General features: G+C 47.4%; 56 protein-coding genes and 2 pseudogenes (2 of these 58 cut by a window edge). 18 read left to right on the forward strand and 40 right to left on the reverse strand.

Annotation, left to right across the window (positions count from 1 at the left end; all coding sequences use genetic code 11):
* The 5 genes and pseudogenes from ACUN27_RS29035 to citZ form a co-directional block, all read right to left on the reverse strand.
* Positions 1-374 carry the 5' portion of a hypothetical protein gene (locus tag ACUN27_RS29035; RefSeq protein WP_445560022.1) on the reverse strand. 55 nt of this gene lie to the left of the window's left edge, so 374 of the gene's 429 nt are visible here — the first part of the coding sequence; it begins with the start codon at positions 372-374; its stop codon lies beyond the left edge, outside the window.
* A gap of 184 nt (positions 375-558) precedes the next feature.
* Positions 559-836: pseudogene (locus ACUN27_RS29040) on the reverse strand (hypothetical protein).
* An 88-nt stretch (positions 837-924) separates the two neighbouring features.
* Complete coding sequence (mdh, locus tag ACUN27_RS29045; RefSeq protein ID WP_445560023.1) at positions 925-1,866, reverse strand: malate dehydrogenase; 942 nt, start codon at positions 1,864-1,866, stop codon at positions 925-927.
* A gap of 57 nt (positions 1,867-1,923) precedes the next feature.
* Complete coding sequence (gene icd, locus ACUN27_RS29050; RefSeq protein ID WP_315955148.1) at positions 1,924-3,222, reverse strand: NADP-dependent isocitrate dehydrogenase; 1,299 nt, start codon at positions 3,220-3,222, stop codon at positions 1,924-1,926.
* A gap of 366 nt (positions 3,223-3,588) precedes the next feature.
* Entirely contained in the window at positions 3,589-4,701 is a 1,113-nt protein-coding gene (gene citZ, locus ACUN27_RS29055) for a citrate synthase (RefSeq protein WP_127457423.1), read from the reverse strand.
* Positions 4,702-5,002: 301 nt separating this feature from the next.
* Between citZ and ACUN27_RS29060 the strand changes: the two genes are divergently transcribed.
* Positions 5,003-6,538, forward strand: coding sequence for a Ppx/GppA phosphatase family protein (locus ACUN27_RS29060; RefSeq protein ID WP_315955149.1), 1,536 nt, complete (start codon positions 5,003-5,005; stop codon positions 6,536-6,538).
* Here the strand turns inward: ACUN27_RS29060 and ppk1 are convergent.
* Positions 6,504-8,636, reverse strand: coding sequence for a polyphosphate kinase 1 (gene ppk1, locus ACUN27_RS29065; RefSeq protein ID WP_315955150.1), 2,133 nt, complete (start codon positions 8,634-8,636; stop codon positions 6,504-6,506). The two genes, ACUN27_RS29060 and ppk1, sit on opposite strands and share 35 nt — an antisense overlap.
* Before the next feature lie 174 nt (positions 8,637-8,810).
* Here ppk1 and ytvI (ACUN27_RS29070) point away from each other — a divergent pair, with 174 nt between their 5' ends.
* Complete coding sequence (gene ytvI / locus ACUN27_RS29070; RefSeq protein ID WP_127457420.1) at positions 8,811-9,947, forward strand: sporulation integral membrane protein YtvI; 1,137 nt, start codon at positions 8,811-8,813, stop codon at positions 9,945-9,947.
* A 43-nt stretch (positions 9,948-9,990) separates the two neighbouring features.
* On the opposite strand, the gene ACUN27_RS29075 is transcribed toward ytvI (ACUN27_RS29070), so the two are convergent.
* The 8 genes from ACUN27_RS29075 to ACUN27_RS29110 form a co-directional block, all read right to left on the reverse strand.
* Positions 9,991-10,386 carry an FxsA family protein gene (locus ACUN27_RS29075; RefSeq protein ID WP_315955151.1) on the reverse strand — a complete coding sequence of 132 codons (396 nt, stop codon included), beginning with the start codon at positions 10,384-10,386 and terminating at the stop codon, positions 9,991-9,993.
* 13 nt (positions 10,387-10,399) lie between these two features.
* Entirely contained in the window at positions 10,400-10,852 is a 453-nt protein-coding gene (locus ACUN27_RS29080) for an acyl-CoA thioesterase (protein ID WP_445560024.1), read from the reverse strand.
* A gap of 157 nt (positions 10,853-11,009) precedes the next feature.
* A complete protein-coding gene (pyk, locus tag ACUN27_RS29085; RefSeq protein ID WP_315955153.1) occupies positions 11,010-12,764 on the reverse strand; it encodes a pyruvate kinase in 1,755 nt (584 codons plus the stop codon).
* Complete coding sequence (gene accA / locus ACUN27_RS29090) at positions 12,757-13,731, reverse strand: acetyl-CoA carboxylase carboxyl transferase subunit alpha (RefSeq protein WP_315955154.1); 975 nt, start codon at positions 13,729-13,731, stop codon at positions 12,757-12,759. The genes pyk and accA overlap by 8 nt, the downstream gene beginning before the upstream one ends.
* On the reverse strand, positions 13,721-14,587 hold the full coding sequence (gene accD, locus ACUN27_RS29095; protein WP_315955155.1) for an acetyl-CoA carboxylase, carboxyltransferase subunit beta: 867 nt from the start codon (positions 14,585-14,587) through the stop codon (positions 13,721-13,723). Before accD ends, accA begins: the two co-directional genes overlap by 11 nt.
* A 67-nt stretch (positions 14,588-14,654) precedes the next feature.
* On the reverse strand, positions 14,655-14,843 hold the full coding sequence (locus ACUN27_RS29100) for a hypothetical protein (RefSeq protein ID WP_057307280.1): 189 nt from the start codon (positions 14,841-14,843) through the stop codon (positions 14,655-14,657).
* Positions 14,844-15,015: 172 nt separating this feature from the next.
* Positions 15,016-15,516, reverse strand: a complete 501-nt coding sequence (locus ACUN27_RS29105; protein ID WP_315955156.1) for a phosphatidylglycerophosphatase A family protein — start codon at positions 15,514-15,516, stop codon at positions 15,016-15,018.
* A 70-nt stretch (positions 15,517-15,586) separates the two neighbouring features.
* Positions 15,587-19,186, reverse strand: coding sequence for a DNA polymerase III subunit alpha (locus tag ACUN27_RS29110; RefSeq protein WP_445560025.1), 3,600 nt, complete (start codon positions 19,184-19,186; stop codon positions 15,587-15,589).
* A 123-nt stretch (positions 19,187-19,309) separates the two neighbouring features.
* On the opposite strand from ACUN27_RS29110, the gene ACUN27_RS29115 reads away from it, so the two are divergent.
* The 3 genes from ACUN27_RS29115 to ACUN27_RS29125 all read left to right on the forward strand — a co-directional run bounded on the left by ACUN27_RS29115 (position 19,310) and on the right by ACUN27_RS29125 (position 20,518).
* Positions 19,310-19,642, forward strand: a complete 333-nt coding sequence (locus ACUN27_RS29115; RefSeq protein ID WP_315955158.1) for a YtrH family sporulation protein — start codon at positions 19,310-19,312, stop codon at positions 19,640-19,642.
* Positions 19,639-20,130: a hypothetical protein gene (locus ACUN27_RS29120; protein WP_157322955.1), complete on the forward strand. Its 492-nt coding sequence runs from the start codon at positions 19,639-19,641 to the stop codon at positions 20,128-20,130. Before ACUN27_RS29115 ends, ACUN27_RS29120 begins: the two co-directional genes overlap by 4 nt.
* 94 nt (positions 20,131-20,224) lie before the next feature.
* Complete coding sequence (locus ACUN27_RS29125; RefSeq protein WP_127458088.1) at positions 20,225-20,518, forward strand: YtpI family protein; 294 nt, start codon at positions 20,225-20,227, stop codon at positions 20,516-20,518.
* Here the strand turns inward: ACUN27_RS29125 and ACUN27_RS29130 are convergent.
* The 3 genes from ACUN27_RS29130 to nfsA all read right to left on the reverse strand — a co-directional run bounded on the left by ACUN27_RS29130 (position 20,515) and on the right by nfsA (position 23,152).
* Positions 20,515-21,843 carry a DRTGG domain-containing protein gene (locus ACUN27_RS29130; protein ID WP_445560026.1) on the reverse strand — a complete coding sequence of 443 codons (1,329 nt, stop codon included), beginning with the start codon at positions 21,841-21,843 and terminating at the stop codon, positions 20,515-20,517. The genes ACUN27_RS29125 and ACUN27_RS29130 overlap by 4 nt on opposite strands.
* Positions 21,844-22,033: 190 nt before the next feature.
* Entirely contained in the window at positions 22,034-22,321 is a 288-nt protein-coding gene (locus ACUN27_RS29135; protein ID WP_307719955.1) for a hypothetical protein, read from the reverse strand.
* Positions 22,322-22,423: 102 nt separating this feature from the next.
* Positions 22,424-23,152, reverse strand: coding sequence for an oxygen-insensitive NADPH nitroreductase (gene nfsA / locus ACUN27_RS29140; RefSeq protein ID WP_315955160.1), 729 nt, complete (start codon positions 23,150-23,152; stop codon positions 22,424-22,426).
* A 180-nt stretch (positions 23,153-23,332) separates the two neighbouring features.
* Here nfsA and ACUN27_RS29145 point away from each other — a divergent pair, with 180 nt between their 5' ends.
* Complete coding sequence (locus tag ACUN27_RS29145) at positions 23,333-24,361, forward strand: NADH:flavin oxidoreductase/NADH oxidase (RefSeq protein WP_445560027.1); 1,029 nt, start codon at positions 23,333-23,335, stop codon at positions 24,359-24,361.
* Between the two features lie 519 nt (positions 24,362-24,880).
* Here ACUN27_RS29145 and ACUN27_RS29150 read toward each other — a convergent pair.
* The 5 genes from ACUN27_RS29150 to ACUN27_RS29170 form a co-directional block, all read right to left on the reverse strand.
* Positions 24,881-25,936, reverse strand: coding sequence for an acyltransferase (locus tag ACUN27_RS29150; protein WP_326063765.1), 1,056 nt, complete (start codon positions 25,934-25,936; stop codon positions 24,881-24,883).
* Positions 25,937-26,060: 124 nt separating this feature from the next.
* Positions 26,061-26,633: a ferric reductase-like transmembrane domain-containing protein gene (locus ACUN27_RS29155; protein WP_315955163.1), complete on the reverse strand. Its 573-nt coding sequence runs from the start codon at positions 26,631-26,633 to the stop codon at positions 26,061-26,063.
* Positions 26,634-26,654: 21 nt separating this feature from the next.
* The gene (locus ACUN27_RS29160; protein ID WP_445560028.1) at positions 26,655-27,650 is read right to left on the reverse strand and encodes an FAD:protein FMN transferase; all 996 of its coding nucleotides are present in this window, start codon (positions 27,648-27,650) and stop codon (positions 26,655-26,657) included.
* A 10-nt stretch (positions 27,651-27,660) separates the two neighbouring features.
* Entirely contained in the window at positions 27,661-27,981 is a 321-nt protein-coding gene (locus ACUN27_RS29165) for a hypothetical protein (protein ID WP_315955165.1), read from the reverse strand.
* Between the two features lie 231 nt (positions 27,982-28,212).
* Entirely contained in the window at positions 28,213-28,548 is a 336-nt protein-coding gene (locus ACUN27_RS29170; RefSeq protein WP_315955166.1) for a YlbF family regulator, read from the reverse strand.
* A 160-nt stretch (positions 28,549-28,708) separates the two neighbouring features.
* On the opposite strand from ACUN27_RS29170, the gene ACUN27_RS29175 reads away from it, so the two are divergent.
* From ACUN27_RS29175 to ACUN27_RS29195, 5 genes are all read left to right on the forward strand, one after another.
* The gene (locus tag ACUN27_RS29175) at positions 28,709-30,085 is read left to right on the forward strand and encodes a YheC/YheD family endospore coat-associated protein (protein ID WP_326063767.1); all 1,377 of its coding nucleotides are present in this window, start codon (positions 28,709-28,711) and stop codon (positions 30,083-30,085) included.
* 9 nt (positions 30,086-30,094) lie between these two features.
* The gene (locus tag ACUN27_RS29180) at positions 30,095-31,222 is read left to right on the forward strand and encodes a YheC/YheD family endospore coat-associated protein (protein WP_315955168.1); all 1,128 of its coding nucleotides are present in this window, start codon (positions 30,095-30,097) and stop codon (positions 31,220-31,222) included.
* A 96-nt stretch (positions 31,223-31,318) separates the two neighbouring features.
* Positions 31,319-32,683 carry a YheC/YheD family endospore coat-associated protein gene (locus ACUN27_RS29185; RefSeq protein WP_315955169.1) on the forward strand — a complete coding sequence of 455 codons (1,365 nt, stop codon included), beginning with the start codon at positions 31,319-31,321 and terminating at the stop codon, positions 32,681-32,683.
* Complete coding sequence (locus ACUN27_RS29190; RefSeq protein ID WP_315955170.1) at positions 32,683-33,807, forward strand: YheC/YheD family endospore coat-associated protein; 1,125 nt, start codon at positions 32,683-32,685, stop codon at positions 33,805-33,807. Before ACUN27_RS29185 ends, ACUN27_RS29190 begins: the two co-directional genes overlap by 1 nt.
* A 6-nt stretch (positions 33,808-33,813) precedes the next feature.
* Positions 33,814-34,947 (forward strand): YheC/YheD family endospore coat-associated protein, encoded by a 1,134-nt coding sequence (locus tag ACUN27_RS29195; protein WP_315955171.1) that lies wholly within the window; start codon positions 33,814-33,816, stop codon positions 34,945-34,947.
* 46 nt (positions 34,948-34,993) lie between these two features.
* On the opposite strand, the pseudogene ACUN27_RS29200 reads toward ACUN27_RS29195, so the two are convergent.
* The 4 genes and pseudogenes from ACUN27_RS29200 to ACUN27_RS29215 all read right to left on the reverse strand — a co-directional run.
* Positions 34,994-35,131 (reverse strand): annotated as a pseudogene (locus tag ACUN27_RS29200) (transcriptional regulator); the annotation flags it as partial.
* Positions 35,132-35,150: 19 nt separating this feature from the next.
* Positions 35,151-36,206 (reverse strand): cation diffusion facilitator family transporter, encoded by a 1,056-nt coding sequence (locus ACUN27_RS29205; protein ID WP_326063770.1) that lies wholly within the window; start codon positions 36,204-36,206, stop codon positions 35,151-35,153.
* A gap of 226 nt (positions 36,207-36,432) precedes the next feature.
* Positions 36,433-36,657: a spore germination protein gene (locus ACUN27_RS29210; RefSeq protein ID WP_127458104.1), complete on the reverse strand. Its 225-nt coding sequence runs from the start codon at positions 36,655-36,657 to the stop codon at positions 36,433-36,435.
* Positions 36,658-36,729: 72 nt separating this feature from the next.
* The gene (locus ACUN27_RS29215; protein ID WP_326063771.1) at positions 36,730-37,398 is read right to left on the reverse strand and encodes an HAD family hydrolase; all 669 of its coding nucleotides are present in this window, start codon (positions 37,396-37,398) and stop codon (positions 36,730-36,732) included.
* Between the two features lie 241 nt (positions 37,399-37,639).
* Between ACUN27_RS29215 and nagB the strand changes: the two genes are divergently transcribed.
* From nagB to ACUN27_RS29230, 3 genes are all read left to right on the forward strand, one after another.
* Positions 37,640-38,368 (forward strand): glucosamine-6-phosphate deaminase, encoded by a 729-nt coding sequence (gene nagB / locus ACUN27_RS29220; protein ID WP_315955174.1) that lies wholly within the window; start codon positions 37,640-37,642, stop codon positions 38,366-38,368.
* Positions 38,365-39,537: an N-acetylglucosamine-6-phosphate deacetylase gene (gene nagA / locus ACUN27_RS29225; RefSeq protein WP_315955175.1), complete on the forward strand. Its 1,173-nt coding sequence runs from the start codon at positions 38,365-38,367 to the stop codon at positions 39,535-39,537. Before nagB ends, nagA begins: the two co-directional genes overlap by 4 nt.
* A gap of 178 nt (positions 39,538-39,715) precedes the next feature.
* A complete protein-coding gene (locus ACUN27_RS29230) occupies positions 39,716-40,471 on the forward strand; it encodes a YdcF family protein (RefSeq protein ID WP_326063772.1) in 756 nt (251 codons plus the stop codon).
* Between the two features lie 91 nt (positions 40,472-40,562).
* Here the strand turns inward: ACUN27_RS29230 and ACUN27_RS29235 are convergent, their stop codons facing one another.
* From ACUN27_RS29235 to ACUN27_RS29245, 3 genes are read right to left on the reverse strand one after another with little or no spacing between them, the layout of a single operon-like run.
* On the reverse strand, positions 40,563-41,132 hold the full coding sequence (locus ACUN27_RS29235) for a manganese catalase family protein (RefSeq protein ID WP_315955177.1): 570 nt from the start codon (positions 41,130-41,132) through the stop codon (positions 40,563-40,565).
* Positions 41,133-41,148: 16 nt separating this feature from the next.
* On the reverse strand, positions 41,149-41,415 hold the full coding sequence (locus ACUN27_RS29240; protein WP_315955178.1) for a spore coat protein CotJB: 267 nt from the start codon (positions 41,413-41,415) through the stop codon (positions 41,149-41,151).
* Positions 41,412-41,636, reverse strand: coding sequence for a spore coat associated protein CotJA (locus ACUN27_RS29245; RefSeq protein WP_127458118.1), 225 nt, complete (start codon positions 41,634-41,636; stop codon positions 41,412-41,414). Before ACUN27_RS29245 ends, ACUN27_RS29240 begins: the two co-directional genes overlap by 4 nt.
* A 206-nt stretch (positions 41,637-41,842) precedes the next feature.
* Here ACUN27_RS29245 and ACUN27_RS29250 point away from each other — a divergent pair, with 206 nt between their 5' ends.
* Complete coding sequence (locus tag ACUN27_RS29250; protein WP_326063773.1) at positions 41,843-42,529, forward strand: C40 family peptidase; 687 nt, start codon at positions 41,843-41,845, stop codon at positions 42,527-42,529.
* An 87-nt stretch (positions 42,530-42,616) separates the two neighbouring features.
* Here ACUN27_RS29250 and ytvI (ACUN27_RS29255) read toward each other — a convergent pair whose 3' ends face one another.
* From ytvI (ACUN27_RS29255) to ACUN27_RS29290, 8 genes are all read right to left on the reverse strand, one after another.
* Positions 42,617-43,663: a sporulation integral membrane protein YtvI gene (ytvI, locus tag ACUN27_RS29255; protein ID WP_326063774.1), complete on the reverse strand. Its 1,047-nt coding sequence runs from the start codon at positions 43,661-43,663 to the stop codon at positions 42,617-42,619.
* 14 nt (positions 43,664-43,677) lie between these two features.
* Positions 43,678-45,015, reverse strand: coding sequence for a hemolysin family protein (locus ACUN27_RS29260; RefSeq protein WP_127458409.1), 1,338 nt, complete (start codon positions 45,013-45,015; stop codon positions 43,678-43,680).
* A 29-nt stretch (positions 45,016-45,044) separates the two neighbouring features.
* Positions 45,045-46,172 carry a radical SAM/CxCxxxxC motif protein YfkAB gene (gene yfkAB / locus ACUN27_RS29265; RefSeq protein WP_326063777.1) on the reverse strand — a complete coding sequence of 376 codons (1,128 nt, stop codon included), beginning with the start codon at positions 46,170-46,172 and terminating at the stop codon, positions 45,045-45,047.
* Between the two features lie 118 nt (positions 46,173-46,290).
* Complete coding sequence (locus ACUN27_RS29270; protein ID WP_445560029.1) at positions 46,291-48,519, reverse strand: MMPL family transporter; 2,229 nt, start codon at positions 48,517-48,519, stop codon at positions 46,291-46,293.
* A gap of 65 nt (positions 48,520-48,584) precedes the next feature.
* Positions 48,585-49,718 carry an HD-GYP domain-containing protein gene (locus ACUN27_RS29275; protein ID WP_315955183.1) on the reverse strand — a complete coding sequence of 378 codons (1,134 nt, stop codon included), beginning with the start codon at positions 49,716-49,718 and terminating at the stop codon, positions 48,585-48,587.
* 116 nt (positions 49,719-49,834) lie between these two features.
* Positions 49,835-50,650 carry an undecaprenyl-diphosphate phosphatase gene (locus tag ACUN27_RS29280; protein WP_315955184.1) on the reverse strand — a complete coding sequence of 272 codons (816 nt, stop codon included), beginning with the start codon at positions 50,648-50,650 and terminating at the stop codon, positions 49,835-49,837.
* Positions 50,651-50,753: 103 nt separating this feature from the next.
* Entirely contained in the window at positions 50,754-52,202 is a 1,449-nt protein-coding gene (locus ACUN27_RS29285) for a bifunctional metallophosphatase/5'-nucleotidase (protein ID WP_445560030.1), read from the reverse strand.
* Positions 52,199-52,669: a hypothetical protein gene (locus ACUN27_RS29290; protein WP_326061164.1), complete on the reverse strand. Its 471-nt coding sequence runs from the start codon at positions 52,667-52,669 to the stop codon at positions 52,199-52,201. The genes ACUN27_RS29285 and ACUN27_RS29290 overlap by 4 nt, the downstream gene beginning before the upstream one ends.
* A 130-nt stretch (positions 52,670-52,799) precedes the next feature.
* Between ACUN27_RS29290 and ACUN27_RS29295 the strand changes: the two genes are divergently transcribed.
* Genes ACUN27_RS29295 through ACUN27_RS29305 form a run of 3 tightly spaced genes read left to right on the forward strand, consistent with a single transcriptional unit; the run spans position 52,800 to position 55,677 of the window.
* Positions 52,800-53,501: a molybdenum cofactor biosynthesis protein gene (locus ACUN27_RS29295; RefSeq protein WP_326061163.1), complete on the forward strand. Its 702-nt coding sequence runs from the start codon at positions 52,800-52,802 to the stop codon at positions 53,499-53,501.
* Positions 53,502-53,513: 12 nt separating this feature from the next.
* The gene (locus ACUN27_RS29300) at positions 53,514-54,587 is read left to right on the forward strand and encodes a ThiF family adenylyltransferase (protein ID WP_379173825.1); all 1,074 of its coding nucleotides are present in this window, start codon (positions 53,514-53,516) and stop codon (positions 54,585-54,587) included.
* Positions 54,588-54,633: 46 nt separating this feature from the next.
* Positions 54,634-55,677: an HD-GYP domain-containing protein gene (locus ACUN27_RS29305; RefSeq protein WP_326061162.1), complete on the forward strand. Its 1,044-nt coding sequence runs from the start codon at positions 54,634-54,636 to the stop codon at positions 55,675-55,677.
* A gap of 8 nt (positions 55,678-55,685) precedes the next feature.
* Here the strand turns inward: ACUN27_RS29305 and ACUN27_RS29310 are convergent, their stop codons facing one another.
* The 3 genes in view from ACUN27_RS29310 to ACUN27_RS29320 are tightly spaced (each overlapping or abutting the next) and all read right to left on the reverse strand, a layout consistent with a single transcriptional unit that may run on beyond the window.
* Positions 55,686-56,075, reverse strand: coding sequence for a DUF350 domain-containing protein (locus ACUN27_RS29310; RefSeq protein ID WP_127458400.1), 390 nt, complete (start codon positions 56,073-56,075; stop codon positions 55,686-55,688).
* The gene (locus tag ACUN27_RS29315) at positions 56,072-56,725 is read right to left on the reverse strand and encodes a signal peptide protein (RefSeq protein WP_315955190.1); all 654 of its coding nucleotides are present in this window, start codon (positions 56,723-56,725) and stop codon (positions 56,072-56,074) included. The genes ACUN27_RS29310 and ACUN27_RS29315 overlap by 4 nt, the downstream gene beginning before the upstream one ends.
* Positions 56,722-57,671, reverse strand: the 3' portion of a protein-coding gene (locus ACUN27_RS29320) for a glutathionylspermidine synthase family protein (protein WP_326061161.1). The gene runs 247 nt beyond the window's last position; only the last 950 of its 1,197 coding nucleotides appear in the window; the start codon falls outside the window, past its right edge — the gene reads right to left on this strand; its stop codon occupies positions 56,722-56,724. The genes ACUN27_RS29315 and ACUN27_RS29320 overlap by 4 nt, the downstream gene beginning before the upstream one ends.

Genomic DNA, 57,671 nt, shown 5'->3' on the forward strand with positions numbered 1-57,671 from the left:
GCAGCAATCCAGCTGAATGTTTTGATTTTCGCAGCATCGGTTGCCGTGCTGTTTCCTGCTTTGGCGTTAGCTACCAACTTTTTCATTCTTCCGCCGATCATGCCAGTCACCGCTCCTACGATAAGCAGTAAAACAACAGCCAGCACCATCCACAACACAGATGCATTAACTTTGGAAACCATAGCTCCGCCTGTGATGAAGGTGACAATTAATGAAAATTGTCCAATGCGATTTAGCGTAGACAGCAGCCCCATAAAGCCCTCTAATGCAGCGCCGGTTAACGATGCGGCACGTCCCACAATGAACGGGAACACGACGTATACGCCAAGCAGCAAGGCACTAAGTACATGTAAAAAAATCATGACTTGATACATTCTAATAACCTCCGCAATTTTGAATTAGAATCGTTCTTATGTAAGTATACCGAATACCTTTCTTGGGGACAAGAAAGCGATGCCAACAATTGTTCTTTTTCACTATATCTCCATATAAATGTGACTAACTCTGTCATAACTCGCGTGATGATCCGGTACTGCTACGAAGGATATAAATATCTTATTACACTGAATATCCATCCAACCAAAGAAATGCCTGTTCATAATTATCAAAAAATTTCACAGATTCTTTTGTATTCGTTTGTTGTAAATAATTCATGATCTCTTCTTCTTCAAGGAGAAACGCAATTGCCTTACTATGATTCAAAATGGTTTCACTGAAAAACTTATCTTGCCGATGAGATGGGTAACAATTAAATCTCCTGAAACTGTTGTGCTGATATTCTGTTTACTCAATTTGGAATCATCTCCCTTAGTTACAATTATGCGTAAAAACCACATAAAAACAAGAAAGAAAAAACTCGCATTCAAACAAAAAAAGAGCCAATCCCCTTGTAGGAGACCGACTCTTTTTTTGCTTGCTATCTAATTAGCCTGTTACAACTTTAATTACGCTGCGAACAGAGGTAGCTGTTTTGTCCAAAGCTGCTTTTTCTGCCTCAGTCAATTCGATATCCATAATTTTCTCGATACCATTCGCACCAAGGACAGTCAGAACGCCCATGAACAAGTTATCATAGCCATACTCGCCTTCAAGAAGAGCGATTGTAGGAATGATACGTTTTTTATCTTTCAGAATAGCCTCAGTCATTTGCACAAGGGACGCTGCTGGCGCGTAGTATGCACTACCGTTACCTAGCAGGTTCACGATCTCCCCGCCGCCCGTACGTGTCCGTTGTACGATGGCTTCAATACGGTCAGCTGGAATCAGCTTCTCAATTGGCACTCCGCCTGCGTAGGTGTAACGAACAAGTGGAACCATGTCATCGCCGTGTCCGCCGATCACAACTCCCTTAACATCTTCAACCGATACATTCAACTCTTGCGAGATGAACGTCAAGTAACGAGCTGTATCCAGTACACCCGATTGGCCGATTACACGGTTTTTCGGGAAGCCCAGAGCTTGATACGCAACATAAGTCATTGCATCAACTGGATTACTCAAGATGATAACGATGGAGTTCGGAGCCACTTCTTTTACGTTTTCACAAACGGATTTCACGATACCCGCATTCGTGTTTACCAAATCATCGCGGCTCATTCCAGGTTTACGGGCGATACCAGCGGTGATGATAACGATATCGGAATCAGCTGCATCTGCATAACTGGAAGTACCGGTGATTTGAGCGTCGTAACCTTGAACCGGGCCAGCTTCGAGCATGTCGAGCGCTTTCCCTTTTGTAGGGTTTTCCAATTGCGGGATATCTAGAAGAACAATATTACCAAGTTCTTTTTGAGCTAGCATAAGAGCAGTTGTTGCTCCTGTGAAGCCTGCACCGACAACAGTAATTTTATTACGACGGATTGCCATTTGAGATGTGCCTCCTAATAATGATTAGTTATCGTACCCTTGGAGCGTTAGAAATGATTAAGCCATGTTTTTGATGATTTCATTCGCGAATTCGGAGCATTTAATTTCAGTTGCGCCTTCCATCAAGCGAGCAAAGTCATAAGTAACGGTTTTGTTGTTGATCGAAGTTTCCAAACCTTTGTAGATCAGTTGAGCTGCTTCCAACCAGCCAAGGTGCTCAAGAAGCATTACGCCGGAAAGGATAACGGAACCTGGGTTAACAACGTCAAGACCTGCGTATTTAGGAGCTGTACCATGTGTAGCTTCGAAGATCGCGTGACCCGTCAGGTAGTTGATGTTTGCTCCTGGAGCGATACCGATACCGCCTACTTGTGCAGCAAGTGCATCAGACAGGTAGTCACCGTTCAAGTTCAATGTTGCGATAACATCAAAATCAGTTGGACGTGTCAATACTTGTTGCAACGCGATGTCAGCAATCGCATCTTTTACGATGATTTTGCCAGCAGCTTCTGCATCTTTTTGAGCTTTGTTAGCTGCTTCTGCGCCTTGCTCTTCTTTGATGCGGTCGTATTGAGCCCATGTGAATGTTTTGTCACCGAACTCACGCTCAGCCAACTCGTAACCCCAGTTTTTGAACGCGCCTTCTGTGAACTTCATGATGTTGCCTTTGTGTACCAATGTAACTGTTTTACGGCCATGTTTGATAGCATACTCAATAGCCGCGCGAACTAGGCGCTCAGAACCTTCGGAAGATACTGGTTTTACACCGATACCGGAAGTTTCTGGGAAACGGATTTTCTTAACGCCCATTTCGTTTTGCAAGAAGGAAATAACTTTCTTAACTGCATCGGAACCAGCTTCCCACTCGATGCCTGCATAGATATCTTCTGTGTTTTCACGGAAAATAACCATGTCAACCAACTCAGGACGTTTAACCGGTGAAGGAACGCCGTTGAAGTAGCGAACTGGACGGGAACATACGTATAGATCAAGCTCTTGACGAAGCGCAACGTTCAGGGAACGAATACCGCCACCGATTGGTGTAGTCAGAGGTCCTTTGATGGACACGATGTATTCGCGCATAGCTGTTAGTGTATCGTTAGGCAACCAGTTGTTGAATTTGTTAAAAGCTTTCTCGCCTGCGAAAACTTCGTACCAAGCAATTTTTTTCTCGCCTTTGTAAGCTTTCTCTACTGCAGCATCAAGAACGCGTACGGAAGCCGCCCAGATGTCAGGACCTGTGCCGTCACCTTCAATGTAAGGAATGATTGGGTTGTTAGGTACTTGCAGAACGCCATTCTCGATGGTGATTTTTTGACCTTCTGTTGGCAGTTCGTAAGTTTCGAATTGTGGCATGATAGTTCCTCCTAAGATTTGTTTAAAATAGCATTAATGAGTTAACTATGGTGCAATACGCTGCATGCTTATGGCAGTCCCTTCCGACCGCTTGTTATAATCCATTTTCTTTGAAAAATTTTCATATGTAAATAAATCGATTATAAAGGCGGGCACTACGTTTCCACAGGCACTGCCAAGCACTCCACTAGTTACGTTACTACAAAGAGTACCCTTTACACAAATGCAACTCGTCACCGTAGCTAGGTAAAAGCATTTACACACACAAAAAGCGACGGGAGTTGCAGTACCCCCCAGGGAACATGAGTCCCTGAAGATTTGGTACCGAACTGCCCGCACCTTGAGTTTACATCTAATTCAAACGAATTAGCGAGCGCTAATCGGAATGTATTTTTGGTTAACCGGACCTGTGTACTCAGCGCGAGGACGGATCAAACGGTTGTTTTCGTACTGCTCAAGAATGTGTGCAGTCCAACCGGATGTACGGCTGATCGCGAAGATTGGTGTGAACAGGTCGCGCGGGATTTCAAGTGTTGTGTAGACGGAAGCCGAGTAGAAGTCTACATTCGGTTTCAAGCCTTTCAGTCCTGTCACCAGTTCATCCGCTTTGACGGACATTTCGTACCATTTCAGGTTGCCAGTCAATTTGCCAAGCTCGTAAGACATTTTTTGCAAGTGCTTCGCACGCGGATCTCCGTTTTTGTAAACACGGTGGCCAAAGCCCATGATTTTGTCTTTACGCTCTAATTTGCCGTTAATGTAAGGAACTACGTTCTCTACAGTACCGATCTCTTCCAGCATAGCCATAACAGCTTCGTTCGCACCACCGTGAAGAGGTCCTTTGAGCGTGCCGATAGCTGAAGTAATACCGGAGTAAATGTCAGTAAGTGTTGCAACTGTTACGCGCGCCGCGAATGTCGATGCATTCAATTCGTGGTCAGCGTGAAGCACTAACGCTTTGTCCAAAGCTTCAATCGCAACTTTGTCCGGCTCTTTGCCCGTCAATTGGTACAAGAAGTTAGCTGCTACGGAAGAATATCCTGGGGAAGCCAACGGTTCTTTACCTTCACGGATACGAGCGAATGCTGCAATGATGCCAGGGATTTGCGCTTGCAATTTGATCGCTTTACGAACGTTAGACTCTTGGCTCAAGTCGTTCGCTTCTTCATCGTACAGAGCAAGAGCGGAAACAGCCGTGCGAAGCGCAGCCATAGAATTAACATCTTTCGGGAATGTTTTCAACTGGTTGATCACCGCATCAGGCACCTTGCTATAAGCGTTCAGGTCGCTTTGCAGTTTCTCAAGCTCAGCTTGGTTAGGGAGTTTGCCGAACCAAAGCAAATAAATTACTTCTTCAAATGTCGCATTTTCTGCGAGGTCATCAATATCAATCCCGCGATATGTTAACACTCCATCTACAATGGAGCTAATCGACGAGGTCGTGGCTACAATTCCTTCTAAACCTTTGGTTGCAGTCATTGGAATCTCTCCTTAGCTACTCTATTAGCAAAAAATTGCTTTTTTCCTAACTTTAATAATAAAGTATTTTACTCGGTAAGTGAACAAAAGAGGACATAAAACTTCATTATCACTACCATAAAGAATCTTTTTGACACAAAAAAGCCATTTTATTTTGCTTCACAACTAAAAACACACGCTACAAGTTTTTGTTTATTTCCCCGAATTATACAAGAAATTTGCAAAAGTTTGTCGAGTCGCCCTTCCCTTGATACAATGAAAGGCAAAGCATCAGTGATTTCTCGGATAAAGGAGCAAATACATGAGCAGCGGCACAAAAATCGGCATCATCGATATCGGGTCCAACTCGATACGACTCGTGATCTATGAAATCAATGAGCTGGGAGCCTACCGTGTAGTAAGCGAGCACAAGGACTCCGCAAGGCTCAGCGAGCGCATCGGTTATGATGGCATTTTACATAGCAAAGATATTATTTCTATTGTCCCCATTCTTTCGCATTATGCGCTTCTATGCCGGGTACATGAAGTTCAAACGGTTAGAGCCGTTGCAACAGCAGCCATTCGCAATGCGGTCAATTCCGAAGAGATCGTTCGTGTCCTTGAGGAACAGACCAGCCTGCAAATCGAAGTGCTCAGCGGATCGGAAGAAGCGCGTTACGGCTATTTGGGGGTCATCAATACCATCGATATTCGGGATGCACTCGTCATCGACATCGGCGGCGGTAGCACGGAGGTAACGTTACTGCGCGATCGGAAGCTGATGAACAGTGTGTCCTTCCCATTCGGAGCCGTGAACACAACTCACCAATTTATGAAAAACGCGAATCTCACGGAACAAGGGGCAGCTGATATTCGTCGCATGGTTGAAGAGGCGATCGCCGATCACCCCTGGATTACACAGTCTCCGAATCTGCCGATGATCGGACTCGGTGGTACGATTCGAACACTCGGCAAAATGAGCCAGAAACGATCGAAGTACTCCTTGCAGCTTGCGCATAACTACGAACTGCAGCCCGGAGAGCTTCGTTCCTTCGTCACCCTGCTGTCTTCCCTTCCCATCGAAAAGAGAAAGAAAGTCGACGGCCTATCCAAAGAACGCTCCGATATTATCGTGCCGGGACTTCTTATTCTAGATACCTTGTTCCAAGCTGCAAATGCCTCCCGGTGCATCGTCAGCGGATCGGGACTTCGAGACGGTATATTCTTCGAGATGTACGACCCCAAGCAGCCAATTAGGCAGGATGTCCTGGAAGCAAGCATCCAAAACTTGCTGTGCCTTCATCCCAATGGAGCTGAGAAGCATGTTCGACGCGTCGATCAGCTTGCCATGCTGCTCTATGACAAGCTTGAGGTGCACTCGAACCTTGAAGAAGGCAGTTCGCGTTATTTGCACACAACCGCGCTCCTGCATCGCATTGGTGTCAGCGTTCACTATTATCAATATCTGAAGCATACGCAGTATATGCTAGCGAATGCCCGCATCGATGGACTCACGCATCGTGAGATCGTGATCTGCTCGCTCATCGCGACGTACAAAACAAAAAGCCGGACCCATCAGCAATCCCTTGCTTACAAGGATTTGTTGAAAGAATCCGACGAGATGTTGATTGTAAAGTTAGGCACCCTCTTAAAGCTAGCTACAGCGTTGGATCACAGTGAAACTCAACCTGTTCAAAAGCTGGTCGTTACACGATCCGATACGTCCTTGACGCTTAAACTGCTCTGTGTTCACAACCCGATCTTAGAGTTAAAAGAGCTCGCAGCCATAACCAAAGATTTCGAAAAAGCATGGGGCCTCAAACTTAAGATTCAAGCTGGAGTTTTTTCCAAGACGTAATTTTCATGGCCTCGAACTGGCTCCGATAAGGGGTCAGTTCATTTTTTATTCTGGTATACATGCCGTTTGACATTAACTCTCTGGCTTTCACATTATCATTCAGACTGACGTTCAGAATCGAAATCATCATCTTCTTCATCTGCGGGTCAATAACTGGACACATCAATTCAATTCGACGCGTCAAATTTCGTGTCATCCAATCCGCGGAAGATAAATAAACATCAACGAGACCGCCATTTTGGAAATAATAAATCCGTGAATGCTCCAAGAATCTGTCTACGATACTCCGCACCGTAATATTCTCACTAAGTCCAGGAACTCCCGGACGCAAGCAGCAGACGCCACGAATAATTAATTCAATCTTCACGCCTGCCTGCGACGCCGCATACAGCGCATCCACGACTTCCTGATTCGACAATGAATTCATTTTGGCTATGATTTTCGCCGGTTTGCCTTCTCTTGCATGGGCCGCTTCCCTTTCAATCAGCTCGAACAGCTTATCTTTAAGATCTGTAGGAGCTACGGCAAACGACTGCCAGTCATGCGGAGCTGAGTAGCCGGTAATTTCATTGAACAACGCCGAAGCATCCTCGCCAATGATACTATTGGAGGTGAAAAGCCCTACATCTGTATAGAGACGGGCTGTATTATCATTATAGTTCCCTGTCCCCACATGCACATATCGGCGAAGGGTATTTTCTTCTTGGCGTACGACCAAGGTAATTTTGGCGTGTGTCTTAAGCCCGACAAGTCCGTAAACGACATGACAGCCTGACTTTTCCAGCATTCTCGCCCAAGCGATATTCCGTTCTTCATCAAAACGCGCCTTCAGCTCCACAACCACCGTAACCTGCTTGCCGGATTCCGCGGCTCGTGCCAAGGATTGAATAATCAGCGAGTTCCCGCTTGCCCGGTACAAGGTCATTTTAATCGCAAGCACTTTAGGATCATAAGCCGCATGGACAATGAAATCCGTCACGGCATCAAAAGTTTCATAAGGGTGATGAACGAGGACATCCTTTTGCTTCAGCACTTCGAAGAAATCCACCTCATCCTCAAATTCCACCGGATATTTGGGGTTTACCCGCGGGTATCGAAGATTTTCAAAACCATTCAGCGTATTCGCCAATTTCATAAAATAAGTGATGTCGAGCGGCCCATCAATTTCAAAGGTCTGTTCTTCGATTTCGAACTCTTCCTGCAATTGGGCAAGCGCATAAGGGTGAATGCCTTCTTGAACCTCAAGCCGTACAGGAGAGCCCCAGCGTCTACGTCTTAGCTCTTTTTCGATCTCCTCAAGCAGATCTTCCGCCCCTTCTTCATTGAGCGTTAGATCGGCATTACGCGTCACTCTGAAGCCATGAACCGATATTGGGATGTAGCCGCTGAACAACGATTGTATATGATGCTCCATTAATTCTTCAAGTAGAATAAATTCCTGCTTCTTGCTATTAGGCCGTGAAGGTACGGAGATGTAACGGGATAAATTACTAGGAACTTGAACAATGGCAAAATACGGTTCATCATCCGGATCATCACCTTCTCGGATGAGCAGGACAGCCAAATAAACAGAATGATTATGTACGAGTGGAAACGGTCGGCTCTGGTCAACAGCCATCGGCGTTAATACCGGAAAAATAATATCGTGGTAATAAGCATCCATGGCTTTCTTCTGGCTCGTATTCAAATCCTCGTATTCGGTGAACACGATGCCTTCTTTCATCAACAACCTCGTGACTTCACGATACGTTTTGTACTGTTCGGTCACCATTTTGTTCGTACGCTTCATAATTCGCTTGATTAGCCCCGCAGGCGTGTAGCCGGTAAAATCTTTTTTGGTATATCCAGCTTTAATTTGATCCTTAAGACCTGCGACACGAACACTCATGAACTCGTCGAGATTGCTAGATACGATAGCCAGAAATTTCACACGCTCAAGCAGTGGAGTGCTTGGATCTTGAGCTTCCTCCAAAACTCGCCAGTTGAATTCGATCCAGCTTAAATCGCGATTTAAGTATTTGGTCGAAATCTCTTTGAGTTCCTTTTGTTCCTTGAGCTCTTTAACTTCTTTCAGATCGGGTTCTCGCGCAATACTCATAAAGCCTCCAATTAATTTAACTAGTTTATTGATTCATTGTACTATGTGTCTGGAATGCCGACAATGCAGACCCCCCTTCACTATTATATTAAGATTTTGTAAAGGGATGTTCGTTTCCGTATTTATCCATGTTCATGTTACAATACAAAGAACTGAACCAAGGAGAGAAGTACGATGGGTATCCTCAATCCGCGCTTAGTTCACCAGATTTTCAGAGGTATTTGGGTGGCTTTAATCATAGCTGGAATCGCCTACGCTTTCTACTACGTTATTCCACTGATTTATCCTTTTATTTTTGGCTGGATTTTGGCGCTTATGCTCAATCCAATTGTGAATTTTTTTCAATTCAAGCTCAAATTTCCGCGTTGGCTTGCCGTCAGCTTTTCGATGCTTCTCTTTTTAGCGGCCATGGTTACGGCCATCACCCTGCTAGTTGCCAATATTGTTGTGGAATTAGGATCTCTTGCGGATACCCTGCAGCTTCAAATTAACCGTTGGGTGGAGCAATTCAATGTGTTTATCAATTCAACAGCTTTCCAAGATTGGATCGAGAAAATCAATGAGTTTTTTGAAAATAACCCCAAATATCAGGAAACCGTTAATAACAACCTCTCGTCCACAGCAGGTTCAATTGCTGATGTGAGTAAATTTATTATTAATTATGTCTTTAACACGCTCAAAAGTTTGCTTACCTCGCTACCGAATATTGCAACAATTACCATTATCATCATGTTAGCTACCTTCTTTATAAGTAAAGACTGGTATCAACTCATTCAAAGATACAAAGGCATTTTCTCCGATCTCATTGTGAAAACCACGCAGTTGATTCGTAACGATTTGCAAAAAGCACTGTTCGGGTACATACGCGCACAGCTTATCCTGGTATCACTGACAGCATTGGTTGTCATTATCGGATTGTTAGTCCTACGTGTCGACTACGCGATCACCATCGGCTTACTGACAGGTTTGGCAGACTTGATGCCTTACTTGGGAACTGGCGCGGTCATGGTGCCGTGGATCCTATACGTGTTTTTTGCACAAGGCAATCTGGTTCTGGGGATCGGACTTAGTGTCCTGTACGGCGTCATCGTGATAGCCAGACAAATTATGGAGCCTAAAGTACTCGCCTCCTCCGTCGGTCTTGATCCTTTGGCAACGTTAATTGCGATGTTCGTGGGGCTGAAGCTGTTCGGGCTCCTAGGGCTCATTATCGGCCCTGTTTCCCTAATTCTCATCTCCGCTTTTTATCGAGCACGAATCTTTCATGATATCGCTACTTACATAAAAAAAGGCTCGGCACCTTCTGAATAAGAGGGTCCGAGCTTTTGTTTGTGATAATTTACTTGCGTGCGGCTTATCTACGGTTAATCCAGTGAATATTGCCTTTGCTAATTTGTCTTTGGATCAATGCAAGCAGCATGACTTTGAATATCGGTCTCGTATATGGAAAAACAAGCAGAAAACCGAAGATGTCCGTTATGAAACCTGGAGTAATCAACAAAATACCGCCTAGGAAAATACAAATCCCGTCCAGCAGATGCTGTGCCGGCAATTGCCCTTGCGACCATTCAAATCGAGCGTACTCCAATACTTTGCGCCCCTCACGCTTAGCGAAATAAATGCCCAGGAAACCACTTAACAAGATAAGCCCGAATGTCGTCCAACCGCCGATAAAATGACCAAGCGCAATCAGCACAGAAATTTCAATGGCAGGCACTATGATGAAAATAGCAAGAATGATACGAAGCATAAGCCCATCCCCTTTAAGAGTACTTAGATAACAGCTGCCACAATTCCGGCGCTTCCTTCTCTATACGTACTGGCCTCCAAGAAGGATTCACCCAAACATGCCGCGTTGTTCCTGTTACAAGTAATTCCCCCGAATTCTCTTCTACGCCTTTCGCCGTATCCTCGTTCACTTTACGAATCTCATAGGCAAAATGGAGCCGCACCGAGGTCATCTCCAGCACGCGAGTGTTAACACTTACCAAATCGTCGTAACGAGCCGGCTTCTTAAACTTCAGATCCGCTTCTACGACGGGTAGCAGCAAACCTTGCTCCTCAATTCTGCGGTAAGGATAGCCAAGCTCCCTGATCAGCTCTGTTCGTCCGATTTCGAACCAGTTCAAATAATTGGCATGGTACACAACGCCCATCTGATCCGTTTCCGCATATCGCACGCGCAGCTGGTGCTGATACCAGTGTTCCTCGTTCATGATTATGCATTCCTCCTGAGATATCGTTATATGCTAAGTATAACATAGTGGATGGAGGAACTCTCTTTTGGGCGAATTATAGTTCCCTTGGCAACAAAAAAGAGGCCATCCAGATGGGTCTTATCAGCCCTTTCTAGATAGCCTCTTCGTTTATATTCTACAGAACGCTCGCTTGTCCAGAGTAGATAATGCCTACTTCTGGATAGATCGAAACTTCTGTACCGTCTTTAATGAGTTCAACCGCGTTCTCAACGCCTACGATAACCGGGATGCCCAGGCTTAGCGCAACAACGGCCGCATGAGAGGTGATCCCGCCAACTTCCGTAATCAACGCGGAAGCTCTTTGTACAGCCGGCATGTATTCTTTGTCTGTAGTTACAGTAACTAGCACGGCTCCATCAACCATTTTGGAATTTGCTTCTTCAGGTGTGCGAGCTGTGACAACGATACCCGTAGCCGTTTGCATACCGATACCTGTACCTTTGGCAAGCATCTCGCCAACATGGTGAACTTTGATCAAGTTCGTTGTTCCAGAGCGTCCAACTGGGACACCTGCCGTGATAACAACGATATCACCCAAGGACACGAGACCTGTTTTGATGCTGCTATCCACTGCAAGGTTGAACAACTCGTCTGTCGTTTTGGCTTGTTCGCTCATTACAGGGATAACACCCCAAACTAGAGATAAACGACGGATCACTTGCTCGCTTGGTGTAATCGCGATAATCGGTGATTTTGGACGGTATTTGGATACCATTCTTGCTGTATATCCACTTTCCGTAGCTGTCAAAATCGCTTTCGCTCCAAGCTCCAGTGCCGAGTTAGCTACGGCTTGAGAGATAGCTTCCGTAACTGTAACTTGTTGTGCTTGTGCTTGACGAAGGAAGATTTCTTTGTATTCCAAAGCTTCTTCTGCACGCTCAGCAATACGAGCCATCGTTTGTACGGACTCAACCGGGTATTTCCCAGCAGCTGTTTCTCCGGACAACATCACCGCATCGGTTCCGTCGAACACGGCGTTTGCCACGTCACTTGCTTCTGCGCGAGTTGGACGCGGGTTGCGCTGCATGGAATCAAGCATCATCGTTGCCGTGATAACCGGTTTACCAACGATGTTACATTTTTTGATCATTTGTTTTTGAACAACCGGCACATCTTCAGCTGGAATCTCAACACCAAGATCTCCACGAGCAACCATCAAACCATCGGAAACTTCGAGGATTTCATCCAGATTGTCTACGCCTTCTTGGTTTTCAATTTTACTGATGATTTGGATGTGCGTTGCATTATGTCTTTCCAGCAATTCACGAATTTCCATAACGTCGCTAGCTTTACGAACGAATGAAGCTGCGATGAAATCAACACCTTGCTCGATACCGAAAATAATATCGTTGGCATCTTTTTCCGTGATACCTGGAAGGGAGATTTTCACGCCTGGCACGTTAACGCCTTTTTTACTTTTGATTGTTCCACCGTTGACGATACGGCACTCGATTTCAGTTCCGCGAATGTCAACGACAGTAAGACCAATCAAACCGTCATCGATCAGAATCGTGGATCCTACTTCAACGTCCCGCGGTAGATCCGAGTAAGTAACGGAGATACGGTCTGCATCTCCCAGAATTTCTTCTGTTGTTAAAATGATGTGCTTGTCCTGTACAAGCTCAATCGGTTCTTCTTTCAATTTACCGGTACGGATTTCCGGTCCTTTCGTATCAAGCAAGATAGCTGCTACTTTGCCAGTCTCAGCGGATGCAGCGCGAAGGTTGCGGATACGTGCGCCATGCTCTTCAAAATCTCCGTGGGAGAAGTTGAGACGGGCAACATTCATTCCCGCTAACAAGAGTTTTTTCAAATTTTCTTGTGATTCGCTTGCTGGTCCAATGGTACAGACAATTTTCGTTTTACGCATGGTTTCCCTCCTGAGTGAATGTGAACCGACCAATGTCTCTAAATTTACGGTAACGGTCCTCTAACAGCTCCTGTTCGGTCAAGCTTAGCAAAGGCTGAAGCTGTTCCCAGATCGCTGTTTTAATAAATTCTGCTTGTGCAGCCAGATCACGGTGTGCGCCGCCTTTTGGCTCTGGGATGATGCCGTCAATAACGTTCAGATCCTTAATGTGATCCGCCGTAATTTTCATTGCTTCTGCCGCATGTAAAGCTTTGGAAGCATCTTTATATAAGATGGAAGCCGCGCCTTCCGGACTGATAACCGAATAAATCGCATTTTCCAACATCAACACCTTGTTGCCGACTCCTAATGCCAACGCGCCGCCGCTGCCGCCTTCACCAATAACAATACAGATGATCGGCACGCGAAAAGAGGCCATTTCCAGCAAATTTCTGGCAATCGCTTCTCCTTGACCACGCTCTTCAGCAGCATTCCCAGGGAATGCGCCCTTCGTATCAATAAACGTAATAATTGGACGGTTAAACTTGTTCGCTTGACGCATCATGCGCAGCGCTTTACGGAAACCTTCCGGGTGCGGACAACCGAAGTTGCGAGCAATATTATCCTTCGTATCTTTCCCTTTTTGGTGCCCTACAACCGTAACGGGAATGCCGTTAAATTTGGCTAGTCCACCTACAATCGCAAGGTCGTCTCCATACAAGCGATCTCCATGAAACTCTATGAAATCAGTAAAAATAGATAAAATATAATCAATCGTCGTCGGTCTTTGCGGATGACGAGCCAATTGCATTTTTTCCGCAGAAGACATACTTGCATAAAGTTCATCCTCAAGCTCTACGTATCTTTCTTCCAAACGGCGAATTTCTTCTGAAAAGTCAATTTGCTTCTCTGCTCCAAATTTACGCAGCTCAGCAATTTTGCTCTTTAGTTCCGCCAGCGGCTGTTCAAACGGCATTTCACCCGCCATAAGTCGCCTCCCCCTTCACTCCGTGCATGTCCAACAGCTTGATTAACGTAGGTCGCAGATCCTTACGGGGTACGACCTTATCGAGCTGACCATGCTCGAGATTGAATTCTGATGTCTGGAAATTGTCCGGCAGCTTTTGTTTAATGGTTTGTTCAATAACACGGCGGCCTGTGAATCCAAACGGTGCTGCTGGTTCAGCGATAATAATGTCGCCCAGCATCGCAAAGCTTGCGGATACACCGCCGAAAGTCGGATCCGTGATGACGGAAATAAAGAGCCCGCCTTCGTTGCTCAGCTTGGATAAGGCTGCGCTTGTCTTGGCCATTTGCATCAAACTAAGAATGCTTTCTTGCATACGAGCGCCACCTGAAGTGGAATAAATAATAATAGGAATTTTCTTCTCGATGGCAGCCTCAACAGCTCTCGTAATTCGCTCTCCTACAACGGACCCAAGTGATCCGCCCATGAAATCAAAGCTCATCGCCGCAATCACAACCGGATAGCCGCCAATGGTGCCTTCACCGGTAATAATCGCATCTTGTAATTTCGTCGTGCTCTTCGCTTTATCTAATTTCTCAACATAATCTGGAAACTGTAAAGGGTCCTCAGAAATCATATCCGCATCGTATTCCAGAATCTGGCCTTCATCGAGCGTTAATTGAATACGTTCCAATGCGCTTAAACGATAATGGTAGCCGCAAGCTGTACATACTTTTAGGTTTTTCTCTAGCTCTTTACTCGTTTGAATGGTACCGCATTTCGGGCATTTATTCATTAACCCTTCGGGAATTTCCCTTTTTGTTTTCTCGGAAGGAATCGTTGCGTATTTACGCTTTTGAAATAAATCCTTTAGCACATTTCCACCTCTAATTGGCTGTTATCGTGAATCTCTGACAAGCCAGGTTACTTGCTTCTACTTTTCATTATCTATGTAAAATAGAATTGAGTACTTCTTGTACTTCTTCAACTTCCCCTGCGGGAACGACAATTTCGAACTGATTTTTGGATAAGGAAATACCCCTTACTTGTACGAGAAATCCTTCTTCGGTCAGCCTCTGTTTAATCCGCTCTGCAATTTTCGCGGTAGGAGCTATGTATATCACCGTCCACATGAAAAAAAACCTCCTATGAAGTACTGCTACATGGATTAGGGCATTTAGTACGATGATAATATACATCCTGTAATAAGCATAGGCACACACAATGGAATAATGATATCATAATTTCTCTTTTTCCCGCAACAGAGCACGTTCATGAAAAAAAAGTGAAGTCTGAACTAACAAGTTAGTCCAGACGTAATTTACTGCTATAATCAGGCGCATGCTCATTCTGATGAGCGATTCTGGCAGACGCTGCAGCCGCTAATCCGCAAATTAAATCATCCAGAAAAACATGCACAGCGCTTTTATCATCGTTGAGACTTCGAATAATTCCCATTTTTTCTTTGTCCAGGTAGCCAAAGCTGGTTAATCCAATCATTCCGTATACATGTACTATGCCTAGAGCCAATGTTTCATCGACACCAAACAAGGGTTCATCTGCCTCAAGGATGGATTGCAAAGGTTCAGGCAGCAGTTTCTTCTCTGCCAGCTCATCCAATGCAATGCCCGTGTACAGCGTGTACTGCACTTCCCGTTTGGCAAGTACAGCCATTACACTGTCGGTGCACTCTTGTTCCGTCAGATGATCATTATAGGGCTTCTGCAGCTTGAACACAATTTCGGAAATTTGTTCCACTGTCACACCGCGTTTTTGCAGCAATTGGATCATATGTTGTTCGGTCATAAGTCCCCCTCCTACACATGGAATGCCCCTGAAATGCCGGGTTCCTATTCATATGCGGAGGAAGCATGCTTTATTTCACCCTCACGGAATCTTTACCCATGATCGTTTCAATCATCCGGATCAGATCCTTGGAGGGATCGATTAAATATTGGTCGCTCAGGGCCAAAAGCTTGTTGCTGCTTTCGTAGAAAAGCGCAACGGCGAGCGGCCCTTTGTGCAGCTTGAGCAGCGCCTTCAGCTGCAAGAGCTTATCCGGCTGCTCGCAGTCAGCCGAGATCTTGACGAACACCCGCTGCGGCTTCGCCTCAGCAGCGGCTGGCTGGCGGCCCGCTGACGGGGCCGCTTGCTTGAACGCGGCACCGCTGCGCGCAGCCCCGGAAACGGCAGCCGCGCGAGCAGGCTGTTCGCCGGCTGCGCCAACCGCGCGCCTAGGCGCCCCAGGCTGCCGGCGAAGGCGCTGAAGGGCCACCGGGTCGTCCAGCGCGGCCACCTGATCGGCGAGCAGCTTGGGCGGGTCCTCGTCCTGAAGCTGCAGCTTCGCCTTAACGAGGACGAGTCTGCCCTTCTGCACGAGCGGAGCTGCGTGCTTCCAGGTCTCTGGGAAGAGTACCACCTCGACCTTGTCGATGCGATCCTCCAGCTCCATGAACGCCATGGGCTGCCCCTTCTTGGTAATGATCGTCTTGTGCGAAAGGATCATCCCGGCTACAAGAACTTCGCTGTTATCCGGCAGCTCAGCGAGCTGGTAGACCATGGCCGCGTCCATCTCCTCAAGAGACTGTGTGTAGGCATCCAGCGGATGCCCCGAGATGTACATGCCCAAAAGCTCCTTCTCCAGTTCCAGCTGCTTGCTTTGCGGCATAACCGGAATGTTCGGAAACTCGACTTCCCAATTCGGCTCTTCGACGAAGCCGAACAAGTGAAGCTGCAAGTCATCTCGCTCCTTGCGCCATTTTGTAGCGGAAGCGATCGTTTCGTCCAGAATGGCCATAAGCTGAGCACGGTGACCTCCCAAGGAGTCGAACGCTCCGCCTTGAATCAATGATTCGATGACCCGCTTGTTGCAGACCCGGAGATCAACACGTCTACAGAAATCAAGCAAACTCTCGAAGGAAGACTTCTTACGTTCAAATAAAATGGCATCGATCGCTTGCGTGCCTACATTTTTGATGGCCGCAAGCCCAAACCGGATCGCTCCTGTTTGAGGATCCGGTGTAAATACCGTTCCGCTCTTATTCACATCCGGCGGAAGAACAGCGATTTTCGTCCGCCTGCACTCATCGACATATTCAGCCACCTTCCTGTGATTACCCATCACAGCAGTTAACATGGAAGCCATGAAATAAATCGGGTAATGCGCTTTGAGATAGGCGGTCTGAAAGGCCAATACCCCATAGGCCGTAGCATGCGCTCTAGGAAAGCCATAGTCGGCGAAACGAACGATCATATCGTAGACATGATTCGCTTCTTCCGCACTAAACCCTTGCTGCAAGCTGCCTTTCACGAAATGGGCACGTTCTTCGTCGAGTACTTCCCGCTTCTTTTTGGAAACCGCACGCCGTAACAAATCCGCTTCACCTAAGGAGAAACCGGCCATCGAAGAGGCAATTTGCATAATTTGCTCCTGATACACGATAATGCCGTACGTATCCCGAAGAATCGGTTCTAACGTCGGGTGCGGATAAACCACTTCCACTTGACCGTGTTTACCGTAAATATACTTGGGAATGAACTCCATCGGGCCCGGGCGGTACAACGCAAGAACGGAGATGATATCTTCAAAAACAGAAGGCTTCAAGTCCTTCAGCACCTTGCGGACACCCGCAGACTCCAATTGGAAAACACCGGTCGTTTCCCCTTTGCACAGCATGCCGTAAGTGACCGCGTCCGCGTCCATATCCAGCCCATCAAAATCCAGGTGCAAACCTTCCATTTGGGCAATCCAATCCACGGTTCGTTCAATAATCGACAATGTTCGTAGACCTAGAAAATCCATTTTCAAAAGTCCAATGGCTTCCAAATGCTCCATCGTATATTGCGTTAGCGCCGTCTGAGTCGTCCCTTCTTGCAGGGGGACATACTGCGTGAGCGGCTCTCTGGAAATGACAACCCCTGCCGCATGCGTTGATGCATGGCGCGGCATGCCTTCTACACGCATGGCCATTTCAAGCAGTTCAGCAGTCTTGGGCTGTCTGGCGACTAGCGACTTGAGATCCGAACTTACCTGCAGCGCCTCCGTCAACGTCATGCCGAGCTGATTCGGAATGGCTTTCGCCGCGCGATCTACGTCTCCGTAAGGAACGTTCAACACACGTCCGACGTCTCTGACCGCCGCTTTGGCCGCCATCGTTCCGAAGGTAATAATTTGGGCTACATGCTCATGCCCGTATTTGGCAACGACGTAATCAATGACTTCATCCCGCCGTTCATCGCTAAAATCGATATCGATATCGGGCATTGTAATCCGCTCCGGATTCAAAAAGCGCTCAAATAGCAGCTTATATTGAAGCGGATCGACATTGGTGATGCGCAGCACATAAGCGACAAGGCTTCCAGCCGAGGAACCCCGCCCTGGACCCGTCATGATATTTTTCTCATGGGCAAAACGAATGAAATCCCATACGATCAAGAAATAATCGGAGAATCCCATCTTCTCAATGACGCCTAATTCATAAGACAAGCGTTCTTCCGCTTGTTTCCTCAGCGGCGAGTCCAGCTGCTCCCATTCCGGCTTTGCCCCATACCGCTGATTCAAGCCCTTCTCGCACAGCTCTCGCAAATATTCGACTGAGGTAAGCTGCTCAGGGATAGGACGGAAACTTGGCAGAATCGACTTGCCAAACTCAAGCTCGAGCTCGCAGCGCGAAGCCACAACAGCCGTATTGGTCAGCGCTTCGGGCACATGGACGAATAAACGCCGCATTTCCTCTTCGCTTTTCAAATACATTTGGCTTGTTCCCATTTTGAGCCGATCCGTATCATCCACGGTTTTGCCAGTACCAATACAGATCAGAATATCCTGCATAACATGATCCGGCTCTGTCACATAGTGCACATCGTTCGTCGCAATCAGCGGAATGCCCGTTTGCTTGCTCAGCTCGATCATGGAAACCATGACTTTTTTCTGCTCAATCATGCCGTGATCTTGAATTTCCAGAAAGAAGTCATCCCCGAAAATACGTTGATATCGCTCCGCTGCCTCTCTAGCTTCATCGTGCCGGTTATGCAGCAAATGCTGCGAGATCTCGCTGCCTAAACAGGAACTCAGACAGATAAGTCCTTCGGAATGCTTGGATAGATGTTCCAAATCAATGCGCGGTTTATAATGAAAGCCTTCTAAATGCCCAATCGAGCAAAGCTTCATCAGATTCTGATAACCTCGGTAGTTCTTGGCAAGCAGAATGAGGTGATAGATCGGCTGTTCTTGTCTTGTCCCTTTGTCGCGAATGGAGCCCGCTGTAAAATAAACTTCACACCCAATAATGGGCTTAATGCCACGCTGCTTGCACGCTTTGTAGAAGGCAATAGCTCCGTACATCACACCGTGATCCGTCAAAGCCAGAGAGGTCATGCCCAGATTAGCTGCTTGTGTAACAAGCTCCTCCATGCGTGCGGCACCATCCAATAAACTGTATTCACTATGCACGTGCAAGTGTACAAACGAACTCATCAGCATTTCCTCCCTGCTCTCATTTTATTCCTTACATAGTATCATATTGTAGACGTGCATTCCCATACATTAAGTATAGAGAGTCTGTCCTCCATAACGGATGGGAAAGGAAGCGGTAAAGTCATGGGAATCTTTTGGGCAAATATTATTTTGTACTTCTGCATTGCTTTCGGGGTCGTCTTCGGAGGCAGCATGTTAAGCGGCATTGCAGCTGTGCTGACCCTTCAATCACCGACGGAGAAAATGATGACTGTGGCTGAAAATATTAAAATCTGGGCCATGGTGGCTGCAGTAGGCGGCACAATTGATCCGATACGCTATATAGAAAGTCATGTAGCCATTGGACATTTGAATCCTGCGATCAAACAAATCATTCTCATTGTCGTCGCCTTCGTGGGAGCGCAGATCGGCACCTCGCTCATCCAAATGATATGCAAGGGAGGCCACCAGCCTTGAGGGTTCCTCCTTTTGCCCGCTATCAGCGCTTGCTTGCGAACTTCGCACTGATGGTTTCGGGAGCCATCATTGGGAGCGCGGTCTATATGAGCATTCATCAGCATACCTACACGCAGTTATATGTGGAAATGCATAAATATCTGCAAGAAAATCGTGATTTGCGAGCAGATATCGACAGTTTGAACAAAACAAAAAATAAACAATCCTTAATTAATGTCGTCAATGTGCATCTAGTTCCCAAAAATCAGGACGAGCTTATTAGCGAAGATATTCAGAAGGAAATTGAGAGTGATATCAAAAGCGAGCTCAAGCTCGTCATCGGCCAGAAAGCCACTTATGTCAAAGACGCTCAACCGCTCTATGAGAAGTTGATTACTCAAAAAACCTACGTTTTGCATGATAAAAAATATATTGTTGAAGTAAAATCGATTGTGTTAATTCAAACGGAATTGACGGTTTGGATCACCGCCCAAGAGAAGCGAACTTAAGCATTCGGCATGATCAATGCGGGATGTGATTGCATTCTCCGCCCAAAATCGCTAAAGTTAACAGTAAACTCGCTTAAAAGGACGGATGAACCACATGTTCGCGATTCAAGTTTCTTTATTTTCTCTCATTTGCCTGCTTCTTGCCCTATCGGTCTTTTTCAGCTTTCGGGCGCGCCGTGAAAAGGAACCCGCCAAACGCGGTCTTTACTCCGCTCGCATGAATATTTGCATGGGCTTGATGCTGGTAATGATTGCCATCACGCAGCTCTTCTTCTTCAGTGAATCCAGCTTCCGCCGGATCTTCGGCACTGTACTGGTCCTGCTCGGATTGTTTAACTTATTCGCAGGCATTCGCAATCACGGGCACTTCGATCGCCTGCTGCGCTAGATGACTTGGGCGGTCAGCATCGCTTTGGAAACCAAAGACCCGGCATGATAAATTTCCACATCAATTTTGCCAAATTTACGGCTCACCTCAATGATGGTGGGTCGTATTTCTATTTTAGAATCAATCTGCAGCGGTTTGAGGAAATAGGTGGACATGTTGTCCATGACAAGGTCGCCTTTTTTAAATTCCTGTACAATGCGATAGGCCGCTTGGGTCATTAACGTTGTAAGAACTCCCTCTGACACGGTACCCAGATGATTGGTCATCTGAGGGGTAATAACACCATGGAACTGCAGTGTTCCCTTCTCATCTCTGACCTCTTCCAATCCGGACCAAATCAAATCCTCGAACGTTTCCCCGTTCTGCGGCTGCTTCTGAATATACTGCATCGCTTTGAGCACATCGCTACGGTTCAGCACGCCCACCATTTTGCGGTTCAGATCCACAACAGGCAGCAGTTCGATGCCCTCCCACACCATCATGTGGGCAGCAGAAGCTACCGAAGTCTGCGGTGTGACCGTGAGCGGGCTGCGCGTCATGAGTTTATCTACCGTCTGCAAAGCGTTCGCCCCAACCATATCCTTGGACGTCACAACGCCGATAATGCGGTTCCACTCATCGACGACCGGAAAACGGCTGTAGCCTGTATCCTCCGACAGTCGCTGCCAATCTCTCAGCGTGCTGTTCGCCTTGAGCGCATAGAGCGAGGCGCCCGATGCCAAGATATCCTCGACGAGCATAATCTTCTTCTTAATCAAACGGTCGTAAATCGCTCTATTAATCATAGAGGCGACTGTAAATGTATCGTAACTGCTTGAAATGATCGGCAGCTCCAGCTTGTCGGCCAGCAGCTTCACTTCTGCGCTGGTATCGAATCCACCTGTGATCAGCACTCCTGCGCCATATTCGAGTGCACAACGATGTGCTTCGTTCCGGTTTCCGACGATAAGCAGGCTGCCCGCTTCGATATATCGCATCATGGCGTCCTGCTCCATCGCGCCAATGACGAATTTATTCAGCGTTTTGTGCAGTCCTCGCGAGCCGCCAAGCACCTGTCCGTCCACCATGTTCACGACTTCTGCAAAAGTAAGCTTATCGATGTTTTGCCGCAGCTTTTTCTCCACTCGCACGGTTCCGATTCGTTCCTTGGTTGAGACGAGACCTTGATTCTCCGCCTCTTTGATCGCCCGGTAAGCCGTGCCTTCACTTACTTCCATGTTCTTGGCAATTTTGCGAACGGAGATTCGACTGCCGAGCTTCAAGCTTTCTATATGACGTAAAATTTGTTCATGCTTCGTTAACGCATCCACGGATTGAGTATCCAACTGTTACACCCCATTCGCCTGTTCCTGTACTACTCTGTACTACTAGTATAAACGTTCGAAAGAGCAAGAACAATCCGAACTGCATCTATAATAAGAAAAATCCAACCCTATTGGATTGGATGCTTCATTTGTATTATACCAAACATATGTTCGTTGTCAAAAGGTAAAGCATAACATCGTCCGTGCCTGGCTATTTACGAAATTGCAGCATTTTTCTGCGGCCTTGAACGAGCTGCTCCAGCTGCCATTTTTTCATCCGATTAATGCGCTTAAGCTCTCTGCGCTTCTCTTCATCCACACCCAGAATCTGATGCAAATGAGACGCAATTACGAGCAGCGCCATAGCGATCCAAATGCTGCTAAAAATCATCGGCAGGGAGCCAACTTCCCGCAGCTGCAATTGGGGCAGCGAATAAATCAGCATGCCTAGCGCTACGCTCATGTACACGACATTCTTAAAGCCTTTCAACCTGATCACACTCCTTTCGCCTGATGAACTCTCAAGCCTGTCTTCATGGTCCTCATTCATATGTATGAGACAAGTTCTTGCAATATGAGTTCATCTGCGAAAAGAATCTGTTTAGACCTCTCCGAAGCCCTGCGAGTTAAGGAAAGCTTTCATGTGCTCGCGCGGACGCTGCGCCTTGCCCGCCATCTCCTTCGACCACGTCGTATCGACTTTGCCTCCCGTACGAACGTGCATGTAGTCGCGGATCGTTTCGTCATACTGACGAACCGCTTCTTCGTTATCCGTATACCGATTCTCGTGGTATACGGCTTCCAGAGGGAGCCGCGGACGCTGCAGCGGCTCTTGATCCGGCGTGCCGATGCACATGCCGAAGATGGGATACACCAGCTGCGGCAGGCCCAGCAGCTGGGCGACCTCCGCGGGCTTGTTGCGCAGCCCGCCGATGTAGACAACGCCGAGCCCGAGCGACTCGGCTGCTATGGCTGCATTTTGCGCAGCGAGCGCAGCATCGACAGTGGCAATGATGAAATTCTCCGCATTGCCGGTTATCGGCGTATCCACATGCCGGTGTGACGCCTGTGAATAACGCTGCAAGTCCGCGCACCATACGAGAAACACCGGACATTCGCTGACATAATTCTGATTGCCGGCGAACGCGGCAAGTTGGCCTTTTAGCTCGCTATCCGTTACGTGAATGACGCTATATGCCTGCATGTTACTGGAGGTTGAAGCCGCTTGAGCGGAAACCAGGATGTTTTTTAGCTGCTCGTCGGTGACAGGTTGATCCGTAAACTTGCGAATCGAGCGATGATTTTGCAATAATTGAATGATTTCGTTCATATCGATGCAACCTTTCTTCCATTAGTATACTTTTAGTTACTATGGCACTAAAAAGTGGGTACTTGAAATTAATTATAATACAACCGATACTAAGGTACATAGTTTTGCCAAACAATGCAACCTAACTTGGCAGCAAATATCTAGATATCTAGATATTTATATTATTGGAGGTGCATCATCATGAAAACAGATTTATTTTCTCCCTATGAGCTGAAAGGCTTGCAAATTAGAAACCGCATCGTGATGGCGCCGATGTGTCAATATTCCGTTACAGCTAAAGATGGAAAACCTAATGAATGGCACTACGTCCATTATCTCACACGGGCAATCGGAGGCACGGGTCTGCTTATTATGGAAATGACGGATGTACATCCGGACGGCCGCATCACAGATCATGATTTGGGTATTTGGTCGGACGATCATATCCCTGCATTTTCCAGAATCATTGACGGCGTTCATGCGCATGGTGCAAAAATCGGCATTCAGATTGCCCACGCAGGCCGCAAAGCAGAGGACGCGGAAGTTCCTGTCGCACCGTCGGCTATCCCTTTCCCGGGTGATGCCTACAAAATGCCACGGGCATTAACAACGGATGAGGTCCGGGACATCGTGAAGCTGTTCGGCGACGCGGCCCGTCGCGCGGTGCAAGCAGGCGTTGATACCATCGAGCTGCACGGTGCTCACGGTTATTTGATCCATCAATTCCAGTCGCCGCTTACGAATAAAAGAGACGATGTCTATGGGCAAAATCTGGCCCAATTCGGCGTGGAAGTCATTCAAGCGGTGAAAAAAGAAATGCCTGCTGATATGCCGCTTATTTTCCGTATTTCTGCCGTTGAATACGCAGACGGCGGTTACGATATTGACCACGCCATCGAGCTTGCCAAAGCGTATCAAGCCGCAGGCGTCGATGCGTTTCATGTGAGCTCAGGCGGGGAAGGCCTTGCAGGGCAGCGCAAACCGGGTAACTCCTCCGGTTATCAAGTGCCTTTCGCGCGGCAAATTCGCGAAGCGCTGCAAGTGCCGGTCATCGCCGTCGGCCTGCTGGCGGATGCGGAAATGGCGCAGTCCGTCATCGTTAACGAGGACGCGGATCTTGTCGCCATCGCACGCGGCTTGCTGCGCGATCCTTATTGGGCGACGCATGCTGCCGTTCAGCTAGGGCATGCGCATCCCTATATCCCGCGGCAGTATCAGCGCGGGTATTGATTACTTGCCTGGCGTTGTACTTTTTGGCCTCTTCGCTCCCCTACGTTGTACTTTGTACAGCTTAGGGATCGTGAAGTAGCTGATTGGGGCCGGTTTAGCTGAAATGGTTGTATTTTATACAACATAATGCCTGGATTTTTCCTCTTTCACTCCCCTTTGTTGTACTTTGTACAGTGTAGGGAGCGTGAAGGAGCTGATTGGGGCTGTTTTAGCTGAAATGGTTGTATTTTATACAACATAATGCTTGGATTTTTCCTCTTTCACTCCCCTTTGTTGTACTATGTACAGCGTAGGGAGCGTGAAGTAGCTGATTGGGGCCGGTTTAGCTGAAATTAGCAAACTATCGAACTGTAGTTCCCATCACGAATGGAAAATGTGCCTTTTCAGGCAAATAACGGACTATCGTTCCCCGAAACATAATGAAATAGCGCCCTGGAGCTCCCTTCGCTGAAGGGCGCCCTATTGGCAGATTCCTCAAAAAAAAGACAGTGCAGGAACACACCTGCACTGTCTTTTTCATCAAATCCCCATCAATTTTCTTGCCTTTCGATACAGCAGCGTTAATAACCAAGGAATCGCTACAATAAGTACCAGCACGATAGCGTTGTACAAATGGAAGAGCACAATAGAGCCCGGCGTATGCACTTTATATTTCCACAGAGAAAGCAGCGCTGGATGCATCAGGTACACTCCGAACGACACGGAGCCGAGTGAGACAAAGAAGCGGCCGACTGGCGCTGCTTTTTGCAAAAGCCATTTGCCTACCCAGATGAAGCTGATGCCGATTCCGATGCTATACAGGAGCCAAAGCACCTCGAACCAAGTATTCTCAAACGTATATCCTTTTAGGCCTAGCAGATAAAGTGCCGTATAGACAAGGCCACTGAGGATCGAAGCCGGAATGACCCAGCCTTTGTTTCGTTCCAGCCACGCGCGAAATGCTCCATAGTTCATGCCGATCGCACCTCCGATAAGGAAGTACGCAAAATAGGTGATGCACAGCTCCGGTTTGTGGTCGATAGTCCCGAACCAATGGCTGTATATGTACACGCCGGCTTGAATCGCCAGCCCCCAAAGCGCCAGCGTTTTGCGGAACCAGGCCGCATTCCTCACAGCCCAAACCAACAATGGAAACAACAAATAAAACTGCACAATAATGATCATGAAATACAAATGATAGCCGGAATCCGCCCATTTTAACTGCTCCAGGAACACACGTGGTTCCAGCTTGAATGGATGCCCTGGTGTCCATAGCCACGGATTATAAATATAGTAGAAAAACGACCATACAATATAAGGAACAAGGACCTGCCTGACCCGCTTCCAGTAAAAGACACCGGCCTGCTTGGCGCTCCAATTATCCGTATAAATGTAGAAAAGCACAATTCCGCTTAAAAAGATAAACACGGGAACTGCAAAGTAACTCATTTTGTTCAAAAATAAGACGAGCAACTGCGAACTGCTGCCCTTCAAAGTCGGATCTACCGTCCAGTCTGCCGTGACGTGGATCGTGACGACAGCCAGGATAGCTATCGCTCTGACGATATCCAGCTCCGTGATTTTTTGTTTGGCCATATCGGTTTCAGGTCCTCTTTTCGTATTCAACAATCCCCTTTTACTATAGACAGTTTCGACACATTTCGCAACTTTTTACATGGCAAAAAGCCCCTATTTCATTGAAATAGGAGCCTTCTAGGCGCTAGACGGAATACGTCTCCTTTGTTCTGGCCACTTGTTTGCGAGGACGTACAACAGCACGTAAAACAGTTAAACCAATCAAGAGGAGCGCTGTAATCACATACATCGTTTTGATCAGGATGCTCGAACTATCCGTCCCTATAAATAATCCATGAATCAGGGATAACACAAAAATAGGATACGATAGCAAATGGAAAGCGAACCAAAGCTTCTTCTTCAGCTTCTGACGGATATCGGTTGTGAAGATTAACAAGAGCAATCCATACATTGCTATCGAGCCGGTACCACTCAATACCGCAGAATGCTTGGCCGCGAATGGAACAAGGATCTCCTTCCAATCATACGGCATGAAAGTATCGATGACCAAAAGCACGGTATGCAGTAAAGCTAAACAAGTGCCCAAATGATTCGCATATGTATGCGATCGAAGAAGCCGCGCCTTCGTTTGACCCTTCCACTGAGGAAAGCTATACGCAATGCCTAGCGCCATCCCCATGAATAGACTGAGATAAGACAAGATGCCAAATACGCGAATTAACATCCAAATGGGTAAATCTAGCAGGATTTGAATCACTTTTACTCCCTCCTAACCTTTTCAAACATGCACAAAATCTGCTTCAAGCCCTAACCATTGACCCGTGGATTTATTCGCACACGGATTCACATGATGGAGCGTTCCATCCTCTGTATAAATGAGAGCTTCCAACCGCTGCGCATGGCGTCTAAAAAAGGGTAGGCCTTCTTCCAGCCCACGAATGCACATGACCTTAGCCCATATTTCGCAATCAACCAAATGCTCCCCCACGACAGAGCACTGAATCACAGATGAGCGGCTAGGCTTCATCGTACTGGGATCAATGAGATGATGCATACTACCTCCGCTGTTCCGCCAACTTCTCTTTTGCGTGCTCGAGGTAGCAACTGCCCCATCTACTAGCAAGAGCAAAAGATCATCCGCCCGATGTATACGACTGTTATTAGGTCTATCAATAGCAATCACCCACGGATCCGTATCTGTTGCGCCTCCCCATACTTCAACATCACCACCGGCATTCACGAGGCCTCTTTGCATTTGCCGCTCGACGCGAAGTAATTCCGATAACCCCTGAACGGTCCAACTTTTTACAATGCCCCCTAAATCCATTTGCTGATTACCAGGAAATCGTACGGATGACATGGCCGTGTCCAAATCTATCTGTAACCGATCCTCTGATAAAGGTAGCAGCGAATGGTTGCAGGCTTCTGCGCATTCATCATCATTTGATATCGTTTCGAAACTACGTTGGTAACCAGCTTGCTCAAGTGCAGGAAGAATGAAAATATTAAACGCTCCCTCCGTCACTTCAAAATAATGCTGGCACAGCTCAAGTACATTCGCCATTTCATCTGATATCATGCAACGGCTTCCTGAGTTCCTATTAAGCCGGGAACATTCGCTTGATGGCAAAAACCTGCTAAACCGCCGTTCTGCCTTGGCAAAATAAGATTGGATAAGCGGCTCAAATTCAGACATCTCATGGCGTGCAGCCAATATCACTTGAATTTGCGTGTTCATGGAACGAAAGCTTGACTCCTGGAGCATAAAGACCATCTCCTTGTTTTTATGAAGCTTGACTTCTAGTATGTGCTTTCAACTGTGGCTGTGAAGATTCGGCACCTCCTGTGGAGCCTGTTGATCCGGCGGACCCTGCCCCCGCTGCCATCCGGTCATGGTTTCTTCCCCGACGGACTGTATTCTCTGCTCCCCGATTGTTAGGAGCATCCTTCTGAGCCGTTACCGTAGCCGAATTATCTTTGGATAGAGCAGCTGCGGAGACAGCCGCTAGAAATTGCGGGCTATCTTTCACTTCTTGAAATAAATAGAAGAGGAGAACCCCAATGACGATCCCCATTTGCCATTTTGTCCACTTGGACTTTTTCATTCCTATCGCCCCTCCTAACTAATGGCCTAATCTTAACTTCATTATATTTGTTAGTTGTTTCACTTACCTGAGAAAATCCTTAACAACAACTGAAACTTAACTGAATGGATAACGCATTCGACTTTGATATACACAAAGAAAGGCTACCCAGGTAAGTAGATCAACTACTTCTTCCTGAATAGCCTTACATTTATCTTCTATTTGAGGATCTTCTATTCGAGTATCTTTCTTCTACTGCAACATCGCTTGCAACGGCTCCGCAATAATGCGCTGCACATCCTCAAGCACTATCGATAAACGGCGTTCCGCATCAAATAACTGCTTAATCCCCGGATTCAGAGCGAGTACGTCATACAGCTTCTGCAGCTGCTCCATCTCCTCTTCAGGCGGCATCTCGCCTACAGCCATTTTCTGTTGAAGTTCATTTTGACGCGAGCGAAAATCTTCCAATAAGTTTTTGCTAGACGCATCCTGATTAATCTTCGAGCGAATCTCCAGCATATCCTTGTATTCGCTGCTTTCTTTAATCGCTTTTGCCAACTCATACGCTCTATCGTGTACGTTCATTTCCATGACCTCCTAATTTAACCCAAACTCGGTTGGGCTCTTCCTCCAAACAGTTTCGACGACATACCAAGCACCAAGGGATATATGTCCTCATATGATGGAGTAGTTTACTTTGCTTAAACAGCAATGCCATTTTTGATGCTGGAAGGAGTGTTCGCTATTGACCAGGACGAAAGTCGGAATATCCATTCAAGGCACCAGCATCTATTTGGATGATCGGACCGTTGTTCTAAGTGAAGCCATTGCAAGAAAATGGAAAGTTCCGTCCAATCAATCGATGACTCTGCGCTTCGGCTCTGCCAAACAGGATGTCAAGGTCGTCACCGCCGCTACATCGAACAGTTTACGGTTCAATCCTGTCCTCGCTACCAAGATCGGTATTCATCAAGGGGCGCAGCTCAATATCCATTATAGGCAAAATGTGGGCACTTTGTCGATTGGACCTTTAATTGGCGTGATGATCAGCCGCGTTTATACAAGTTCACACGACCGCCCATTTGGTGCGATTACCGCTTTTTGTAAAGAAATGACCGACGCATGTGAACGTTATGGGGCTGTTGTCTGCTTCTTCCCGCCTGGTGAAATGCAAGCGAATGCCAGTTCCATTTCCGCATATGCGTATGCCAATGGTTCCTGGAGCAAAAAAACGTTTCCGATCCCCAATGTGATCTACAACCGGCTTACTTCGCGCAAGTATGAGAACTTGCCGAATGTTCAACAATTTTTGAAAGATGCTAAGACCCGTTATGGAACCGAGGTCTTCAATGAGAAATATTTGAACAAAACGGAAGTGTTCGAAGCTTTGCGCAAAGATAGTTCCCTTCATGGGTATTTACCGGAATCCTACCTCTTCAAAAATTATCAAATGTTAAAATCGATGGCCTCCCGCCATCCCGTTCTATTCCTCAAACCAATTACCGGCAGCTTGGGAAAAGGAATTATTCGCATTCGCCGAGAGCCCGGTGACGTCTATACGTGTCATTATACGAATCTAACCGGTGTTCGCAAACAGACGTTTCCTTCCCTTTCTGCTGTCTTTCAAGCGATATCCGGCAAACTCAAGACCCAGCGCTATCAACTGCAGCAAGGACTTGATCTTATCACAACAGACGGCAGATCGATTGATTTCCGTTCGCTTGTCCAGCGTGGGGCCAAAGGGGAGTGGGCCATCACCTCCATTGTCGGCCGTATTGCCGGATCTCAGCATTTCGTCTCCAACCTTGCACGAGGCGGCAGTCTGACCAATGTGGTGGGCGCACTTGCCAAAACGCCATTTTCTTCAGCCACTCGTGTCTCTGTAACGGCTCGATTGCGCAAGGCCTCTATCGACATTGCCAAAGGGATTGAAGCCCAAATCCCGAGTCATTTTGGAGAGCTGGGGATCGACCTTGCTGTAGATAAAATGGGGAAGGTCTGGCTGCTTGAGGTAAACTCCAAACCTTCTAAGGATGATAATACGCCATTAAACACGGACAAAAAAATAAGACCTTCCGTGAAACAACTCGTGCAATACGCCAAATTCTTAGCAAAGATTTGAGGTGGAACTATGCGGTTAAGCACCAAACGTCCCTTGCTCGGGATTATGGTCACAGAATTGAAACGGGAACTGCCTTTTGCCAGCTCAGGCTTTTATCAGCATCTGACTTATTATGGCGCCCGTGAAGGTCTGGACGTCGTCGTGTTCTCACCGAATCGCATCGACTGGAAAGGGCATACGGTACGGGGTTACACCTACTTGACGGAAACGAAGGAATGGGTGCCCAAACTCGTTCCGCTGCCCTCACTGATCTATGATCGATGTTTCTTTAACAATAAACACAGCTATGAACAGTATCAGTACCATGTGAAAAAGCTGCGCGAATCCCCTCTAATACGCTTCCTGGGCTATGGACTGGGTGGAAAATGGGAAGTCGATCAAATTTTGCAGAAAGATCGTATGATCAGCCGTTACTTACCTGAAACGAACTTGCTCACAAGCGGCAGCGCTCTTAGAAATTGGCTTCAAACTAGGGAAGATGTGTTTCTTAAACCACAGGGCGGCAGCCAAGGAAAGGGTGCCCTGCATCTTCACAAAGAAAACACGATGAACGGAAAAAGCACCTACCATATCAAAGGTCGCAATGCTCACAACGGGCTCGTCGATCACCAATTTCATGATTTCTATTCCTGTTGGCAATGGCTGCGTAGCTCTATCGGCAACAGGCCGTACCTGATGCAAGAATATCTGCACCTGCATTCTTCAGAAGGAATGGCTTATGATATTCGCTCTCTCGTCCAAAAGAACGGTTCCGGCATATGGGAGAGCACCGGCATGGCGGTTCGTGTCGGCAAACCTGGCAGTGTGACTTCCAATCTGCATGGCGGAGGAAGTGCTGAAGAGGTTTCCGCCTATCTAACCAGGGAATTCGGCGATACCAAGGCTAGTGAGCTCATAGCAACACTAACCATGCTCTCGAATCGAATCCCCCCGCTTCTGGAAACCCATCACGGACGATTGGCTGAGCTCGGTATCGATCTTGGGATCGATACGTGGGGGCGCGTCTGGATTCTCGAAGTGAATTCCAAGCCAGGCAGAACGATTTTCGCGCGCATGCGCAACGAGAAAGCACGGTTGAAATCCATAGCTAACCCTATTTATTATGCTGGATATTTGCTGCACAAAAAGCTGAGTTAAGCTTGGATGGCCGGTAAGTGCCCGGGTAGCGGACGTTATGTCTCGCTACTTTGACACGGAAGCCCCGTAGGGCAACAAGTTTAGGAGGGTAACCTAATGAGTTTGACAACGTGTATGCTCCACGCCGTACAACGAACAGATAGATCGGTCTACTTAACAAGTGAAGTCGTCAAAGCTTTACGGTTAACCGGTACCAAATCGATTACTGTAAAGGTCGGCAGTAAAACAGCCACCCTACCGATCCGCCTGATTAAAAAAAGTGGTCAGCATATGTACATTCCGCTTTCTTTGATGGCTTCTCTGCGAGTTCCTCGCTCGGGGAGCGTAATGGTCGCGAGCGCGAATAACAAAGAACTGCGCATCGGACCGCTCATCGGCGTTTTAACGAATATTGTAGGAGGTTCATCTCCCTTTGGTACAAAAACCGGGTTCATCCGTCAGGTTTTAAATACAGGTTCGAGCAAATCTTTTATTTTCGCTTTCAGCCCGAAAGGGGTCAATTGGGTACAGGAAACCGTTACGGGGATCATTCCCAAAGAAGGCGGAGGCTGGATTCGCAAAACGTTCCCGCTTCCGGATGTCGTCTATAACCGCCTATCCAGCCGTGTAGCTGAGAAGTCGGCCGGGATGGAGGGCTTTAAGGATCGTTTTGTACGCAGAGGCATCCCACTGTTTAACTGGAGCTTTTTTGACAAATGGGATGTGTACAAAATGTTAGCTGGCGACGATGCTTACAAATTCGTTCCAGAGTCCAAGATTAATCCATCTGCGGATCAAATTAAAGAAATGCTCGACAAGCATAAATTCATTTATTTGAAACCAACGGCGGGTAGTTTGGGCATCGGTATTTTCCGGGTGACCTATAACCCGAAACGCGGTTATTTTGTTCGATACCGCAAGGGCGGCAAAAACGTACTCATCCGTTATGGAAAATTCGAAGGGCTTATGCAAATGCTCGGAACTGGACGGGGTCGTCTATCCAATTACGTGGCACAGCAAGGCATCCGCCTAATTGAAATTGACAACTGCCCTATTGATTTCCGCTTCCACATGACGAAAAACGGCAGCAACAACTGGGTTGTCGCCGCCATCGGGGCCAAGAAATCCGGCAAGGGCAGCGTAACCACCCATATCCGCAACGGCGGTCAATTAATGACGCCAGAGCAGGTACTTCGTCAAATCTACGGCAGCCGTGCAGAGAGCGTGCTTAGCAATGCCAAAGAAACGGCGATCAAGCTCGCCGAAGGCATCGAAAATAATTATGACCATTTGCTCGGAGAGCTCGGATTCGATATTGGTATCGATCAAAATGAGAAAATTTGGATGTTTGAGGCCAATGCCAAACCAGGCAGATCGATCTTCAAACACCCTTCATTGAAAGAAGGAGACCTCGCAACTTTACAAAATATTTATGATCACTGCCTTTATTTAAGCCGTTTCCGTGCTAGGAGGGAAAACTAATGGCTTTCTTCCTGCACAACAAAGAGCAGAATCCGAGGCTGGCCATTCTCACCGTTAAGGATAGTAATCGCGTATTTCGAGGGAATTTACACAATTTCCTTGATCTCATTCAGACCGGTGAGCGGCTTGGGGTTGATGTTTACGTCGTGACCACCAAGGATTTCAACCTATCGGGAAATGAAATCCACGGTTATCGCTACAACAACCAAACTAAAAAATGGAGCAGGGAACTCGTTCCCGCTCCTCAAGTTGTCTACAATCGCATTCCTTATCGCAAAATGGAAATGAAGCCCGAAGTGCAACAAACGATTCAAGCTTGCAACCGCAGCTCCAGCGTTCATTTATTCAATTCTTCCTTCTTTAACAAATGGACCTTATTCAGTTGGCTTAATGGAGCCAAGGATAGCAAGCCCTATATGCCCGATACCAAACAATTAAGTTCAGCTGACGATCTGACTGCCCTTTTGCGCAAACACGCCGTGTTGTATTTGAAACCGGTGAAAGGCAAAGCGGGAAAAGGCATTATGCGTATTGACCGAATAACAACGAAAGGTCAAACCCAATACCGGCTAAGCCGTCAGGTAGATAAGCAAATGACTTACAGCGTGCATCATTCCACTTCCGAGCTTTGGAACGAGTGGAATCGGCACCGCGGCTCCAACGAGTACATTGTTCAGCAAGGCATAGCTTTGGCAAGGTACAAACAGCGGGCTTATGATTTGCGCGCTCTCATCCAGAAAACTTCCAAAGGGGAATGGAGCGTGTCAGGCGTTGGCGCCCGTGTAGCAGGTAAAGCGAGCATCACCACGCACGTTCCACGAGGCGGTTCGATCGATGATCCGTTCAAGCTGCTTTCACAGGGTTTTGGACCAAAAGAAGCAAAAAGCATCCTCAAACGAGTTGAAACAGCTGCCGTCACGCTCGCGACTCAGATTGAAAAATCATCCGGCAATCAACTTGGCGAAATGTCGATGGATATCGGCGTCGATGTTGGAGGCCATATCTGGTTCTTCGAAGCGAACTCCAAACCAATGAAATTCGATGAACCGAAAATCCGCAAAAAATCACTTGAACGTATTATTCGTTATAGCCTTTATTTAATTAATAATGGAAGAAGAAGGTGATTATGCTTGTCTTCACAACGACTGGGCGTACTCGCTATCTATTTAAGCAAAACTCGGCTCGAAGAACTCTCTTACTTTCAAAAGCTAAGTAAAGAAGGTAAAAAGATGGGGGTTCAAGTCGAAGTCTTCTCACCGACCGATGTCGAAGCTGACAACTCGGTGCGCTCATTAACCTATGACGCTTCCTTACGCAAATGGGTTCGCCGCCGCACATCGATGCCGCCTGTCATTTATGACCGTTGTCGCTACAAAGCAGCTGCGAACTATCAAATGCTCAAAGCATTTCGTAATCGGCATGCCAAACTGATCTTTCTGAGCAGACCGCTGGCCAATAAATGGTCAATGCATCAAATTTTATCTGAAAATGAAGGCATACGCCCCTTCCTGCCGGTTACCGTGCGATACAGTTCTGTGCAAGAGCTGCTGAAGTTTATAAAGAAGCATTCGCTTGTCTATGTCAAACCGAAAAACGGTACAGGTGGAAGAGGCATCCTGCGCATTGAGCAGTTGGGTCCCGACCTGTTTTTATTGCAGGGAAGAAATCAGCAAAGAACCATCATCGCCCCATACCGCGCAAGTGAAAAACAGCTGTCGATCAAGCTGCATACGCTAAAGCTGAGTCCGGACTATGTGGTTCAACAAGGAATACAGCTTACGCTGAAGGATGGACGCGTGCATGATTATCGGTTGCTCATTCAAAAAAACGGCCGCGGGGAATGGGAAGTAACCGGCTGTGCCGGCCGCATCGGTCCTCACCGCAGCATCACCTCGAACCTGCACGGAGGCGGAAGCGCGGTTCCGCAAGATAAGCTGCTAGCGTACCGTTTCGCTTCACCTGAAAAAACGGAAAGCATTAAGAAAGAAATGAACAATTTCGCCTATAAGCTGGCAGATTTTCTAGAAACGAAATTCGGCAAGCTGTGTGAGTTGGGCATGGATATTGCCGTAGATCCCAAAGGAAATGTTTGGCTGCTGGAAGTCAATCCCAAGCCTTCCCGGGAAGTTTTCCGTAAGATCGGCGAAATCGCTACGTATCAGAAGGCGGTTTCACGACCTCTCGAGTATGCCGTCTGGATGCTAAGGCAAAGCACTCGAAAAATAGAACCGCCTTCTAGCGAGGCATCCAATGAAATGGATTAAGCGCGCAATCGGAAGCAGCAGCACTAAGCTGTAAGGAGCTTCCGATTTACATATGCTTGAGATGTCCCAGGGTTTGCACAAAAATTGGTTCAGTATGTTCATCATCCAATGAATAAAAAACGCTTTTCCCTACTTTTCTACGCTTAACAATGTGCATATCCCGCAAATAGCGCAGCTGATGAGACGTTTGTTCATCCGAAAACCTAAACTTTTAACTCCGAGTGCGTGTTCGTGGAATTTTCAATTTGAATCGTGGAGTGACTAATATGAAAACGTTCCTCAATCCTGTGAATGGCTTGCTGTAGAATCGTTTGACTGTCTTGATCGTCAGCAATGAGCAAATGACAGCTTAAGGCATCGAGTCCGGAAGTAATCGTCCAGATGTGCAAATCATGAACATTGATAACCCCGTCAATGCCCTCCAGCACCTGCTTGACCTCTTCGAATGAGACTTCTGCAGGCGTTCCCTCCATCAAAATATGAAGTGTGGATTTCAAAACAGCCCAAGCACCTCTCAAAATAAGCAGCGCCACAATGACACTAATAATTGGATCTGCCGCATACCAGCCAAAAATCATCATAACCGCACCAGCAACGATAGCCCCGACAGAACCAAGCGCATCACCTAAAATATGCAAATAAGCGCTGCGCAGATTCAAATTGCCATGCACGTCCCCTTTGCGCATAAGCGACCAAGCGCTTAGCAGATTCGCCAATAGCCCGATGCAGGCAATGAGCATCATGGATCCGCTGGCTACGGGAGGCGGTTGAAGAAACCGTTCAAAGGCTTCCCATATAATGAAACCCGCAACTAGAAAAAGAGTGACGGCATTAAGAAGCGCCGCTAAAATTTCGATGCGATGAAAACCAAAGGATTTGCTTGCCGAGGACGGCTTTGCAGCGAACCACAGGGCAATCAAACTTAGAAGCAGAGACCCGGCGTCACTTAACATATGGCCCGAATCCGAGAGCAGCGCCAGGCTATTCGTCCATAGCCCTCCAACAAACTCTAATACCATGATGCCTGCTGTGATGCAAAGTGCAATCACAAGACCTTGCTTGTTTCCGCCATGACCATGGTGGTTGTGCCCGTGATGATGCCCATGGTGGTGACCGTGATGATGTCCTTGATGCACATGGTTATGCCCGCCGTGCTGTGCATGATCATGCGGCGAATGCGTGTGCTCCCCACCCTCGTGACTGCAAAAAGCTTGCTCCTTATAAGTATGAGATTTCTTATCAGACGAATGTTGATGCATAACATTCCCTCCCCGTCGCTCTGCCACTGGAATGGCGTGCTGTCCGTAACTTTATACATAATATTTCAACATATGAGCATATATTCATATATTAAGGAGTGAAGCCTTACTCTGTCAATAACGTTTTACCTAATTTTGAGAAAAAACCGTTGTTATCGCCTCCCTATACGCAATAAAAGGCTCCAAGCCCGTCATCCGAGCTCGAAGCCAATTTTTTGCCCTGCATTTACGTTCCAGTAGCTACCTTATTAGCACCCGCATCCACAACATCCGGGTCCAGCGATATCGTCGCGCTAAATAGAACATTTGAAACGGCGAAATCTCCTGTTATGCCGCCACCGCTGCCGGAGTACGTTTTGGCTGCGCTCGTCGGAGCAATCACTAACGTATCACCGTTCACCAGGCTTCCTTCGTTCCTTATAATGTTGAATATCCCTACAAAAGAAGGCATTCTAATCAGCACCTTTATCTGTCAATGTGCTATAGTGTATGCCCAGACGGCCATGTTTGCGACAACTTCATCTTAAACGTATTCCAGCAGCTCAGCAAAGCTGCGAATGCGAATGTGCGCGCCTTCGAGCTCCCCCGCTTCACGGAAGCCGGCGTAATCACAGGCAGCTACAATCAGGTTATTCTTGAGTCCTGCCTCCACATCGGAGGAACGATCTCCCACCATCCACGCGGAGCTGATTTGATGCGTGTCGAGCGCGATTTTTACCAAATCCACTTTGGATCTGGTTTGATATTTCCCCGCACTGTACAGGTCCTCAAATAAAGGGGACAAGCCCATCGCCTCGGTCACATGACCGACGTAGTCCTCTAATCCGTTGCTCGCCACAAATAAGCGGACACCTTTGTCCCGCAAAGCCTGTAAGGTCTCTGACACACCATCGTACAATTTCCCCTGTCCTTGCTTCAGCGCTTCCATTTGAAAATGAAGCAACAGCTTATCAGCGGCTTGACGCGCTTCTACAGAAGCGTCCGGCATAACCCGCTGCCAAATATGCTCAAGCAGCATGCCGAGCGCTCCCAGGATTCTTTCTTCCGGCGGCGTCTCTCCCATGAAAAGCCCTTTCTCTCTGAGCACATCAAACGTCGCATGATAAGCGGGCAATAGAATCGTCTCGGTTTGAAATAACGTGCCATCCATGTCAAAAAACATAGCCTCAGGTAAGTTTCTCTGTGTACTCATCATCAAGCTCCTTCACCATCATGAATTATATAAATCGTGTAATGATCTTAGTTAAGAATGGCAAACATACCCATGTAAGTCAATGTTCATATTTGGGAAAATGCCTGTTGCCGAGACTAATGAATTCAGTTATGATTGAAATGAGTAGAATTGTTATGAAAAATGATATTTTTATGCAAAATGAATTCATAAATCATGCATCTAATGCAAATAACTTGTCCATGAGAGTGAGGAGCACCGTATGAATCTTCATATTTTTCAAAATCAACAAGAGCTTAATGAGGCCGGAGCCGGTATTATTACATCCCTTGTCCAAATGCAGCCAAAAGCTGTTCTAGGCTTAGCCACGGGTGGTACGCCTGTAGGTATTTATGAAGAGCTGGTGAAAGCCTATGAGAAGGGCCGCGTCAGCTTTAAAAACGTCACTTCCTTTAATCTGGACGAATATGTCGGCTTGCCGGTAGATCATCCAGAGAGTTATCACGCTTATATGCAGCAGCATTTATTTGCACATATTGACTTGCCTGCCGCTTCAGCTCACCTTCCCAACGGAAATGCGCCTGACCTCGAAGCTGAATGTGCCAGATTTAATGAACTCCTTGATGATGCTAAGCAGATTGATTTGCAAATCCTTGGCCTTGGCCATAACGGGCATATCGGCTTTAACGAGCCTGACGATTCGCTGATTAGCGGGACGCATCTCGTCGAATTGAAAGAAGAAACCCGCGAAGCGAATGCGCGTTTTTTCAACTCGATCGAAGAAGTTCCGACTCACGCTCTAACGATGGGCGTAGGCACGATTCTCAAAGCCAAAACGATTCTGCTGATCGTTCGCGGAGCTGACAAAGCCGAAATCGTGCATCGCGCGCTTACAGGACCTATTACAACAGAAGTCCCGGCTACTCTGCTGCAAACTCACCCACACCTTGTTGTTCTGCTTGATGCTGAGGCAGGGAGGTTGTTCGAATGAGCGAACTTGTCATTACGGGTGCCAGGATCGTTACGGAACAAGGCGTCATCGAACAAGGTGTCGTTCACCTAAAAGATGGCGTTATCGCTTCCATCCAAAGCAGCTCAGCGTGGAATCCCGGCATGGCTGATCCGGCTGCTGAAACTGTCGATGCTCGCGGCAGCTGGTTACTGCCGGGCTTCATCGACGTTCACGTGCATGGCGGGTATGGCGCTGACTTCATGGAAGCCAGCCCCGAAACGCTTGATACCATTACACGGTTTCACGCTAAGAACGGAACTACCGCCATGCTGGCTACGACAATGACGCAAACGCATGAAGCGATTGACCGCGTCCTCGGCGAAGTCAGCCGCTACATGCAAGAACCAATGCCATACGCGCAGCTGCTTGGCGTGCATATGGAAGGCCCTTTCATCTCGCCGAAGTGGGCTGGCGCGCAAGATCCGAAGCTGATGCTGCCGCCTCAGCTTTCCTGGCTGCAAGACTGGCACGAGCGCTTTCCGCAGCTCGTGAAGCAGCTTACCCTCGCCCCTGAAGTCGAGGGTGCTCTTGAGACGATCGCATGGCTGCGCGATCGCGGCATCGTTGCCGCCTGCGGCCACACCGACGCTTCCTACGCCGACATTCAGTCAGCGGTTGACGCGGGGCTCTCGCACGCGGTGCACACCTTCAACGCGATGAAGCCGCTGCATCATCGCGAGCCCGGAACCGTCGGTGCGGTCCTTACCGATGATCGCATCAGCGGCGAAGTCATCGCAGACGGGCACCATGTGCACCCGGCAGCGATTCGCCTGCTAGTGAAGACCAAGCAGCCGGATGGCTTGCTGCTGATCACGGATGCCATGTCGGCCGCGGGGCTTGGCGACGGGCAGTACGATCTTGGCGGGCAAGCCGTTACCGTTCAATCGGGCGTTGCCCGGTTGACGGAAGGCGGCGCACTCGCCGGCAGTACGCTGACCATGATCGATGCGCTCCGTTTTATGGTGCGCGAGGTTGGGGTCAGCGTGGAAGAAGCGAGCCGCTTCGCGAGCGGCAACCCGGCGCGGTTGCTGCAGCTGCAGGCTTCGCACGGCTCGATTGCGCAGGGCAAGCAGGCTGATCTGCTCTTGATCAACCCTGAGCTGGAGCTCGAACGCGTGTGGATTCGCGGTAAGGAACTGCAAGCGTAACGTAGTTTTCCAGCACGATGTTTCTGTCCCAAACATACAAAAGAGAGGCTGTCCCTCGGTCATTCGATGACTTTCGAGACAACCTCTCTTTATTTTTTTGCAGGATATTCCCTATGTTTGTCGAAAAAGCTTAATAACGCAAATAGCTGCTTTTCCAAGAAAGGATCTAATCATCCCTATGCTCTATTTGATCAAAATCGCCTATACGTTAGTGTTTCCCCCAGGGATTGTTATTCTGCTGCTCTTCTGCATTGCCTTATGGCTGCAGCAAAAAAAAGAGTACATAGGTACTCTCCTAATCGGGCTGGCTGCCCTTCTCTTGTACGTTTGCTCCATTCCCTATTTCAGTAATGAGCTCCTAAATTCTATTGAACGAAGATACACCCCACCGGCCCAAGTGAGCGGTGATGTGATTGTCATGTTGACAGGCGGCGCAACGCTTGACACGCCAGACCCTTTAACCAAAGGCGAAGGATATTTGACAGGAAACACAGCTGCCCGTGTGTTAACCATAGCGGAGCTGTATCGCAGCACGAAGCTGCCCATCCTCCTTTCGGGCGGACAAGTTTTCACGGACTCCGGCAACGAATCGCAAATTTCCAAACGTCATCTTATCGCACTTGGCATTCCGGAAGCTTCTATTTTTCTGGACGATACGAGCCGCAATACAGAAGAAAATGCGCTGCATACCCAAGCTATGCTAACCACAAATGGCTGGCAGCACCCCATTCTCGTGACTTCTGCTTTCCATATGGCCCGGTCCGTCAAGCAGTTCCAAAAACTTAAGGTGGATGTAACCCCTTATCCTACCGACTATATTTCGCAGGGACAGCAGTCGCTCAGTATTAGTAAATTCATTCCCTCTTCCAGCGGATTGTCCAATACTTCCATCGCCTTGAAAGAGTACTTAGGCTTATTAGCGGCTAAGAATTAGTAGTTCCATATAGAACGACTACCTTATCCACAGCTTGCATGTATTTAAGGCGCACCTTTTCTGCAGCATGCATGGGTGCGCCTCCAAACCCTCAAAAAACCTTCTTCTGTGCCCTGTCATCCTTCAAAATTTCCACGGCTTCTCGGAAACGAAGGGAATGCACAATTTCCCGCTCACGGAGAAATTTCAGCGCATCCTGCAGATCGACGTCATCGGTCAAATCGATCAGCCATTGATAGGTCGTTCTAGCCTTCTCCTCGGCAGCTATATCCTCGTAGAGGTCTGCTATAGGGTCTCCCTTCGCTTGTATGTAAGCAGCCGTCCACGGCACGCCTGACGCATTCTGATAAAACGGCGCCCGATCATGAATCACATACTGATCGTCCATGCCGGCAGCCTTGAGTTGATCCAACGTTGCATCTTTTGTGAGCTTGTAAACCATGGTCGCAATCATTTCAAGATGAGCAAATTCTTCTGTCCCAATATCCGTAAGCAACCCCACGACCTTATCCGGAATCGCATATCGCTGATTCAAATAACGCAGTGCCGCTGCCAGCTCACCATCAGCTCCCCCATATTGCTCCAGTAGAAGCTTCGCCATCCTTGGGTCGCATTTGCTGACTCTGACCGGATACTGAAGTTTCTTCTCATATATCCACATGCTTCTTCCTCCTTCTTCAGACCTGCCATGGCCATGGCGTATCCACCCATTGCCAAGGATTTTTGCTATAGGCATGACCAAAAGGCATAAGTGGGCCGAATTCCAGCTCAAATTCCTGAACCATCGACTTCCTTTTTTGCGCGAATTGATTGTATTGCTGGATGGCTGCGAGATCGTTCGGATGTGTATCCAAATATAGCGTTAGCTCGACCAACACGAAATCAACAGCCTGCAAGTCGTACATCATCTTGTAATAAGATTCTGGTACTGCTGGTGGATTCATAACCATGGGCTCCCTTCTTCTATTTTGGATTCGTAGGGTCCGTATAGAGCGGGCCATAACGTCCCTTTTTTCAAAGCTTCATATGGACTGAATTGCGGCAAACCGGGTGGTTGGAAGGCGATAAAGAGGTGCGGCGGTACATTATACAATTTCACTTGAATCGGCGGACAAGGATCAAAAGGACTAATATAGGGATAGTACTTTCTAAATTGCGATTGCATACGTCTCCTCCTCTTCTCACTTTGGTGCGTGAGAAATAGTCATAGCGGCAGAGAGGCCTATAACCACGTATATGCAGCACAACTTGACCAAAATCACAGATATTCCAATATTTCCTCATGGTCAGAGGGCGCTTTGAGCGCTTACAATAAGAACAATCCATGTGATACCATGACTTACACAATCTAACAACTTGGAGGAAATCACAATGACAAGATCTAAACAAATCATTGTTTCTGCAGCCATTCTTGTAAGCGTCACAATAAATAGCCTTATTCCCGCACCACCTGCATCTGCGGCGTCGGCTTCTACAAGCAGCATGACTTTAACGCAAGGAATGACAAGTTCATCCGTGTCTACTCTGCAATCCAATTTAAAAACACTTGGTTATTTTACATATCCAACCATCACCGGTTACTTCGGCACAATCACTGCTCAAGCTGTTAAAAATTATCAAAAGGCCTATCTGTTAGCTCCGACCGGCGTAGTGGATACCGCAACCCAGACCAGCATCTCCCACTCGATAAAAAAGCGGCTGCTGCTGGACGATGCGATGAACTTTGTGCATGTCCCCTACCTATGGGGCGGAGCGACTCCACAAGGTTTTGACTGCTCCGGCTTTATTTATTACATGTTTCAAAAGCATGGAATTCCAGCTGTTCGAACAACCTCCCAGGAGCTTTATAACACGGGCTCATCCGTAAGTCAGGCTAATTTGCAGCCGGGCGACCTGGTTTTCTTCGCAATAGCCTCTCCCGGCGTTATTGACCATGTAGGCTTCTATTTGGGGAACGGGCAATTTCTATCCGCTACACGATCAGCAGGCATTTACCCGCAAAGCCTGACAAGCTCATATTGGGGTCCTAAGTATATGGGAGCTAAGCGCGTATATTAGTTTTTCTCCAACAAAAAAAGTCCCTGCTCCTGCCATAAACGGCAGCTAACAGGGACTTTCACGATACGCAGCAATACATCCGCGCTTTTAATCCAACTTAATATTTAATTTCAAAAGTCCGGCCTTCCGCATCGCCTGATAGATAATAACGACCAAAGGTCCCAGGAACAAACCGGCTAAGCCCAACAGTTCAAAACCAATGTACAAGCTTATTAAAGCGGCGAGGGCATTAATCCCTACTGCTTCGCTCAGCACCTTAGGCTCCACAATGCGGCGGAAGATTGTCAAGGCCAGGAACAGGACCAATAATCCAATTCCCATCCCCGTATGCCCGACTAACAGCTGATAAGCCAGCCATGGGATGAACACCAGCCCCGTACCAATGACAGGGACGAATTCCATAACCATCACTAGTAAAGAGATCGCTAACGGATATTCCGCTCTAAGCACCAGCAAGCCTACGAAAGTGACCAAATACGTTAATATTGCCATGATGAGCTGCGCACGAATGAATCCAAAAATAGCCTCTCGCAAATACACAAGGACATCTTCCATTTTGATTCTCGTCTGTTCTTCGAACATTGACAGGAACGCGACTCTCATTTTCGGCAAGCTAAACATGCACAAATATAAAGCGATGACGTAGACGATCATAACGATAAAGAAATTCGGAATTTTGCCTGCCATATTCAGGAAAAATCCAGAAATCCCGCTCAACATGTCAGTTAACGTTGCGGTTAACGTTTCGGTGCTTCGCTCCACCCACGTTTGCACCTGTGCCGCCATTTCGGGCGACAAGGAATCATAGAACACCTGCGTTTGGCTAACGGCCTGATCGACATATTTATTGACTTCATCCATGTAATTAGGGGCTTTCCGGCCCAGATCAATGACTTCCGTCACGACATTAAACCCTATGAAATAGAACAAAGCCATCAATAGCAGCGTAAAAATAGTACTGATGATCGACGCAGCGATCAACCGGTTTACTTTCATAGCTCGCACGAGCAGCAACGTTAGAGGATCCAAAAAGATAGCTGTAACCAAAGCAAGCAGGAAAGGTAACCCTATCGTGAAAAATCCGTATAGGACCAGCAATCCAAGCACTATGATTAGTGTCGTCTTAAGCGACATAGGAATTCCTCCGATTATTCATTTCCAGGCTTTATAACGTTGATTTTTGTAATATGTATACGTACAATACGCAATCGATCTACCTCTGAAACTTCAAAAACATGATTGCCTGAAGCCACCCTTTTACCTTTAACCGGGGCTCCTTCCAGTTTCTTAAATAACCATCCGCCTATAGAGTCTACATCCTCGTCTTCAATCTCCAAATCGAGCATATCGTTCAGATCTTCAATGAGCACACGTCCGTCAACGGACGTATACTTATCTTTCACCTCAACTTCAGGCCGTTCGTCGATATCGAATTCGTCGTGCAGCTCACCAACGATTTCCTCCATAATGTCCTCTAAAGTAAGAAGACCCGCGGTACCGCCGTATTCATCCACAACAATCGCTAATTGCGAATGTTTTTTTTGCATGAGTTTCAAAACACGGCTTACTTCCATCGATTCCGGCACATTCAAAATAGGTCGAATGAATTCACTAATCTCGTGCTCTACATCAGGATCAGCCGTAAACAAATCGGTAATATGTACGAATCCGACAATTCGATCCTTATCCTCGTCAGCGACGGGGTAACGCGTATGTTTGGTCTCATGAACCATCCGCAGGTTCTCGATAAAGCTCATCTCCAGATACAAACAATCCATATCGGTCCGCGGCAGCATGACCTCCCTTGCAATGCGCTCTGAGAATTCAAAAATATTATCAAAAAGCACCATTTCATCCTGATCGATATGCCCGCTCTTCACGCTCTCATCCATCAGAATGCGGATTTCTTCCTCGGTATGCGCCGCCTCATGCTCACTTGCGGGTTCGACGCCAATCCAGGACAGGAACTTATTGGCCGCACCATTGAGCACCCAGATGATCGGACGAAACAAGCGATAGAAGTACAGCAGCGGAGCTGAGAGCCATAGGGAGGTTAATTCCGCCTTTTGAATCGCGAAGGACTTAGGCGCCAGTTCCCCCAGCACGATATGGAGAAAGGTAATGAAACCAAAAGCGAAGATGAAAGATATCGCATGCGTGTACACAGATGCTTCAAGACCAAGCATGTGGAAGAGCGGCTCCATGATCAACTCAGAAACCGCCGGCTCCCCTACCCAACCTAAGCCTAATGAGGCTAAAGTAATTCCGAGCTGTGTAGCTGACAGATAGGTATCTAATTCCGATGTCACTTTGTCGGCATACTTTGCTTTGCTGCTGCCTTCATTGAGCAGCTGCTGAATGCGGGAATGCCGCACTTTGACAAGCGCAAATTCAGCAGCAACGAAGAAACCATTCAGCAGAACGAGGATAATTACTAATACCAGATTAAGAACAATAGGTCCAATTTCAAAGGAAGTATGTGGCAAGTGCGGATATCTCCTTCAGATAGATGATATTAGATAATAGCTTGTCGGCTTTTAAAATCAATGGAACGATAATACGAATCGGCCACCAGCAAGTTCGGGCCGCAGCAGGAAGCTGCGCTGCAGAAACAATTTACCTTTTGATTCAGGGGATTATGCTCCCATCTTGCAAAAATCGTATCCAGTTGATCATCATGGATATTGCCCAGAGGCGGTTCATTCGCAAAATCTGTGACGAAGACCTCTCCGGTAAAGGTGCTCACATTTAAGCGGTTTCGTCCATCCGGATCATTCCGGACCGTAACATTCGGCTCTTCGCGAAGCCTTTTTACCAGCAATCGGTCCTCTTCGAGCTCATTACAAGCAAAAAACGGCAATGTGCCGAATAACATCCACATATCGCGATTGCGACTGTCCAGCAAGCGATGAATGCTGCTTCTTAACTCGTCCAGTGAAACCATGGGCAAGTGTGAGGCGAAAGAGCTTGCATACATTGGATGAACTTCATGCCGTTTGCAGCCCATTTCATCAATCAGCTTATGAATTTGCGGAAGTTTCTCATGCGTGCGCGTGTTAATCATGGATTCCGCCGAAACGTACAATCCGCCTTTGCTTAGCGCTATCGTATTGTCCACCATACGTTCATACATACGCACCGCTGTTTCACGGCCTACCGGATGCTGGGAATTAACGAAACCGACTTGGTGGAAATCGTCAGCATTCAAGTAATTAAAAGAGATATGCATAACATCTAGATACGGAGCAAGCAGCTCATACCGCTCCAAGTCGAGCGTCAAGTTCGAGTTGATTTGAGTGCGAATTCCCCGCTCGCGTGCATATTTAAGGATGGGCAGCATGTAATCTTTGACAATCTTAATGTGATAAGAAGGTTCTCCGCCTGTCAAACTGATTGTCTCCAAATGCTCTACCTGATCCAGTTTATTCAAAATAACGGGTAAGGGAATACGTGGCCCTTCCGTCATCGTTAACGAATCGCCTACCGCACAATGCTCACAGCGCATATTGCACAGATTGGTAATCGTCAACTCTACACTAGTAAGTACGTGTTTCCCGTATTGCCGATAAGACCGAATCGGGTCCCAAGGGTCATAAGCGGGAGATAGCTCCGGTAAAAAGGAGCGTGTTTCATTCATATTCATGCTGTTCACACCTGACCTATCATTTCCTATTCACTTGCAATTTGTTCTTTTCATGCCTATACCTATGCCCTTTATTGTAACTTATGATGCGAAAAAAAGGAAACCACCTTGTCTTTCGCTACGGTTTCTCCGCCGAGATCGGCGATTTCACCCGCAACCACTTCGGTGCCCACCAGTTCGCGTTGCCTAGCAGCTTCATCAAAGCGGGAACGAGCATAACGCGAACAATCGTAGCATCAATGAGAACCGCGAGGCCAAGACCTAGACCTAGCGCCTTCATGATTTCTATATCTGTGAAGATAAACGAACCGACGACTACCACCAAAATGAAAGCAGCGCTTGTAATCAAACTGCCTGTTTTTTTGAGCCCTTCCGCCGTACTTTTGTCATTATCTCCGCTCGCTTCATACTCCTCCATAATGCGGGAGATTAAGAAAACTTCATAATCCATCGAGATGCCGAACACAACGCAAAAAATAATAACCGGCAGCGTTGCGCTGACATAACCAATGGACGTGATATGCAGCAAATCTGCCAGATAACCGTGCTGAAACACTAACACCACACACCCTAGACTCGCCCCTAGACTTAGCATATTCATTAGGACAGCCTTCAGCGGCAGCAGAATGGAGCGGAACGCAATCAAAAGGACGATATACGTAATCCCCATGACAAAAGTAAGCACATAAGGTATTTCATCCTGAATGCGATCGATGATATCAAGCCGGTAAGCCGGTCCGCCAGTGACCGCCACATGCAGACCCTCCCGCTCCAAGGCGCGAAGCTTCCGTACAAGATCATCCGTCGAAGGATCATCCGGGTCTTTCTCAGGCACAACAACTAGCAGCGCAGTATGTCCCTTCGCCAGCTTGCCCCTTTCGATCTGCTCTTTAACTCCTGGAGCTTTCAGCATACTTGCTAATTCTGAATCCGTATGTTGTCCTAGCGAGCTGAGGTAGCTTTGAACTTCTTTCACTCCGGAAACGCCTTTCACTTTATCTCCGTACGCCCGAATTTGACGGATCGCAGACTCTTCCCATATGTCATCGCCTGTATGTACGACGATTTGAATAGGCCCCGTCATCCGTGGATCATAAGCCATTTTAAGCAAGTCCGATCCATAACGCGACTCATAGTTAGGAGGCAGCACCTCGGCATTGGGCACACTCAGCTTCATCTGACCAATGGGAGTCATCGCATAGATCAAAGCGCCCCCAACCAGAATGACAAGCAGAACCGGGCGCTTCATCACACCATAAGCAATCTTTTCCCAGAATTGGGACGATTCCTGCTTACGGAAGCGCTTAGGCAGCACCTGAAGCGAATTAATTCGCTTGCCGAGCACCGCCAGAAGCGCAAGCAGCATCGTGTTGGCGACAACAACCGATATGGATACGACAATGATCCCGCCTAAACACAAGGAGCGAAAAAACGTGAGATCCACGAACAGCATGCCCAATAATCCAATCAGTACCGCAATGCCGGAGAAGAAAATCGATTTCCCAGCGGTCTGGCAAGTCATGGCCACCGCTTCAGCCACATTGGGTTGAACTTTCAGTTCCTCCCGGAAACGGCTAACCAGGAACAAGGCATAATCAATGCCGACGGCAAGTCCCAACATCGTCACCATATTGGGGAGAAAATTCGATAAGGACTGATGCTGGGCAATAAAATAGGTAATTCCGAGCGTAAGCGTAACGCTCATGAGTCCCACGATCATTGGCAGCAGCGCCGCGACTAACGTTCCAAAAACAATTAACAATACGATAAGCGCGATGGGAAGGCCAATGGCTTCCGATTTGGCAATATCATGTTTGCTCGCTTCCTGCATATCATGCAAAATAGCAGGGCCCCCGGTTACATAAACCTTCATGCCAACGGGAGGTTGCACACGTTCCTTCAACTCGGGGTATTTCTCCAGCGCCGGATCCGTGTCCAGATCCAGCGAAACGTTCACTGCCTGGACATTTAAATGCCCTTCATTTCTAGGTGCAGCAACGAAATTCACATTTTCTACATAGGGCAGCTTTTTTAACTCACTGAGTGAATCCATGATGGCTTGCTGCTGCTCTTGCTTGGTCATATCGAGGCCATCCCCTGTATAGACCAGATTGATCGTCGTAAGTGGTACGCCAAGCTCATCCCGCAGCTGGATGAGACCGAGATCCGACTCGCTTCCTTTTGGCGTAAAACCATTATCTTTGAGTATGCCGGGTGTTTTCTGTGCAAATAGCGCGAAACTAAGGAGCAATAGCACGCAAAGCGTAAGGACTAGCCAGCGATAACGGTGCATGGCATATCCCCATCTCCAAAATTTCCCTTTCACCGCTGATTCTCTCACACACATCCCCCTGATCTGCAAAAAGAACCTGGGATCCCAGGTTCTTCATGTTTGTTATCTTATATTTTATCTCAAAGTAGGGTTGGCATACCCGATTCCGTGTCGAGTTCTTCGATTTTAATTTCACCGATTTCGGAAATGAGGATGGAATGCTTGATGGAGAGATCGATTTCATACGGCTCTTTGAGTTCTCTGCCTGCTTCATCCTGCAGGATGCGAACGACCGGCCTTTGCGGAACCGTTAAGTTTAATTTGGAGACAATCCCGAATTCGCCTGTGTTCAATTTCACGGTGATACCGAGCGGGTATATGGCAATTTTATCGCGGAATAAAGCAATTTGGCTTTGATCATACATCGTGCCTGAACCTGCAAAAAGCTGTTCCATCGCTTCATGAGGCAATAACGGCCTGCGATATACACGCGTAGTTGTCATAGCGTCGTAGGAATCCACTAAACCGATCCATCTCGCAAACTCATTAATATCCGGGCCTTGCAAACCTCGCGGATACCCGCTTCCATTAATCCGTTCATGATGCTGCAGAGCACAATGCGCTGACAACAACGGGATGTTCGGTTCATCCTTCAGAATTTGAAAACCATACGTGGTATGATTTTTCATCTCCTTGAATTCATCACTAGTCAACTGAGAAGGCTTGCGCAGAATGCCTAGTGGAATTTTGGTCTTTCCAATATCATGAAGCAGAGCGCCAAGTCCAAGCGTCTCTAGCTTTTCACGGCTGTATCCATAACTAATGCCGAGCATAATTGCATATATACTAACATTCACTGAATGCTGGAATAAATAATTATCTTTGATATTCATATTGTTTAACATGACCATTGCACCTTGATGAGCACTAAGGTCATCAATAATCATGTTCATCACATCACGAAAGTTGCGACCGATATCATAGTAGCTGACAGCTCCACGTTTGTTCGAATCTTCCATGACTCTCTTAAAGGTATGCCGAATTTCGTGAACAGCTCTGCTTCGCGTTTCATCTTGAATAATATCGACTTGAATAACGTCATCGGTTCGGGAATCTGAGATATAAATATAGTCGATACCATATGAAAATAGCCGATCGATTAGTCTCTGTGTTAGCTCAACGTTAACAGCGAGCAGAACCATACCATCTTCGTTGTAAATATTCTTTGCCAGCCTCATTCCAGGATGACACTTGTTGATCGGCATTAACAGCATGTAAGGACCCCCGAGTAGCTGAACGTTATTATCTATCTAAATGTAATAGATTTCACCTAAAAGTTCAACATAAAAAACCGCATCTTTCGACGCGGTTCGCTACTTTATTTCAAAGATTATTTACTTAAAAACATATAAAGGGCAAATACAATGGCTACTGCGAAACGATAGTAGGCAAAATAGGTCAATTTCATGTTTTGGACAAACTTAATGAAAGAAACAACCGCTAATAGAGCTACGATGAATGCTACTACAAACCCTACTGCGAAAAATGCGAAGTCATTGGAAGAAAGAGCTTCATAGTTTTTCAAGAAATAGACACCGGAAGCTCCGAACATAATCGGGATTGCCATAATAAACGTAAAGTCTGCAGAAGCTGCACGGCTAACGCCGGAGAGCATCCCCCCTGCAATTGTGGAACCGGAACGAGAGAATCCTGGCCAGATTGATACAAGCTGCCATAAGCCGATAAAGAAGGCTTGGCGGTAAGTTAAGTCATCCAATACCTCAGTGCTCGGTCTCCCTTTCTTCTGCTCTGCAATAATGAGCAAAATACCGCCAAGAATAAGCCCGATAACGACCGTCGTTGAATTAAACAACTTCTCATCTACAACATCATTAAACAATACGCCGATGACTCCTGCAGGGATAATACCGATAAGAATATGCAGCAGATTCAGTTTTTTCCCGCTTCTGCTCTCGCTTTTTCTTTTCACCAAGCCAAACAGCGATAAGATTCGTTTCCAATAAATAATGACGACAGCCATAATGGCCCCAAGCTGAATAACAAAATCAAAGGTTTTCATCACTTCGTCGTTTTGCGTATTGAGCAAACTTTGCGCCAAAATCATGTGTCCTGTTGAGGATACCGGTAAAAACTCGGTCAATCCCTCTACGATCCCGATAATGATCGCTTCAAAAATAGTATGCATGGTTTCCCCCTAAAGGTAGAGTTTATGGTCGGACTCCTGTCCAATTATTTATTTTACTTGGAACTTGTATGATCTGACAACTTTATTGACGAAAAGCGCGAGTCTATCCCTTCGAATCGAAGGACATTTTGTCAATAAATCTTGCTTTGTGGCTGTCTGCCATCGCCTCATGATCCGTAACTTCGTGGGCCAGCACGTCACGGATAAACTCCGGCAGCATGTACACCACGTCTTTCCCACGGCTTAGGGATAAGTAGCCCGATCCGAACGTAAACATATCGATCGTGCCCACGACATAATCACGGCCAAGGTCCAAAAGCTCCTCGCCTACATGCACGGCGAGGATACGCTCATAAGGCGCGCGCGAGCTGTCCCACTCGACAGTGAGGCCGTCGACGCTAAGCGCGCCCAGCACTTCCCCCCGGAAGCCGAGTCCCCGAATCGGCTTCTCCATGAATTCAGGCAGCAGCGACTCCTCGAGCGCCTGCAGCAAGTCCGCGCCGCTAAGCAGCATGCGGCACGGATTGATCGGCCCCGGGCAGATGTCCAGCAATCTGCCGCGCGTCAAGCGCCCCTCCTTCAGTCCCTGAAGGAGTTGGCCGCTGTTGACCAGCCCGATATCGGCGCTGGTCCAGCGGCGAATCCCGGCGGCAAGCAAGTTGCCAAGCGGGGATTCGCCGTACCAATCCAGGCGCAGCGGTTCCCGCAGCTGCGCCACTTCTTCATCCAGCGCCGCTGCGCCGGCGATGCGAAAGCGGTCCAGCAGCGCGGCTACGCTGCTGTCATCTTCGCTGTCCGCCGTCATCGGGACGACGCGGCTCTGGAACTGGGCGATCCGGCGTTGCGCCGGATCATAGGCCAGCTCGATGTGGCCGGCATACTGCCCGAACTTGCCGGCCGCAGCCAAATAAGTGCCGCTGATCAGGAGCGGCTCCTCCAGAACATGATGCGTGTGACCGCCAAGGATCACATCGATGCCCTCGATCCCTTCCGCTAGGCGTCGATCCATCGGCAGACCGAGATGCGACATGACCACGATGAGGTCCGTATGCGGGCGCAGCTGCTCCGTCAGCGTCTTCACAGCTTCGTAAGGATCCGTTACATCCCAACCGAGTAGCTCATAATAAGCTGGATAAGCCGCTGTCACGCCGATAATTCCGATCTTCAAGCCGGACTTTTCAATTGTCAAAGAAGGCAGCAGCCAGCTCGGAGTCAAGTGGGTTGCTCTTTCGTAAATATTACTTCCAAGAACAGGAAAGCGCGCATTCTCTATGAAAACACTTCTTAGAAAGTCAGGCGTAAACGTCAGCCCCTCGTTATTGCCAAGAACCATCGCATCATAACCAGTTGCGTTCATAATCTCCACATTGGCAATGGCATTGGTGCCTTCTGTCTCCGGGCTCATTCGGTCCATATGATCGCCAATATCCAGCGTCAACACTTGATCGGATGGCCAGTCCCGGCGGACTTGGTTAAAATAGGCGCTAATTTTGGGCATCATCTCAAAATGGCTGTGCAAATCATTCGTATGTAAAATTAGGAGTCGTCTCATTTTTTGATTTTCAACTCATCGAGCGTTACTTTATTTTTAAATCCAAAGGTGGCCTCTTCGCCTAGTGTAGCATCATGAAGAAACCAGATATGTACAACGCTTTTGACATTGAGGCATTCACTGCTTCCATCCGGCACATATAGGCGGATCGGATACCCCTTCTTCAAAGGTTCATCGTCTTGAGCGTAGAGAATAAGAGCTGAGTCGACTTCCGACCACGACATTAACGCCTGAAATTCATCAACAGCTTCGACCTTTACATGCGTAGGCTCGCTTTCAGCTTGTCCGCCACGGCTGGCTTTCCAGCTGCGATACCATGCTTTTAAATCAAAGGCATCCCCTGAAACGTTCGGAACACGGTCCTCAAGCGCCAATTTCATCTCCGCCAGATCAACGAGTTCTTGTACAGTAAATGTTTCATTTGTTAGATGGGGGTCTGACACTTGTATGCGTAAATCTGCTTGCATCCTGACCATTCTCCTTTCATCCGATAAGCTCATTTTTGCTTTTCCCAAGGCCCTATCCATTATACCATTCCTTGGTCAAAATATGATATGCTGTAAGGGAATCTCACACTAAGCATTTAGGAGCAAAATTGTGAATATAAACATCCAACTTTTCGCAGGACTTGTTGAACTTTTCGGGACTTCCGTCCTACATATAACCATTGATCAAGATGCCATTGCCATCGAGGATCTTAGAAAACTGATCACGGATAAGCATCCGGCTGCAGCGTCACAGCTGCAAACATGTTTTTTCGCTAAAAATCAAGCTTACGCAGGCGAAAGCGATTGGGTCACTGCGGCTGATGAGCTTGCTCTCATACCGCCAGTGTCCGGAGGACAGCCCGTCTTATACGAAATAACCTACGACTCGATAGATGCCGGACAAGTTGCCGCCAAAGTAAACCATCCCAATCATGGAGCTTCACTCCTTTTCATTGGGACAACGAGAGAGATGACGCATGGGCAACGCACAGTCCTCTTGGAGTATGAAGCCTATGTGCCTATGGCGATCAAAACAATGGAAACGATCGGTCAAGAAATCAATGACCGTTGGCCGGGAACGCTTAGTGCGATTACCCACCGTCTGGGCAAGGTGGCGATTGCGGAAGCCAGCGTCGTGATTGCCGTTTCTTCCCCTCACCGTGAAAGCTGCTATGAAGCAAGCCGCTACGCCATAGAACGATTGAAACAAATTGTACCCATATGGAAAAAGGAAATTTGGGAAGATGGATCGGAATGGAAGGGCAGTCAAACAGGCCCTTGGAACCCGCTTCAAACAACAAGAACGGAATAGATGAAATTGGAGATGACTTACGTGGATACCTTTTTATATACGGAACAGGAAAATGGTGTAGATGCGCGTTATTCAAGACAAGTGCTGTTCTCCCCTATCGGTTTGGAAGGGCAGCGTAAACTGATCGGCAGCCGTGTCGCCATCGTTGGTATGGGTGCTCTTGGTACAGTGCTTGCCAATCATATGGTGCGCGCGGGGGTAGGATATGTTCGCTTGATTGATCGCGATTTTGTAGAAGCTAGCAATCTGCAACGGCAAATGTTGTACGACGAAGAAGATGCGGCGACAATGACTCCTAAGGCTATTGCAGCAGCCAAACGATTGCAGTTGGTCAACTCCCTGGTCACAATCGAACCTCATGTCATGGATCTCAACGCCACGAATGCCGAAGACTTGTTAGGGGATGTAGATTTAATTTTAGACGGTACGGATAACTTCTCCGTCCGTTTCCTTATCAACGATGTGAGTATCAAATTGGGGATTCCCTGGATTTATGGCGGTGCCGTTGCCTCAAGAGGCGTCTCTTTGACGATTCTCCCGGGACAGACGCCATGTCTGCGTTGTTTGTTCACCCAAGCTCCCGCTGCCGGCACGACAGAAACCTGTGATACAGCAGGCGTAATAGGCGGAATTATCCATGTCGTTGCTTCATTCCAAGCAACTGAAGCTCTTAAACTGCTAGTTGGGGCTACTGAGCAGCTGAATCTCCGGATGCAGCAGTGGGACCTTTGGTTCAATCAGCACTCCGCGATTAACGTGACCGGCGCCCTAAAAGCAGATTGCCCGGCCTGTTCCAATAAGCACTACGACTACTTGGAGACTGACATGGATAGCGATACCATTCAATCCTTATGCGGTCGCAATTCGGTTCAGATCCATCCTGTTCTGCCTGCTGCCAAGCCGCTTGAATACTGGGAAGAACGCTTGAAACCACTAGGCACGGTTGAGCGAAATCGCTTCCTCTTGAAGTTCCAGGCCGGCCCGGATTTGTACATGGTTATTTTCCCGGACGGTCGCGTCCTTGTTCAAGGAACGGATGATTTAATTCAAGCCAAAAGTCTTTACAGCCGTTATATAGGGATGTAGTATTACAATATACCTACACGAATATAGGACTGGGAGAGGAATTTCAATGCATATACACGTACTTGAACTAATTGTTGGTGATAAACTGATTTCCGATTCCTACAATACAAAAGGACTTCATCTTCTATCAGCAGGTACCTTGGTTGATGCGAGCGACATCATGATGCTTAATCGCCATAATGTGGAATATGTGGATATTGCGCCGAGGGTTAACGAAATAGAAAGTGAGCCGGCGGAATCACCGAAAGTAAAGCTGGCTCATATAAATTCTTTTCATGATTGCATTACTGGCATTAAAGACATATTCCATTCTGCTAAAAGCGGGGATGTTCTTTCCAACGAGATGATAGAATCCGCTTTCAATCCTCTAATCGCAAGCTTTGAGGAAGAAAATGACGTCGTTTCCTTGCTTCTTTCATTAACCAGCCAAGATGATTACACGTTTCAGCATAGTGTACAAGTCGGGATGCTCTCCTACTATATTGCCAAATGGATGAACAAGAGTGAAAAAGAAGCTCTTACCATTGGCAAAGCCGGCTATTTACACGATGTAGGAAAATGTAAGATTTCCCAGGAAATCTTATTTAAACCTGGCAAGTTAACGAATGACGAGTTCAATGAGATTCAAAAACATACCATCTTCGGGTACGAAATCATCAAAAACTCTTTGAAAGAAAACACGCTGGCGCTCGTAGCTCTACAACATCATGAGCGCTTGGATGGCACTGGCTATCCGTTACGTAAAAAAAGTACGGAAATACATAGTTATTCACTCATTGTTGCCGTTGCAGACGTTTATAGCGCTATGATCAGCAAGCGCGTATACCAAGATAAGCGTGACCTCTTATTCGTTCTTAAGGAGCTTCACCGGATGAGCTTTGGACAGCTTGATCCGAAAATCACGCAGGTATTTATTCGGAACATGATTCCTAACTTTATTGGGAAAAAAGTGTCCCTTAGCGACGGACGAGTCGGTACAATCGTCATGACCAATCCTACCGACTTTTTCCGCCCGCTAATCAAAATCAATAATCAATTCCTGGATCTTTCGCAGCTTCGCGACGTCGAAATTGCAAGTATTGCGATTTAGCCGCTCTTTTAGATGATCAGAGAGCTTATTGCTAGTGCAATACCGATATATACAGCAGCCAGCAATGTGCCGACGGCTACATTTCCGTCTTTTAACTGATCGGATAGCTTTACGCCAGGCGTTAACCAATCAAACACCCAGTAAGTCGCTAACAAACAGACGTAACCTACCGCAAACCACAAGCTCATGTGCCAGATCGATGAATTGCTGTATGCGGCAATCGCCAGTACGATGGCAGTTGCTACAAACTTACCGCCCATCGTGATTCCGACGGCTACATTTCCTTTGTTTATTTCTTCCATATCGCGGTAGGGCGTCATTAAACTAAAGACATACATCCCTGCAAATTGCAGCAGGACTATGACAAATAAACTAATCACAATATTTAATACTATCATTCTGCCCACCCCCGGAACTTCGCCATAGATTGATCATAATTGCTGTAATCGTGTACTTCCTCTAAAATAACCTGAACTTCTTTCTTGTTTTTAAAGCTTGCATAACGATCCTCAGGGATTGGCTGTTTCACTTTTTGCCCTGTCGGCAGATCTGCCACTGCGAAATAGCGGAATTTGCCATCCAACTCCGTTTTATAAACACCGATCAGCTTCACATCCGTCTTAATTTCAACTTTCAGCTCTGCCAAATCTTTATCGGCTTCTTCCTTGGTTTTGAACGTCTTAATCGGTTTCCATTGCGAAAGTGTCACGTCATTCTTCCCTTGACTGCTCGTTGTCATCGTGGCCTGCATATAGCTAAGCACGTAGATTTGATCGCCGGTCGCAAAGTTCTGATCATTCGATATGCGCTCGTTGTTCGGCAGCAAAACCATATCTCCGTCGAGCAAATCACCGACTTTTGCTTGCTGCACCTGATAATCCCAAGGCACATCGCCATTCATGCCGCTAACATTTGTCGCTGCCGAGCTTCCAACAGCCGGTTTACTTAAGACCGAAGGCTTTTTATTGAACAGGCTGCTAATGCCCCAGATCATCAGAATGACGACCAGGACAATGGACGCCATAAGCCAGAATCGTCTTTGTTTCAAGGTGTTTTCACTCCAATCGGTACAAATTGACTTGCATTACCTGTAATCTTCCCGCCGGCTCGCCCTAAAAGGCCACAAGGTGTTCCGTTCAATACAAACAGCCCTGTTAATAAATGCCTGTTTCCGTGCGTAAAAGTTAACTCGGGCAAGTCTGCTCTTTGCTGATAGATGCGTTTAAAAAAGACACTCGTATCAAAGCCGACTTCGTCTTTGACTTCGAGCTCCCCCTCAGCGTCATAAAGCTCAACGGAGCCTCCTTCTCTTCCAAACATCGATTTGGACACATAATCCCCTGACAACTCCGGAGAAAAATAGGTAGGCAGCATATAAGCAGCTATCGCCTTATGCTCATCCGCGGTGAACAACGCTGCGTTATCCATGTGTAGTCCCCAGACAATGGCTTGCAGCCCTTTGGATTGCAAGATAACGGCATGCAAAGGATTAAACAATTCGATGAATTGTTCTTCAATCGCATAAGAAAGTGCCTCTCCCCCGTCGTCAACACCCATCCATTCTTTTGGATACAGCGCGAACATACGAGAAATGTTTTGTTGTTCTCCTACCTTGACTATTCCCTCGTCAATCCACAAATCCAGACAATCGACACACGTCATATTTCTCCCGCTATGAGCAACGAGCGCATCAATCGTCCCTGTATCTTCGGCATGCTGACCATAGGCTATGCATGCTGCGAAATCGGGCGCCTCAATGTCCCACGCAGCACGGACTAGGTCCTTCATCTCCGTGTTCGGGGAGGCATAACCTTTTTGCTCACACAACCATGGAGTCGCAATTGCTGCTTCCACATAGCCGGTAGGAGTGTCCGCATTTAGCTCTAAGAGCTTGATTCCGCCCTGCTGATCCACGGTGAAGTCAAATCTTGCATAGCGGCTTATGACCCCTATGTCATTCAGCTCCAGCCGATCAAGTCCATCCCAAAGCACTT

It is taken from the genome of Paenibacillus sp. WC2504, from assembly GCF_052682475.1.

Excerpts from the sequence above, each read along its gene's own strand:
- mdh (WP_445560023.1), bottom strand. The coding sequence starts at position 1,866 with ATGGCAATCCGTCGTAATAAAATTACTGTTGTCGGTGCAGGCTTCACA.
- icd (WP_315955148.1), bottom strand. The coding sequence starts at position 3,222 with ATGCCACAATTCGAAACTTACGAACTGCCAACAGAAGGTCAAAAAATC.
- citZ (WP_127457423.1), bottom strand. The coding sequence starts at position 4,701 with ATGACTGCAACCAAAGGTTTAGAAGGAATTGTAGCCACGACCTCGTCG.
- ACUN27_RS29060 (WP_315955149.1), top strand. The coding sequence starts at position 5,003 with ATGAGCAGCGGCACAAAAATCGGCATCATCGATATCGGGTCCAACTCG.
- ppk1 (WP_315955150.1), bottom strand. The coding sequence starts at position 8,636 with ATGAGTATTGCGCGAGAACCCGATCTGAAAGAAGTTAAAGAGCTCAAG.
- ytvI (WP_127457420.1), top strand. The coding sequence starts at position 8,811 with ATGGGTATCCTCAATCCGCGCTTAGTTCACCAGATTTTCAGAGGTATT.
- ACUN27_RS29075 (WP_315955151.1), bottom strand. The coding sequence starts at position 10,386 with ATGCTTCGTATCATTCTTGCTATTTTCATCATAGTGCCTGCCATTGAA.
- ACUN27_RS29080 (WP_445560024.1), bottom strand. The coding sequence starts at position 10,852 with ATGAACGAGGAACACTGGTATCAGCACCAGCTGCGCGTGCGATATGCG.
- pyk (WP_315955153.1), bottom strand. The coding sequence starts at position 12,764 with ATGCGTAAAACGAAAATTGTCTGTACCATTGGACCAGCAAGCGAATCA.
- accA (WP_315955154.1), bottom strand. The coding sequence starts at position 13,731 with ATGGCGGGTGAAATGCCGTTTGAACAGCCGCTGGCGGAACTAAAGAGC.
- ACUN27_RS29100 (WP_057307280.1), bottom strand. The coding sequence starts at position 14,843 with ATGTGGACGGTGATATACATAGCTCCTACCGCGAAAATTGCAGAGCGG.
- ACUN27_RS29105 (WP_315955156.1), bottom strand. The coding sequence starts at position 15,516 with ATGACCGAACAACATATGATCCAATTGCTGCAAAAACGCGGTGTGACA.
- ACUN27_RS29110 (WP_445560025.1), bottom strand. The coding sequence starts at position 19,186 with ATGAGTTCGTTTGTACACTTGCACGTGCATAGTGAATACAGTTTATTG.
- ACUN27_RS29115 (WP_315955158.1), top strand. The coding sequence starts at position 19,310 with ATGGGAATCTTTTGGGCAAATATTATTTTGTACTTCTGCATTGCTTTC.
- ACUN27_RS29125 (WP_127458088.1), top strand. The coding sequence starts at position 20,225 with ATGTTCGCGATTCAAGTTTCTTTATTTTCTCTCATTTGCCTGCTTCTT.
- nfsA (WP_315955160.1), bottom strand. The coding sequence starts at position 23,152 with ATGAACGAAATCATTCAATTATTGCAAAATCATCGCTCGATTCGCAAG.
- ACUN27_RS29145 (WP_445560027.1), top strand. The coding sequence starts at position 23,333 with ATGAAAACAGATTTATTTTCTCCCTATGAGCTGAAAGGCTTGCAAATT.
- ACUN27_RS29150 (WP_326063765.1), bottom strand. The coding sequence starts at position 25,936 with ATGGCCAAACAAAAAATCACGGAGCTGGATATCGTCAGAGCGATAGCT.
- ACUN27_RS29160 (WP_445560028.1), bottom strand. The coding sequence starts at position 27,650 with ATGGTCTTTATGCTCCAGGAGTCAAGCTTTCGTTCCATGAACACGCAA.
- ACUN27_RS29165 (WP_315955165.1), bottom strand. The coding sequence starts at position 27,981 with ATGAAAAAGTCCAAGTGGACAAAATGGCAAATGGGGATCGTCATTGGG.
- ACUN27_RS29170 (WP_315955166.1), bottom strand. The coding sequence starts at position 28,548 with ATGAACGTACACGATAGAGCGTATGAGTTGGCAAAAGCGATTAAAGAA.
- ACUN27_RS29180 (WP_315955168.1), top strand. The coding sequence starts at position 30,095 with ATGCGGTTAAGCACCAAACGTCCCTTGCTCGGGATTATGGTCACAGAA.
- ACUN27_RS29185 (WP_315955169.1), top strand. The coding sequence starts at position 31,319 with ATGAGTTTGACAACGTGTATGCTCCACGCCGTACAACGAACAGATAGA.
- ACUN27_RS29190 (WP_315955170.1), top strand. The coding sequence starts at position 32,683 with ATGGCTTTCTTCCTGCACAACAAAGAGCAGAATCCGAGGCTGGCCATT.
- ACUN27_RS29205 (WP_326063770.1), bottom strand. The coding sequence starts at position 36,206 with ATGCATCAACATTCGTCTGATAAGAAATCTCATACTTATAAGGAGCAA.
- ACUN27_RS29210 (WP_127458104.1), bottom strand. The coding sequence starts at position 36,657 with ATGCCTTCTTTTGTAGGGATATTCAACATTATAAGGAACGAAGGAAGC.
- ACUN27_RS29215 (WP_326063771.1), bottom strand. The coding sequence starts at position 37,398 with ATGAGTACACAGAGAAACTTACCTGAGGCTATGTTTTTTGACATGGAT.
- nagB (WP_315955174.1), top strand. The coding sequence starts at position 37,640 with ATGAATCTTCATATTTTTCAAAATCAACAAGAGCTTAATGAGGCCGGA.
- nagA (WP_315955175.1), top strand. The coding sequence starts at position 38,365 with ATGAGCGAACTTGTCATTACGGGTGCCAGGATCGTTACGGAACAAGGC.
- ACUN27_RS29230 (WP_326063772.1), top strand. The coding sequence starts at position 39,716 with ATGCTCTATTTGATCAAAATCGCCTATACGTTAGTGTTTCCCCCAGGG.
- ACUN27_RS29235 (WP_315955177.1), bottom strand. The coding sequence starts at position 41,132 with ATGTGGATATATGAGAAGAAACTTCAGTATCCGGTCAGAGTCAGCAAA.
- ACUN27_RS29240 (WP_315955178.1), bottom strand. The coding sequence starts at position 41,415 with ATGAATCCACCAGCAGTACCAGAATCTTATTACAAGATGATGTACGAC.
- ACUN27_RS29245 (WP_127458118.1), bottom strand. The coding sequence starts at position 41,636 with ATGCAATCGCAATTTAGAAAGTACTATCCCTATATTAGTCCTTTTGAT.
- ACUN27_RS29250 (WP_326063773.1), top strand. The coding sequence starts at position 41,843 with ATGACAAGATCTAAACAAATCATTGTTTCTGCAGCCATTCTTGTAAGC.
- ytvI (WP_326063774.1), bottom strand. The coding sequence starts at position 43,663 with ATGTCGCTTAAGACGACACTAATCATAGTGCTTGGATTGCTGGTCCTA.
- yfkAB (WP_326063777.1), bottom strand. The coding sequence starts at position 46,172 with ATGAATATGAATGAAACACGCTCCTTTTTACCGGAGCTATCTCCCGCT.
- ACUN27_RS29270 (WP_445560029.1), bottom strand. The coding sequence starts at position 48,519 with ATGTGTGTGAGAGAATCAGCGGTGAAAGGGAAATTTTGGAGATGGGGA.
- ACUN27_RS29275 (WP_315955183.1), bottom strand. The coding sequence starts at position 49,718 with ATGCTGTTAATGCCGATCAACAAGTGTCATCCTGGAATGAGGCTGGCA.
- ACUN27_RS29280 (WP_315955184.1), bottom strand. The coding sequence starts at position 50,650 with ATGCATACTATTTTTGAAGCGATCATTATCGGGATCGTAGAGGGATTG.
- ACUN27_RS29285 (WP_445560030.1), bottom strand. The coding sequence starts at position 52,202 with ATGAGACGACTCCTAATTTTACATACGAATGATTTGCACAGCCATTTT.
- ACUN27_RS29290 (WP_326061164.1), bottom strand. The coding sequence starts at position 52,669 with ATGCAAGCAGATTTACGCATACAAGTGTCAGACCCCCATCTAACAAAT.
- ACUN27_RS29300 (WP_379173825.1), top strand. The coding sequence starts at position 53,514 with ATGACTTACGTGGATACCTTTTTATATACGGAACAGGAAAATGGTGTA.
- ACUN27_RS29305 (WP_326061162.1), top strand. The coding sequence starts at position 54,634 with ATGCATATACACGTACTTGAACTAATTGTTGGTGATAAACTGATTTCC.
- ACUN27_RS29310 (WP_127458400.1), bottom strand. The coding sequence starts at position 56,075 with ATGATAGTATTAAATATTGTGATTAGTTTATTTGTCATAGTCCTGCTG.